Source organism: Streptomyces sp. NBC_01476 (assembly GCF_036227265.1).
GTDB lineage: Bacteria > Actinomycetota > Actinomycetes > Streptomycetales > Streptomycetaceae > Actinacidiphila.
Genome location: NZ_CP109446.1, coordinates 2088927 through 2146597, shown reverse-complemented (window position 1 = coordinate 2146597; position 57671 = coordinate 2088927). Strand labels below are relative to the sequence as shown.

General features: G+C 71.0%; 42 protein-coding genes and 2 pseudogenes (2 of these 44 cut by a window edge). 14 read left to right on the top strand and 30 right to left on the bottom strand.

What is annotated here, in order from left to right; all coding sequences use genetic code 11:
• From OG552_RS09350 to OG552_RS09340, 3 genes are all read left to right on the top strand, one after another.
• Window positions 1-918, top strand: partial view of a helix-turn-helix domain-containing protein gene (locus OG552_RS09350; protein ID WP_329131157.1) — the 3' portion only. Its footprint begins 321 nt before the window's first position; 918 of the gene's 1239 nt are visible here — the last part of the coding sequence; its start codon lies off the left edge, out of view; it ends in the stop codon at window positions 916-918.
• Between the two features lie 272 nt (window positions 919-1190).
• The gene (locus OG552_RS09345; RefSeq protein WP_329140697.1) at window positions 1191-1670 is read left to right on the top strand and encodes an ATP-binding protein; all 480 of its coding nucleotides are present in this window, start codon (window positions 1191-1193) and stop codon (window positions 1668-1670) included.
• A 26-nt stretch (window positions 1671-1696) separates the two neighbouring features.
• On the top strand, window positions 1697-2173 hold the full coding sequence (locus OG552_RS09340) for a DUF6907 domain-containing protein (protein WP_329131155.1): 477 nt from the start codon (window positions 1697-1699) through the stop codon (window positions 2171-2173).
• A gap of 450 nt (window positions 2174-2623) precedes the next feature.
• On the opposite strand, the gene OG552_RS09330 is transcribed toward OG552_RS09340, so the two are convergent.
• On the bottom strand, window positions 2624-3193 hold the full coding sequence (locus OG552_RS09330; RefSeq protein ID WP_329131153.1) for a recombinase family protein: 570 nt from the start codon (window positions 3191-3193) through the stop codon (window positions 2624-2626).
• 250 nt (window positions 3194-3443) lie between these two features.
• Between OG552_RS09330 and npdG the strand changes: the two genes are divergently transcribed.
• Together npdG and OG552_RS09320 are read left to right on the top strand one after the other, a co-directional pair.
• Window positions 3444-4163, top strand: a complete 720-nt coding sequence (gene npdG / locus OG552_RS09325) for an NADPH-dependent F420 reductase (RefSeq protein ID WP_329131151.1) — start codon at window positions 3444-3446, stop codon at window positions 4161-4163.
• 147 nt (window positions 4164-4310) lie between these two features.
• A complete protein-coding gene (locus tag OG552_RS09320; RefSeq protein ID WP_329131149.1) occupies window positions 4311-4529 on the top strand; it encodes a hypothetical protein in 219 nt (72 codons plus the stop codon).
• A gap of 81 nt (window positions 4530-4610) precedes the next feature.
• On the opposite strand, the gene OG552_RS09315 is transcribed toward OG552_RS09320, so the two are convergent.
• Window positions 4611-5396, bottom strand: a complete 786-nt coding sequence (locus tag OG552_RS09315; protein WP_329131147.1) for a site-2 protease family protein — start codon at window positions 5394-5396, stop codon at window positions 4611-4613.
• Window positions 5397-5570: 174 nt separating this feature from the next.
• Between OG552_RS09315 and OG552_RS09310 the strand changes: the two genes are divergently transcribed.
• Window positions 5571-9629, top strand: coding sequence for an AfsR/SARP family transcriptional regulator (locus OG552_RS09310; RefSeq protein WP_329131145.1), 4059 nt, complete (start codon window positions 5571-5573; stop codon window positions 9627-9629).
• 22 nt (window positions 9630-9651) lie between these two features.
• Here OG552_RS09310 and OG552_RS09305 read toward each other — a convergent pair whose 3' ends face one another.
• The 6 genes from OG552_RS09305 to panB form a co-directional block, all read right to left on the bottom strand.
• Window positions 9652-10488, bottom strand: coding sequence for an ABC transporter permease (locus tag OG552_RS09305; RefSeq protein ID WP_329131144.1), 837 nt, complete (start codon window positions 10486-10488; stop codon window positions 9652-9654).
• Window positions 10485-11543 carry an ATP-binding cassette domain-containing protein gene (locus tag OG552_RS09300; protein ID WP_329131142.1) on the bottom strand — a complete coding sequence of 353 codons (1059 nt, stop codon included), beginning with the start codon at window positions 11541-11543 and terminating at the stop codon, window positions 10485-10487. Before OG552_RS09300 ends, OG552_RS09305 begins: the two co-directional genes overlap by 4 nt.
• Before the next feature lie 89 nt (window positions 11544-11632).
• Entirely contained in the window at window positions 11633-12316 is a 684-nt protein-coding gene (locus tag OG552_RS09295; protein ID WP_329131141.1) for an anti-sigma factor family protein, read from the bottom strand.
• A complete protein-coding gene (locus OG552_RS09290; RefSeq protein ID WP_443071155.1) occupies window positions 12313-12807 on the bottom strand; it encodes a sigma-70 family RNA polymerase sigma factor in 495 nt (164 codons plus the stop codon). The genes OG552_RS09295 and OG552_RS09290 overlap by 4 nt, the downstream gene beginning before the upstream one ends.
• 113 nt (window positions 12808-12920) lie before the next feature.
• Window positions 12921-13502 carry a COG4315 family predicted lipoprotein gene (locus OG552_RS09285; RefSeq protein ID WP_329131137.1) on the bottom strand — a complete coding sequence of 194 codons (582 nt, stop codon included), beginning with the start codon at window positions 13500-13502 and terminating at the stop codon, window positions 12921-12923.
• Between the two features lie 236 nt (window positions 13503-13738).
• Entirely contained in the window at window positions 13739-14620 is an 882-nt protein-coding gene (gene panB, locus OG552_RS09280) for a 3-methyl-2-oxobutanoate hydroxymethyltransferase (protein WP_329131135.1), read from the bottom strand.
• 160 nt (window positions 14621-14780) lie between these two features.
• On the opposite strand from panB, the gene OG552_RS09275 reads away from it, so the two are divergent.
• From OG552_RS09275 to OG552_RS09265, 3 genes are all read left to right on the top strand, one after another.
• Complete coding sequence (locus OG552_RS09275; protein WP_329131133.1) at window positions 14781-16373, top strand: DHA2 family efflux MFS transporter permease subunit; 1593 nt, start codon at window positions 14781-14783, stop codon at window positions 16371-16373.
• Window positions 16370-17089, top strand: coding sequence for a TetR/AcrR family transcriptional regulator (locus OG552_RS09270; protein ID WP_329131131.1), 720 nt, complete (start codon window positions 16370-16372; stop codon window positions 17087-17089). The genes OG552_RS09275 and OG552_RS09270 overlap by 4 nt, the downstream gene beginning before the upstream one ends.
• 368 nt (window positions 17090-17457) lie before the next feature.
• On the top strand, window positions 17458-18378 hold the full coding sequence (locus OG552_RS09265; RefSeq protein WP_443071154.1) for an endonuclease/exonuclease/phosphatase family protein: 921 nt from the start codon (window positions 17458-17460) through the stop codon (window positions 18376-18378).
• 80 nt (window positions 18379-18458) lie between these two features.
• Here OG552_RS09265 and OG552_RS09260 read toward each other — a convergent pair whose 3' ends face one another.
• From OG552_RS09260 to OG552_RS09235, 6 genes are all read right to left on the bottom strand, one after another.
• A complete protein-coding gene (locus OG552_RS09260) occupies window positions 18459-20219 on the bottom strand; it encodes an NAD+ synthase (RefSeq protein WP_329131128.1) in 1761 nt (586 codons plus the stop codon).
• A gap of 616 nt (window positions 20220-20835) precedes the next feature.
• Window positions 20836-22485 (bottom strand): glycoside hydrolase family 13 protein, encoded by a 1650-nt coding sequence (locus tag OG552_RS09255; protein WP_329131126.1) that lies wholly within the window; start codon window positions 22483-22485, stop codon window positions 20836-20838.
• A 146-nt stretch (window positions 22486-22631) separates the two neighbouring features.
• Complete coding sequence (locus OG552_RS09250; protein WP_329131124.1) at window positions 22632-23525, bottom strand: carbohydrate ABC transporter permease; 894 nt, start codon at window positions 23523-23525, stop codon at window positions 22632-22634.
• A 15-nt stretch (window positions 23526-23540) separates the two neighbouring features.
• Window positions 23541-24500, bottom strand: coding sequence for a carbohydrate ABC transporter permease (locus OG552_RS09245; protein WP_329131123.1), 960 nt, complete (start codon window positions 24498-24500; stop codon window positions 23541-23543).
• A gap of 125 nt (window positions 24501-24625) precedes the next feature.
• Window positions 24626-26038 carry an ABC transporter substrate-binding protein gene (locus OG552_RS09240; protein ID WP_329131121.1) on the bottom strand — a complete coding sequence of 471 codons (1413 nt, stop codon included), beginning with the start codon at window positions 26036-26038 and terminating at the stop codon, window positions 24626-24628.
• A 332-nt stretch (window positions 26039-26370) separates the two neighbouring features.
• Entirely contained in the window at window positions 26371-27399 is a 1029-nt protein-coding gene (locus OG552_RS09235) for a LacI family DNA-binding transcriptional regulator (protein ID WP_329131119.1), read from the bottom strand.
• 171 nt (window positions 27400-27570) lie between these two features.
• On the opposite strand from OG552_RS09235, the pseudogene OG552_RS09230 reads away from it, so the two are divergent.
• The 3 genes and pseudogenes from OG552_RS09230 to glnA all read left to right on the top strand — a co-directional run.
• Window positions 27571-29841: pseudogene (locus OG552_RS09230) on the top strand (discoidin domain-containing protein); the annotation flags it as partial.
• Window positions 29821-30333, top strand: a complete 513-nt coding sequence (locus OG552_RS09225) for a discoidin domain-containing protein (RefSeq protein ID WP_329140695.1) — start codon at window positions 29821-29823, stop codon at window positions 30331-30333. The pseudogene OG552_RS09230 and the gene OG552_RS09225, both read left to right, overlap by 21 nt.
• 347 nt (window positions 30334-30680) lie before the next feature.
• Window positions 30681-32042 carry a type I glutamate--ammonia ligase gene (glnA, locus tag OG552_RS09220; protein WP_329131117.1) on the top strand — a complete coding sequence of 454 codons (1362 nt, stop codon included), beginning with the start codon at window positions 30681-30683 and terminating at the stop codon, window positions 32040-32042.
• Window positions 32043-32069: 27 nt separating this feature from the next.
• Here glnA and OG552_RS09215 read toward each other — a convergent pair whose 3' ends face one another.
• From OG552_RS09215 to OG552_RS09180, 8 genes are all read right to left on the bottom strand, one after another.
• Window positions 32070-32423: a hypothetical protein gene (locus OG552_RS09215; protein WP_329131115.1), complete on the bottom strand. Its 354-nt coding sequence runs from the start codon at window positions 32421-32423 to the stop codon at window positions 32070-32072.
• A 546-nt stretch (window positions 32424-32969) separates the two neighbouring features.
• Window positions 32970-34094: a hypothetical protein gene (locus tag OG552_RS09210; protein ID WP_329131113.1), complete on the bottom strand. Its 1125-nt coding sequence runs from the start codon at window positions 34092-34094 to the stop codon at window positions 32970-32972.
• An 87-nt stretch (window positions 34095-34181) separates the two neighbouring features.
• The gene (gene fxlM, locus OG552_RS09205) at window positions 34182-36260 is read right to left on the bottom strand and encodes a methyltransferase, FxLD system (protein ID WP_329131111.1); all 2079 of its coding nucleotides are present in this window, start codon (window positions 36258-36260) and stop codon (window positions 34182-34184) included.
• 27 nt (window positions 36261-36287) lie between these two features.
• Window positions 36288-37562 (bottom strand): lanthionine synthetase C family protein, encoded by a 1275-nt coding sequence (locus tag OG552_RS09200; RefSeq protein WP_329131109.1) that lies wholly within the window; start codon window positions 37560-37562, stop codon window positions 36288-36290.
• Window positions 37559-40504, bottom strand: a complete 2946-nt coding sequence (locus OG552_RS09195; RefSeq protein WP_329140692.1) for a lantibiotic dehydratase — start codon at window positions 40502-40504, stop codon at window positions 37559-37561. Before OG552_RS09195 ends, OG552_RS09200 begins: the two co-directional genes overlap by 4 nt.
• A 211-nt stretch (window positions 40505-40715) precedes the next feature.
• Window positions 40716-40886 carry an FxLD family lanthipeptide gene (locus OG552_RS09190; RefSeq protein WP_329131107.1) on the bottom strand — a complete coding sequence of 57 codons (171 nt, stop codon included), beginning with the start codon at window positions 40884-40886 and terminating at the stop codon, window positions 40716-40718.
• A 288-nt stretch (window positions 40887-41174) separates the two neighbouring features.
• The gene (locus tag OG552_RS09185) at window positions 41175-41729 is read right to left on the bottom strand and encodes a DUF6907 domain-containing protein (protein ID WP_329131104.1); all 555 of its coding nucleotides are present in this window, start codon (window positions 41727-41729) and stop codon (window positions 41175-41177) included.
• Window positions 41730-42302: 573 nt separating this feature from the next.
• On the bottom strand, window positions 42303-42827 hold the full coding sequence (locus tag OG552_RS09180) for an ATP-binding protein (RefSeq protein ID WP_329131102.1): 525 nt from the start codon (window positions 42825-42827) through the stop codon (window positions 42303-42305).
• 279 nt (window positions 42828-43106) lie between these two features.
• Between OG552_RS09180 and OG552_RS09175 the strand changes: the two genes are divergently transcribed.
• Window positions 43107-44477 carry a sporulation protein gene (locus tag OG552_RS09175; RefSeq protein WP_329131100.1) on the top strand — a complete coding sequence of 457 codons (1371 nt, stop codon included), beginning with the start codon at window positions 43107-43109 and terminating at the stop codon, window positions 44475-44477.
• 9 nt (window positions 44478-44486) lie between these two features.
• Here the strand turns inward: OG552_RS09175 and OG552_RS09170 are convergent, their stop codons facing one another.
• The 4 genes from OG552_RS09170 to OG552_RS09155 form a co-directional block, all read right to left on the bottom strand.
• A complete protein-coding gene (locus OG552_RS09170) occupies window positions 44487-45296 on the bottom strand; it encodes a phosphotransferase enzyme family protein (RefSeq protein WP_329131098.1) in 810 nt (269 codons plus the stop codon).
• Between the two features lie 595 nt (window positions 45297-45891).
• Window positions 45892-46917 carry a TolB-like translocation protein gene (locus OG552_RS09165; RefSeq protein ID WP_329140689.1) on the bottom strand — a complete coding sequence of 342 codons (1026 nt, stop codon included), beginning with the start codon at window positions 46915-46917 and terminating at the stop codon, window positions 45892-45894.
• Between the two features lie 44 nt (window positions 46918-46961).
• Window positions 46962-48203, bottom strand: coding sequence for an MFS transporter (locus OG552_RS09160; RefSeq protein ID WP_443071153.1), 1242 nt, complete (start codon window positions 48201-48203; stop codon window positions 46962-46964).
• Between the two features lie 148 nt (window positions 48204-48351).
• On the bottom strand, window positions 48352-49233 hold the full coding sequence (locus tag OG552_RS09155; protein ID WP_329131096.1) for an alkaline phosphatase family protein: 882 nt from the start codon (window positions 49231-49233) through the stop codon (window positions 48352-48354).
• Window positions 49234-49511: 278 nt separating this feature from the next.
• On the opposite strand from OG552_RS09155, the gene OG552_RS09150 reads away from it, so the two are divergent.
• A complete protein-coding gene (locus OG552_RS09150) occupies window positions 49512-52544 on the top strand; it encodes a bifunctional [glutamine synthetase] adenylyltransferase/[glutamine synthetase]-adenylyl-L-tyrosine phosphorylase (protein ID WP_329131094.1) in 3033 nt (1010 codons plus the stop codon).
• Between the two features lie 11 nt (window positions 52545-52555).
• Here the strand turns inward: OG552_RS09150 and OG552_RS09145 are convergent, their stop codons facing one another.
• The 4 genes and pseudogenes from OG552_RS09145 to OG552_RS09130 form a co-directional block, all read right to left on the bottom strand.
• Window positions 52556-53329, bottom strand: coding sequence for a phosphatase PAP2 family protein (locus tag OG552_RS09145; RefSeq protein WP_443070897.1), 774 nt, complete (start codon window positions 53327-53329; stop codon window positions 52556-52558).
• A gap of 173 nt (window positions 53330-53502) precedes the next feature.
• Window positions 53503-54663, bottom strand: coding sequence for a LacI family DNA-binding transcriptional regulator (locus OG552_RS09140; protein WP_329131090.1), 1161 nt, complete (start codon window positions 54661-54663; stop codon window positions 53503-53505).
• Between the two features lie 403 nt (window positions 54664-55066).
• Window positions 55067-56839: pseudogene (locus OG552_RS09135) on the bottom strand (glycoside hydrolase family 13 protein); the annotation flags it as partial.
• A gap of 56 nt (window positions 56840-56895) precedes the next feature.
• On the bottom strand, window positions 56896-57671 hold the 3' portion of the coding sequence (locus OG552_RS09130; RefSeq protein WP_443070896.1) for a sugar ABC transporter permease. It continues 139 nt past the right edge of the window; the window shows 776 of its 915 coding nt (coding positions 140-915); its start codon lies beyond the right edge, outside the window; its stop codon occupies window positions 56896-56898.

The window sequence follows — 57671 nt, the reverse complement described above, 5'->3', positions numbered from 1 at the left end:
CCGGCCGGTCAGCCCATGGCGCTCAGCGCCCGCGTTACGGAGGCCAACCAGCTCTATCACGGCTGCGATTACGGCATCCTGGCGCGGAAGTTGCCGAACCTGCTTGCAGACCTGCACGCTGCGGTCGAACACGCCTCCCCGTCCGAACGGCCGGAGTTACTAAGGCTCCTCGCTGATGCCTACCACCCGGCGTGCACGATGCTGCTCAAGTACCTCGGCTACCCGGACCTGGCGTTCATCGCCGTCACGCGCGCCGCCGAGGCGAGTGCCGAACTGGACGACCCCCTGCGTAATGCCCTGTCCGGCTTCTTCCACGCCCACGTGCTGATGTCCGCCGGCAGCCCAGACCTCGCCCTGAGCCGAGCGGAACAGGCCGCCAACGAAGTCGAAGGGCACCTGGCGGACCCCGACGCGTACGCCCTCCTGGGCGAGCTGCACCTGATCCGGGCGACCTGCCTCACCCAGGACGTCCACCGGTCTGGAGCCCGTCGCACCGGCGACATCAACGAGCACTTGGCCGAAGCCGCGAAACTCGCGCAACGAACTGGCGAGACCAAGGCATGGCACCTCAACTTCGGCCCCACCAACGTCGGCATCCATCACGTCAGCCTGAACACCGAGCTCGGGCGCCACGGTCACGCGGCCGCAGCCTCAGCGGGCGTTCGCCCGCGAACTCTCGCCGCCCCGGGCCGCACGGCTGCTTTCCACGCCGACCTCGGACGCTCGCTGGCCCACCTGCGGGGGCGGGACACCGACGCAGTGACCGAACTCCTCACCGCCGAACGCACCGCTCCACAGCGCATCCACGCCAACTCGGCGGTCCGCGACACGGTCTCCGCCCTCCTGGACCGGCAGTTGCCTTCCCGCACGACCCGCGAACTCCGGGCGCTGGCACATCGGATGGGCCTTCAGGGCTGAACTCCCCCTGCCGGCGCCTCGTACGTCGCCCTCGCCCCGTTGCCGGTGTGTGCTCCCCCCTGCACGGTTCACCGCTGTGAACACTGTGGTGCCGTCGCGCTCGTAGCGTCCTTCCTCACGCTCGGACGACCTGTCCGGCAGGGAGGAGACGCCCGTTCATGCCTGATACGACCTGGGAGCGCGGCTTCCGTACCGAAGCAGCGGTCCCCCACGAACCGATGGGACGCCATAATTCCGCCCCCGGCCCCCCGAAAGGAGCAGGGAATGGCCAGGTGAGCGCCTCGGGGGTCCCTCGGAAGGGCGGGCGCGGGGTGGAGGCCCCGGTTGTGAGGAGGTGGAGACGTACTGCCCGATGCGTTTCCTTGGCCCGGCACGAGTTGCGGCTCGTGCTGATCGGCTGGGAGTTGGCCGGTCTGACGGATGCGGCGGAGCTGGTGCTGTCGGAACTGTTCACCAATGCGGTGCGGCATGCGCGTGTACCTCGGGACCGGTTGGTCGAGACGCGATACGAGCGTCTATCGAGTGGGGTGCGGATCGAGGTGCATGACGCCGATGAGACGAGGCCGGTGGTCCGGGCGGCGTCGATGGACGCGGAGTCCGGGCGGGGTCTGGCGCTGGTCGACGCTCTGACGGGCGGATGCTGGGGAGTGAGCGTGCGCGAGGGTGCCGGCAAGCTGTTGTGGGCGGTTGTTGCTGACGACGGAGTTGAGCATCGGCCGGGCCGCGACGGGTGCGGGGAGCAGGGGCTGTGACCGCGGCCGCGACGCACCCTCGCCATTTGGGTTCTGCCGCTCTTGTCGCTGGGCTGCCCGCTGCCCCTGCCGAGCCTGCTGTCGGCCGGACGTGGACGATCACCACCACGGCAGGTTTCACCGTTGAGGGCTACCTGCCCGCGTGGGCGGAGGAGGATCCCAGCGCGACCGGTGTGCCGCTCGACCGGCTTCCGGTCCGGTTGGCGGACATCGGGCACTGGACCCACTTCGGGGGTCAGCCGATGCGCGTGCGCTCCCCGGCCTTCGAGAGCGAAGGCAGCAGCGAGAGGGAGGAGCAGGTGTTCTGGGGCAGCATCGACTGCCACCCGTTCGCCGAGGACCCCGACCCGCGCGAACCTGTGGTCAGCCTCGCGGTGATCGGGGACTTCTGGATCAATGACCTCGACCCGGACGGACTCGCCGAAGTCGCGGCCCAGTTACGTGCCCAGGCTGACCGCCTGGACCACGAGAACACGTCCGCAGTTGGTGGCCGTGCGAGCTGACTGGGCCGACCATCGGATGACTCGGGCGTCTCCCGCTCTGGGCCTGCTCCGCGCATCGGACCGAGGCATGTCGGAGGACCAACCTGTCCCGGACTTCCCATGACACCAGCTCCTCCGGTCCCGCCCGGCCTCCTGGCTGGGCGGGGCCGCCGTCTGTCCGCACCCCCAGGTCAGCGGCGCGGGCGAGGTGCCGGGCTGATGGAAGCGGGGTTCGACGGCGGAGGAGCGGCCGTCGGACGGTCGGGGCGTTGTGTTCCTGATGCGAGGACAGTGCTGCGGGCTTGGGCTGCGCGGGCGCGGGGGCTGGGAGCCGGGCGTTGGGTGAGGCATTGGAGTCGCCAGGTGAGGACGTGGGCGGGGGATCGGGAATCGGTGAGGGCACGCTGGTCGGCTGCTTGGTAGGACAGGTCGGGCGCGAGGGTGGAGCCGGAGGACCAGACGGGCTGGCCCTCAGCGTTGGTGTCCCCTTCGAGCGCGACCGTGCCGGGAGTCGAGCAGGCCGCGCACGGTGCCGGCACTCCACGCCTTGCCGCCAGCCGTCTGGGTGCCTCGGCGATGAAGGTCCTTCGCGAGCGGGGCCGCGCCCTCGCCTTTGAGGTAGCGGTCGAAGACCTTGCGGACGATCTCGGCCTCCTCCTCGACGATCGTCATCCCGCCTTTCGCGTAACCGAAGCGCCGGACGCCGCCCTGCGGCTTGCCCTCCCGGGCGCGGTCCTGCATCGCGGACTTCAGCCGGCGGGAGGTGTCGTCGGACGACCGGCAGGCGTGCGCGACCTCGATCCGCAGGATGAAGCGATCATCGGGGTCAGAGAGGTCGCGCCGGTTCGCCTCTCCGTGGAGAGTGATCGCGTGGTCGTCGGAGACCTGGAGCAGCTCCTCCAAGTCGCGAGGCTGCCGCATGAGCCGGTCGGGGTGGTAGGCGATGATGTGTCGGAAGCCGCGCTCCCGGGCCTCCTCCAGCAGGCGGTCCCAGCCGGGACGCTTCCGCTTGCGGCTCCAGGCCGAGCGGCTGTTGTCCATGAAGACGTGGGCCGGGTTGATGACGAACCCGCGGGCTCGGCGATCTCCCGGCAGATCCGCTCCTGCCGGTCGACGCCCGTCTGATCGTCGTCTTCGGCCTGGGATATGCGGCAGTAGATCGCCGCCGGCTCACCGGCGACCGTGGTGCTGGGGGCGCCCTTGGTGGGCCTGTTGTACGGCATGCGAATGAGTGTATGAAAACGGAGTGGCCTGGGGTGGTGGGTGGGGGGTGAGCTGGGAGGATCACGGTATGACTAACGCTGACGACGGTAAGACGGCCGCACCCGCGAAAGCGCCGGCCAAGGACCCGTGGGAGTTGCCCGATGTGTCGGGGCTCGTGGTGGGCGTGCTCGGTGGCACCGGGGACCAGGGGCGCGGGCTGGCGTACCGGCTGGCGCGGGCCAGGCAGCAGGTGATCATCGGGTCACGGGCCGCCGACCGGGCGCGGAGCGCCGCCGCGGAGCTCGGACACGGGGTCGAGGGCGCGGACAACGCCGAGTGCGCGCGGCGCAGCGACATCGCGATCGTCGCGGTGCCGTGGGAGGGCCACGCCAAGATCCTGGAGTCGCTGCGCGACGAACTCGCCGGGAAGCTGGTCGTGGACTGCGTCAACCCGCTCGGCTTCGACAAGCAGGGCGCGTACCCGCTCACCGTCGAGGAGGGCAGCGCCGCCCAGCAGGCCGCCGCACTGCTCCCGGACTCCCGGGTCACCGCCGCCTTCCACCACCTCTCGGCGGTGCTGCTGCAGAACCCGGAGATCGAGGAGATCGACACCGACGTGATGGTGCTCGGCGAGGTCCGCGCCGACACCGACATCGTGCAGGCACTGGCCGCCCGCATCCCCGGGATGCGCGGTGTCTTCGCCGGCCGGCTGCGCAACGCCCACCAGGTCGAGTCGCTGGTCGCCAACCTGATCTCGGTCAACCGGCGCTACAAGGCACACGCCGGCCTGCGGGTCACCGACGTCTGAGGCCGTCTGAGCGGACTGAGCGGGCTGAGCGAGCCGTGCCGGCTGCGGGGCCGACGGGCCGCACAGCCGGCACGGCCGCCCGCGGGGCATGGGGGACAATGGCCGTACGACTTGCCGTACGCGCCGCCCGACAGGAGCCACCCGCCCATGCCCCGCCTCGCCCTGTACGCCGCCATCGTCTGCCTGCTGGCGGTGGCCGCCGCCGTGGTCTCCTTCGTCAACGGCAGCCTGCTCGGCATCATCTGGGTGCTGCTCGCCGGGATCACCAGCAACATGTGGTGGTACTACCGGCGCAAGGCGAAGGCGGACGCGGCCGCCGCCGCGATGGCCGCCGCGATCGCCGGGGACGCACCCCAGGCGGGCTGACCCCCGCCCGCCTGAGCCCCGCCCGCCTGAGCCCCGCCCGCCTGAGCCCCGCCCGCCCGACGCCCTCCTGAGCCCCGCCGCTCAGCGCTGCCAGAAGCGGAACAGGAAGTCGCCCTCCGCGACCAGGAAGTCCTGCACCCCGAACCAGCCCACGATCGTGTAGATCAGGTCGAAGAACTTCTCGTTGACCGACCGGATGTACAGCACACCGAAGACCGCCAGCATCCCGAACGGCGCGAACGGCGCCACCTGCCGCTTGACCTCGTACGACAGCCAGGGCTCCACGACCCCGTAGCCGTCGAGGCCGGGCACCGGCAGGAAGTTCAGCAGCGCCGAGGTGACCTGGAGCATCGCCAGGAAGGCCAGCGAGGCCCGGAAGGCGGACGGCCAGCCGTCCGCCGTGCCCAGCGTGAACGGCAGCATCAGCAGCACCGCGAAGAGCACGTTGGTCAGCGGGCCCGCCGCCGAGATCAGGCTGTGCCGCAGCCGGCCGCGGATCCGGTTCCGCTCGATGAAGACCGCGCCACCGGGCAGGCCGATGCCGCCCATCAGCAAGAACAGCACCGGCAGCACGATGGAGAGCGCGACGTGCGTGTACTTCAGCGGGTTCAGGGTCAGATAGCCCTTCTCCCCGATGCTGGTGTCGCCGCTGTGCAGGGCGGTACGGGCGTGCGCGTACTCGTGCAGGCACAGCGAGACGATCCAGCCGGACACCACGAAGAGGAACACCGCGAACCGGCCGTTCGCGGCGAAGCCGCTCCACACCGCCCAGCCGGAGACGACCATCACCGCCGCGATGCCCAGGAAGATCGGACTGACGCGGCGGTCGCCGCCGCTGTGCGTACGGCGCATCTGGATGACGCTCATGGGACGGGCTCCTGCGGGGCGTGAACGGCGGGGCCAGGGGACTGGCCGCCCGATCATGCCATCCGCGGCGCGGACGGCACAGGCGGTGCCCGGAAAACGCACAGCGAGCGAGCGGGGTTCCGCCCGCGGACAACCGGGGCGCCACGGGACGCCGCACTCCGTAAGAATGGGGCCGTGCGCTATTCGATCCTCGGCACCACCCAGGCCCTCCGCGACGACGGTTCACCCGCCATGCTCGCCGGCGGGCGGCTGCGGGCGCTGCTGACGGCGCTCGCGCTGCGGCCCGGCCGGGTGGTCGGCGCGGAGGCCCTGATCGGGGAGGTGTGGGACGGGGAGCCGCCGGCCGACGCGACCGGGGCGCTGCAGGCGCTGGTCGGGCGGCTGCGGCGGGTCATCGGGCACGAGGCGGTCGGCTCGGTCGACGGGGGTTACCGGCTGGAGGCGGCGCGGGACGAGGTCGACCTCTACCGCTTCGAGCGGCTCGCGGAGGAGGGCGCGCGGGCGCTCGCCGACGGCGATCCGGTCAAGGCGTCCGGCCTGCTCGGCGACGCGCTCACCCTGTGGCGCGGGCCCGCCCTGGCGGATCTCCCGGACCGGGGTACGGCCGCGGTCCGCGTGGAGGCGCTCCGGCTCGACGCCCAGCGGCACCGGCTCACCGCCGACCTCAGCCTGGGCCGCGCCATCCAGATCCTGCCCGAACTGGCCGGACTCGCCGCCGCCCAGCCGCTCGACGAGCCGCTGCGGGCGCTGCACATCCGGGCGCTGCGTGCGGCGGGCCGGACCGCCGACGCGCTGGCGGCGTACGAGGAGGTCCGCCGCGACCTCGCGGACCGCCTCGGCACCGATCCCAGCCCGGAGCTGCGTGCCCTCCACGCGGAACTCCTCAACCCGGCGCCGTTGCCTCCGGCGGGGAGCGGATATCCGGCTGCCGCCGGACCGGGTTGGACCTTCGGCGGCTACCCGCCAGATGCGGGCCAGGACCGGCCTGCCGGCGCCCCCTCGGACCACCGCGACGGCCCGCCGTCCGGAGCCGGCCGCGACGCGGACGGCACCCCGCAGGACGCCCGCACGCCGTCCGGCGGCGCGGCTCGCCCCGGACGCGCACCCGCCCCCGCGGCCGGCCACGCGACGGACCCGGCCCGCCCCGGTGCGGGCGAAGCCGCCGCGGACGGCACCCGACGCGCCCCCTCCGGACAGCACTCCGCCCCAGCCGGGGAGACCCCCCGCCCGCACGGAGTGAGGCCGGCCGGTTCGGGTCGGAACGCCGAGGGTGACGGGCCGGCTGGTTCGGGTTGGAACGCTGACGGTGACGCGTTCGCCGATTCGGGCTGGGGCGCCGACAGCGCCAGGCCGGCCGGTTCGGGTCGGAACGCCGAGGCTGACGGATCCGCCGGTTCGCGTTGGGGCGCCGAGGGCGACGGACCCGCCGGTTCGGGCTGGGGCGACGGCAGTGGCCGGCCGGCCGGGTCGGGTCGGAACGCCGGCAGCGGTGGGGCCGCCGGGTCGGTTCGGGGTGGGGGGCGGGCGCGTGGGGGGCGGGTGCCGGGGAACGGGCGGGCGCGGCTGACCAGTTTCGTCGGGCGGGAGAGCGATCTCGCCGCGGTGGAGGGGGACTTGGGCCGGGCCCGGCTGGTGACGATCACCGGACCCGGCGGGACCGGGAAGACCCGGCTGTCCCAGGAGGCCGGGGACCTGGTGGGCCGGCGCTGGGCGGACGGCGTCTGGTACGTGGAGCTGGCACCGGTGAGCGACCCGCGCACAGTGCCCGAGGCGGTGATCAGCTCGCTCGGCCTGCGCGACACGCTGCTGCACGGAGGCAGCGCCGCCGAGGCCGCGATAGCCGTCGAGACCAAACAGAAGGACCCGGCCCGGCAGCTCACCGACTACTGCGCGGCCCGCGACCTGCTGCTGGTGCTGGACAACTGCGAGCACGTGATCGACGCCGCCGCGACCCTCACCGAGCTGCTGCTGGCCGGCTGCCCCGGCGTGACCGTACTCGCCACCAGCCGCGAACCGCTCGGCGTACCGGGGGAGTTGGTACGGCCGCTTGACCCGCTGCCCGATCCCACCGCGCTACGGCTGCTGGCCGACCGCGGGGCCGCCGCCCGCCCCGGCTTCTCCGTCGAGGACGACCCGGTGGCGTGCGCCGAGCTGTGCCGGCGGCTCGACGGCCTGCCGCTGGCCATCGAACTGGCCGCGGCCCGGCTGCGGAGCATGTCGCCGCGGCAGCTCGCCGACCGGCTCGACGACCGCTTTCGGCTGCTGACCGGCGGCAGCCGTACGCTGCTGCCCCGCCAGCAGACCCTGCGGGCCGTCGTGGACTGGTCCTGGGACCTGCTGGAACCCGCCGAGCGCGTCCTGCTGCGCCGGCTGGCGGTCTTCCGCGGCGGCTGGACGCTGGAGGCCGCCGAGGCGATCTGCGCCGACCCAGCAGACCCGGCAGACCCAGCGGACCCGGCGAACCCGCCAGACCCAGACCCGGGGGACGCAGGGGACACGGCGGCCCCGGAAAAGCCGGGGAAGCCGGCGCAGCCGGCCACCGCCGGGGACCGGATCGACGCCCCGGACGCCGCCGCCCTGCTCGCCTCCCTCGTGGACAAGTCGCTCGTGCTCGCCGACCTCACCGCCGACGGCGCCCGTTACCGGATGCTGGAGACGATCTACGAGTACGCCGCCGAGCGTCTTGACGGCTCCTGCGAGCGACCGGCCGTCGAACGCCGGCACATCACGTACTTCCGCGAATACGCCCGCGCCGCCGATCCGTTGCTCCGCGGCAGGGACCAACTCGTCTGGTTCGAGCGGCTGGAGAACGAGCACGAGAACCTGCGGGCGGCGCTGCGCCGGGCGGTGGCCGCCGGGGACGAGCAGGAGGCCCTGATACTCGTGCTCGGCTGCAACTGGTTCTGGGAGGTGCGCAACTACGCCTCGGAGCGCCGCCATTGGCCGCTCACCGTGGCTTCGATGGGCCCCGATCCGTTCGCCGAACCGCCAGCCCTCGTACCGCTGGAGCACGGTCCGCTGGAGCAACCGCCGCCGCTGGCGGGCGAACAGCTGCTGGAGGCCCGCCGCCACGTCCGGCTGATCGACATGTCCGCCCGTGAGGGCGAGGTCGACTGGTGGACCCACCCGGAGATGACGCGGATCGGCAACGCGCTGATCGCGACCTACCCCCCGCACCTGCCGCAGGCCGCCCGCTTCCCGGGCATCATGCGCCCCTACGGCGCTTTCTTCTCCGGCGACTTCGACCGGCTGCAGAGCCTGATGAACGAGACCGTCGAAGCCTGCCGGACCCACGGCCGCACCTGGGAACTGGCGTTCGCGCTGCAACTGCGGGCCAAGGTCAACAACGACGTGACCGAGCGGCTGGCCGATTCGATCCGGGACATCGGTGAGAGCCGGCGGCTCTTCGAGCGGCTGGGTGACGAGTGGGGGACCGCCGAGACGCTCTCCGCGGAGGCCGAGGCCGCGATCCACTCGGGCGAGTGGCTGCGCGCGGTCGAGTGCTGCCGCGAGGGCATCGCGCTGGCCCGCAAGATCGGCTCGCACCAGCACGTCCCGGTACTGACCGTACGGATGGGCGACGCCCTGATCAGTGCCGGCGACTGGGAGCAGGGCGAACGGCTGCTGCGCGAGGGCATCGAGGACGCCCAGCGGTTCGGTTCGGCCAGCGACGGTGCCGCCTTCTTCGGCAACGTCCTGCTGGCCGGCGCGCTCAGCCACCGGCACGACACCGCCCAGGCACTGGAGGTCATCGAGGAGACCATCCGGCAGAACGAGGCCGGCGGCACCGGTATGCCCGGCTTCATCAGCGGGATGCTGCTCGGCATGAAGGGCTCGCTGCTCGGCAAGTCCGGCCGGCCGGTGGAGGGCCTGCGCCTGCTCACCGAGGGGGTGGAGGAGCTGGCCCGGCATCCGCTCGCCAATGTGATCACCCCGCGGCTGTCCATCATGCTCACCCCGGCGGCAGCCCAGCTGCTGCGGCTGGTCGCCGAGGCCGACGGGGGCCCGGAGCACCGGCTCTTCGGACGCCGGGTGCACCGCTCGGTGGTGCTGCTCGGCGCCCACCAGCGCTGGCGCCCCTCGGTGGTGCCGCCCGCCGAACTGCGGGAGCTGGAGGAGGAGAAGGCGCTCTTGCGCGACCTGCTCGGCGAGCAGGCGTACGAGGCCGGGTACGCCGAGGGCGACGGCCTCCAGGCTGAGGAGGCCGTCGCCCTGATGCGCGACGTGGAGTGACACCGGGGCCGCCGCGGCCGGCTCAGGTCTTCTTCCGGAACCGTGCCACCGCCAGGGGCGCCGTCACCACGGTGATGCCGACCGCCCAGGCCAGGGTCATCCACACCGAGTGCGCCACTGGTCCGCCGTTGACCAGGGCGCGGGCCGCGTCCGCCAGGTTCGACAGCGGATTGACCTTGGTGAAGCCCTCCAGCCACCCCGGCATCGTGGTCGGCTTGGCGAAGATCGAGCTGCCGAACTGCAGCGGCATCAGCACGAGCATGGCCACCCCCTGTACCGCCTGGGGCGATTTCATGGTCAGCCCCAGCAGAATGAAGATCCACATGAGCGAGGCGCCGAAGACCGTCGACAGCGCGACCGCCGCCAGCAGGTGCGGCACGTCCGTCTGGATGGTCAGGCCGAGGGCGAAGCCCATCCCGAGCAGGATCGCGGTGGCGATCAGCATCCGGCCGACCTCGACCACGATCTTGGCGATCAGTACCGAGGACCGGGCGATCGGCATCGTCCGGAACCGGTCCATGACCCCCTTCTTGAAGTCGTCGTTGATCCCGGTGCCGACCGCCTGCGCGATGTTCATGCCCATCATCGCCATCAGGCCGGGCACCACGTAGTTCACATACGCGTGCTGGTTGCCCTTGCCGGAGACCGCGCCGCCGAAGACGTACACGAAGAGCAGGGTGAAGATCACCGGCATCAGCAGGGCGTCGAACATCGACTCCGGGTCCTGCTTGATCTGGAGCATGTTGCGGCGCGCGAGCGCGCCGATGTGCCGCAGGTTGGCCCGCAGGCCGATCCTGCCCTCGCCGGCCACCGCGGCCTGCTGCGCGGGTGCGGTGACCGTAGCCGTAGCCGCGCTCATGCCGCGACCTCCACTTCTTCGGTGTCTTCCGTCTCCTGGGCCGGCGCCGCGTCCACGCCCTCGCCCAGGTTGGCCTTCTGGCCGGTGATCGCCAGGAACACCTCGTCCAGGCTGGGCAGATGGGTGCTGATCCCGGCGATGCCGAAGCCGCGCACGCCCAGCAGGGACACCACCGCGGTGAGCTGTTCGTCGCTGAGGATCGGCACGCTCACCAGGCCGTCGGCGTGGTCGGCGTGCGCGCCGGCCACCCCGTCGAGGCCGGCGTCCCCGATCGCCGCGGCCATCGCGGCCACCTGCGCCGGGTCGGACGGCCGGATCTGCAGGGTGCGCCCGCCGACCTTGGCCTTGAGCTCGGAGACATTGCCGTTGGCGATCACCCGGCCGCGGTCGATGACCGTCAGCTCGTTGGCGAGCTGCTCGGCCTCCTCCATGTACTGGGTGGTGAGCAGGACGGTCGCTCCCTCGGAGACCATCCGCTGCACCTCGGCCCACACCTCGTTGCGGGTCCGTGGGTCGAGGCCGGTGGTCGGTTCGTCCAGGTAGAGCACCGCCGGCTCGCCGATCATGCTCGCCGCCAGGTCCAGCCGGCGGCGCATCCCGCCGGAGTACTGCATCGCGGGCTTCTTCGCCGCCTCGGTGAGCGAGAACCGCTCCAGCAGCTCGTCCGCCCGCTTGCGGGCGGCGGCCCGGGACAGGTCGAGCAGCCGGCCGATCATGTAGAGGTTCTCCCGGCCGGACAGCTTCTCGTCCACCGAGGCGTACTGGCCGGTCAGGCCGATCACCCGGCGCAGCTGCCGGGGCTGCTTGAGTACGTCGTAGCCCGCCACCCGGGCGGTGCCCGCGTCGGGGCGGACCAGCGTGGACAGCACCCGTACCAGCGTGGTCTTGCCCGCCCCGTTCGGGCCGAGCACGCCGAGCACGGTGCCTTGGCGCACTTCCAGATCCACCCCGTCGAGGGCCTTGGTCTCGCCGTAGTGCTTGACCAGACCGCGCACCTCGACGGCTGCGGTCCCACCGTTCTCCGTCAGTCGTGTTGTCGCTGTCGTCGTTGCCATGGCCACAACCATGCCAAGGCCCGCCGACACCGCACCGACATCTCACCGACAGCGAAATATCGGGACCGTATCGGTGAGCTGTCGCTGACTTACGCCGGCACGCTGACCAGCAGCTTCCCATCCGAGGTACGGACGTCGAAGCGGCTGATCTGGTTGGTGTGCAGTCCGGCCGCGCCGTGCACAGTGAGCGGTCGCGGCTGGGCGTCGGTGCCGTAGCCGGCGTACGGCACCGACCAGCTGGCGACCGTCTGCTTGCTGCCGTCCCGGCCGACCGCGATCAGGCTGCAGGTCAGCGGGCCGTTCACACCGGACAGCCGCAGGTCGACGGCCGTGCCCCAGCCCTTGTCCGTCACCCCGACGACGGCAGAGGCGCCGGTGGCCGGATTGTCCGCCGAGCGCTGGTCGGGGGCGAAGGTGGCCGACGCCACCGGGGAGGTGCCGCCGCCGCTGTCCTGGGTGGCCAGCACGGCCACCGTCGGCCCGCCCACCACCAGCACCGCGGCCGCCGCTACCGCGACCAGCCGGCGGCGCTTACGGGCCCGGCGCTCGCCCGCCACCTGACGCAGCAGCTTGTCCAGCAGCGCGTCACCGGGTGGTTCCACGAAGCCGATCCCGTCCGAGCGCAGCTCTTCGAGCACCGGGACCACGCCCATGAGCTCGTCCAGCTGCGCACCGCACTCGTCGCACCCGGCCAGGTGCTCCTCGAACGCGGTCATCTCCGCGTCGTCCAGCGCCCCGAGCAGATAGGCGCCCACGTCGACATGGGGATTCATGAGGTGGTCACCCCTCTCTCCTCGAGCGCGTTGCGCAGGGCGCGCAGTGCGTAGAACACCCGGGATCGTACGGTGCCGGGCGGCAGGCCGAGCTCCTCGGCCGCCTCATTGACCGTACGGCCGCGGAAGTACGTCTCCACCAGGGCTTCCCGGTGGGCGGCCGACAGGTCCCGCAGAGCGTCGGAGATGGTCATCAGGCGCAGGGACCGCTCCAGCTCGTCCTGGGCCGGCAACTGCTCCAGCCCGGCCGGTGAGGTCTCCTGCGGCCGTGACTGCCGGCTGCGGTGGCCGTCGATCACGATCCGCCGGGCCACCGTCACCAGCCAGGGCCGCAGGCTGCGGGCCGCCGGATCGAGCGTGGCGGCGCTCTTCCAGGCCCGCAGCAGCGTCTCCTGCACGATGTCCTCGGCAAGATAGCGGTCGCCGGCCACGAGCCGCAGGACGTACGCGAAGAGCGCGCCCGCGTGCTCGTGGTACAGCGCCCGCATCATGTCTTCCTCCGGAACCGCGTCCTGCGGTTCCGGAGGCCCGAGGGGACCGTCCACGGCGGCATCCTGCCCTACCCGCCGCCCCCGGTCGAGTTCGCGTGTCGCGGACCGGGACATCAGTACCCGTACGACCCGCCGCCCGACCCGGAGTCCGCCGGGGCGGAAGTGGCCGCGGAACTCGTCCCCGCGCTCGCCCCTGCCTTCGCCCCGGTCGGCGTCACCGCCCACCAGATGCCCATCAGACCCTGGCCGTTGGTGTCGCCGGGCTTGGCGTCCTGGGCGAAGGTGTAGAGCGGCCAGCCGTCGAGGGTGAGCTGCTTCGTGCCGTCGGTGCCGTCCACCGAGCCGAGCAGCTTCTGGTCGACGCCGTTGACCGTGGCGGCGTCGGCGGCGGGCGCGGCGGGCCACAGGGTGGCGCACTGACCGGTGCAGTTCGACTTCGGCGGGTTGCTGGTGTCGTTGTCGAAGCGGTAGAGGGTCAGGCCCTTGCCGTTCACCACGATCGTGCCGAGCTTGGCGTCCGACGTGGTGTGCACCCCGGCCGCGGACGGCGCCGGGGAGGGGGCGGAGGAGGAAGCCGCGGGGGAAGAGGGCGAAGAAGCCGACGAACCCGACGAGCCGCACGCCGTGAGGGCTATGGCCAGGGACGCGGCGAAGACCGCCCCGGTGGCCATCCGGCCACGGTTGGTGATGATCATGGTGACTTCCCGTAAGTGCGATGTCCGCCGCCGAAGCGGCGCTCACCGGGACATACGGACCGGCCGGTCGGTTGTCTCAATATGCGGGGCGGTACATCGGAAAGACCGAAGATTACGGCACGGAACGGTACCCGGGCCCCGGAGGGAGGGGCCCGGGTACCGGGTCGGGTGCGGCGGTGCGGTGCGGTACGGCTCGGGCGCCCGGTCCCGGCGGCCGGTGCCGGGCGCCGGGGCCGTCAGTGGAAGGTGTGCTCCTCGGCGGGGAAGGCCCCGCCGACCACGTCACCCGCGAACGCCCTGGCCGCGTCCCCGAGGGTCTGCCGCAGGTTCGCGTACTGCTTGGTGAAGCGCGGCACCTTGCCCTCGGTCAGGCCGGCCATGTCGGTCCAGACCAGGACCTGGGCGTCGGTGCCGGACCCGGCACCGATCCCGATCACCGGGATCTGCAGCGAGCGGGTGATCTCGGCGGCCACCTCGGCCGGCACCAGCTCCAGTACGAGGGCGAAGGCGCCCGCGTTCTGCGCCGCCTTGGCGTCGCGGATCAGCCGGTCGGCGGCCTCGTCGCCGCGGCCCTGCACCCGGTAGCCGAGGGTGTTGAAGGACTGCGGGGTCAGGCCCATGTGGGCCATCACCGGAATGCCGGCCTCGACCAGCGTCTCGGTCTGGGCCAGCGAGCGCTCGCCGCCCTCCAGCTTGACCGCGCCCACCCCGGCCTCCTTGACCAGCCGGGTGGCGTTGCGCAGGGCCTGCACCGGGCCCTCCTGATACGAGCCGAAGGTCAGGTCCGCGACGATCAGCGCCCGGCGCGTGCCGCGGACCACGGCGGCCGAGAGCATCGTCATGTGGTCCATGGTGACCGGGACGGTGGAGTCGTAGCCCAGATGGGCGTTGCCCATCGAGTCGCCGACCAGCAGGACGGGGATGCCGGCCTGGTCGAAGACGGAGGCGGTCATCGCGTCGTACGCGGTGAGCATCGGCCACTTCTCGCCGCGCTCCTTGGCGGCGGCGAGGTCGCGGACGGTGATCCGGCGGGTGCCGGTACCGCCGTACAGCGTCTTCGGGTGGTCGGTGGCTCCGGCGCCGCCGGAGGGCTGCTGGGCAGCCGGAAGTTGCGTCATGGTGACGGCTCCTTCATGTCATCTCGAGGCACCCTTACGGCGTCCCCGGATCCCTTCCATGCTGGCACGCGCCGCCGCGTCCGGAAAGGGGAGGGGCGTTTTTGCCGCAGCTTTACGATACGAGACGGGTCCGTATCGTAATTCGGGCTACCCTGACGGCATGGCAGAACCCACCACCCACACCGTGCCCGAGGCGGTCCACCGCCGCCGCTGGGCGATCCTCACCGTGCTGCTGTTGAGCCTGCTCGTCGTCGTGCTCGACAACTCGATCCTCAATGTCGCGATGAAGACCATCGCCCAGCCGTCACCCACCGGGCTCGGGGCCACCCAGAGCCAGCTGGAATGGGCGATCAACTCGTACACGCTGGTCTTCGCGGGCCTGCTGTTCACCGCGGGACTGCTCGGCGACCGGCTCGGCCGCAAGAAGGTGCTGCTCTTCGGGATGCTGATATTCGGCCTCGGCTCCGCGGCCTCCGCGATGGCAGGCTCGGCTGGTGAGCTGATCGCCTTCCGCGGGGTGATGGGCTTCGGCGGCGCGTTCATCATGCCCGCCACGCTCGCCATCATCATGAACGTCTTCGAGCGCGAGGAGCAGCCGCGGGCCATCGGCATCTGGGCCGGTGTGGTCGGCCTGGCCATCGCGATCGGCCCGATCACCGGCGGTCTGCTGCTCCAGCACTTCTGGTGGGGCTCGGTCTTCCTGGTCAATGTGCCGATCGTGGTGATCGGCCTGGTCGCGATGTTCCTGATCGTGCCGGACTCCAAGGACCCGCGGCCCGGCAAGCTCGACCCGATGGGCGTGCTGCTCTCCATCGCCGGCCTGGTGCTGCTGATCTACGGCGTCATCAAGGGCGGCCAGTACGGCGACTTCACCCGCCCCGAGGTGTGGGTCACCGCGCTGGCCGGACTGCTCGTGCTCGGCGGCTTCGTCTGGTACGAGTCGCGCACCGACCACCCGGCGCTCGATGTCCGCTACTTCAAGAAGCGGCAGTTCTCCGCCTCGGTCGCCGCCATCGGCCTGGTCTTCTTCGCGCTGATGGGCGTCACCTTCTTCATCGTCTTCTACACCCAGTCGGTCCGCGGCTACAGCCCCCTGCAGTCCGGTCTGCTGCTGCTCCCGCTGGCCGCCGCCCAGATGGTCTTCGCGCCCCGGGCCCGGCTGCTGGTCAACCGGCTCGGCGCCCGGGCGGTCTGCGCCGGCGGCCTCGCACTGACCGGGATCTCCTTCCTCGGCTTCCTGCTGCTCGGCGCGTCCACCCCGATCTGGGTGCTGGAAGTCCTCTTCTTCCTGATGGGCACCGCCATGGCCCACGTCATGCCGCCCGCCACCGTGATGATCATGTCCTCGCTGCCGCGCGAGAAGGCCGGCTCCGGGTCCGCGGTCAACAACACCTTCCGGCAGGTCGGCGGCGCGCTCGGCGTCGCGGTCCTGGGCTCGCTGATGTCGACCGTCTACCGCAACGGCATCAAGGACCACCTCGGCTCGCTGCCCGCGCCCGCCCGGGCGTCGGCCGCCGAGTCCATCGAGGCCACCCTCGGGGTCGCCGACCGGCTCGGCGCCAGGGGCCAGGTGCTGGTCCAGCCCGCCAACGACGCGTTCCTGCACGCCATGCACATCACCGCCGCCGCCTCCGCCGGCGTCGCGCTGCTCGGCGCGGTGGTCGCGGTGGTGTTCCTGCCGGCCAGGTCCGCGGTGGCCGCTCCGGCGCCCGGCGGCTCGCCGGAGCGGGAGCTGGCGGAGGTGGAGCAGTGACACCGGCGCCACCGCCGGGGCCGCCACCGCCGGGGCCGCCACCGCCGGGGCCGGCACCGGTCCCGGGCGCCGGTGGCGGCCCCGGCGGCGCGGGGCCCGAGCCGGCCGCCCCGCGCGGCCGGCCGCGCAACGCGGCGGTCGGCAGCACGGTCATCGAGACGGTGCTGCGGCTGATCTCCGAGGGCGCCGGCTTCGGCGACCTGTCCATGGAGGGCATCGCCCGGGAAGCGGGGGTCGGCAAGGCCACCGTCTACCGCCGCTGGCCGAGCAAGGACGCGCTGCTGCTGGACGTCCTCGCCCAGGTGGACGAGCCGCCGCGGACCGAGCCCACCGGGGACCTGCGGCACGACCTGATCACCGCGGTCGAGTACATCAGGCGGCGCAGCCTCGCCAAGCGTGAATCGGCGCTGATGCGCACGATGATGACGCAGGCACAGAGCAACCCGGAACTCTGGCGGCGCTACCACGACACCGTGGTGTCCGTCCGCCGCCGGATGCTGATCGACCTGCTGGAATGGGGCATCTCCACCGGGCAGATCAGGGCCGAACTCGGCGCCGATCTCGACCTGCTGGCCGACATGGTGGTCGGGCCGGTGCTCGCCCGGGCCACCCTGCGCCCCGACGCCCCGCTCCGGCCCGACCTCGCGGAACAGGTCGTCGACACACTGCTCGACGGGATGCGGCCCCGGGAGAAGGAGGGGAACGGCGGGCCGTGAACCCCGGCCGCGGTGGGACGTGCCGCACCGGCGAGAACCGGCCACCGTGGACGTACCCGCCCGAACCGGCCCAACCGGCCGGCGTGCGACCGTCGATGATCATCTCTTGCCCCGGTTTGTGATGGTCTTGTCACAGCCGCCCGGATACCGCCACGCCACGGAACCCGCCACCCCCCGCAGCCCGTCGCTTCCTGTACCGATCCCCTAAGGTCGGCAGAGCACCCGGCAAGGCAGCGAGGATCCCCATGACCCAGGCGCAGAGCAGCACGGACGCGAACCAGGACGGCGAGTACCCGCCGCACCCGACCGCTTCCGGGGCCCGCGCCCGGTTCGCCGACCGCTTCGTACGCTGGTGGCAGCCGGCCGGGATGTGGCGGCGCGGCATCATCACCGCGCTGGTCGCCGCGGTGCTGGCGGTGCTGCTCTTCTTCCACTCCGACGTGCCCAACCGGATCGGCAACCTCGGCAGCCTGCTGGAGACCTTCCTGCCCTGGCTGGGGCTCGCGGTCCCGGTGCTGCTGGCGGTCGCGCTGGTCCGCCGCTCGGCGACCGCGCTGATCGTGCTGCTCGCCCCCGGCCTGATCTGGCTCAACCTCTTCGGCGGCCAACTCACCCACAAGGCCAAGGACGGTGGCGACCTCACCGTCCTCACCCACAACGTCAACGCCGAGAACCCCGACCCGGACGGCACCGCACAGGACCTCATCAAGGCCGGCGCCGACATCGTGGCGCTGGAGGAGGTGGCGGAGAGCCAGGAACCGCGCTACGCAAGGGATCTGGCGGGGGCGTACCCGTACCACGCGGTGGAGGGCACGGTCGGGCTGTGGAGCAAGTACCCGCTGAGCGGGGTGCACACGGTGGACATCCGGATGGGCTGGACCCGGGCGATGCGGGCGTCGGTCGCCACCCCGCACGGCAAGGTGGCGGTCTATGTCGCGCATCTGCCGTCGGTACGGGTGAAGCTGCACGCCGGCTTCACCGCCGGCCAGCGGGACAGCGCGGCGGACGCCCTCGGCCAGGCCATCGCGGCGGAGAACCTGAAGAGCGTGGTGCTCCTCGGCGACCTCAACGGCACCATGAACGACCGCGCGCTGGCCTCGGTCACCTCGCAGATGCGCTCCACCCAGGGCGCGGCCGGCAACGGCATGGGCTTCAGCTGGCCGGCCGCCTTCCCGATGGCCAGGATCGACCAGATCATGGTCAAGGGCGTCGACCCGCGCTCGTCATGGACCCTGCCGAAGACCGGCAGCGACCATCTGCCGGTCGCCGCCCGCCTCCAACTGCCCTGAAAACGCCGTGGAATCGTCGTGAACCGCCGTGGAACCGCCGGAGGGCCACCGTCAGGCGGCCGTTCCGGGCCTGACGGACCTTACGAATCCTCGCCCTCGCGCCACCGGTTGGTGATCGGCAGCCGGCGGTCCTTGCCGAAGCCCTTCGGCGAGATCTTGGTGCCCGGCGGGTACTGCCGCCGCTTGTACTCCGCGGTGTCGGTCAACTTCAGCACCCGGGTGACCAGTTCCGGGTCGAAGCCGGCCGCGATGATGGCCTCGCGGCCCTGGTCGCGGTCCACGTACAGCTCCAGCACCCGGTCCAGCACGTCGTAGTCCGGCAGCGAGTCGGTGTCCACCTGCCCCGGCCGCAGCTCCGCGCTCGGCGGCTTGACGATGGAGTTCTCCGGGATCGGCGGGGTCTCGCCCTTCGCCTCGGCGTCGGCGTTGCGCCAGCGGGCCAGCCGGAAGACGGTCGTCTTGTAGACGTCCTTGATCGGGCCGTACGCGCCCACCGAGTCGCCGTAGAGCGTCGAGTAGCCCACCGCCAGCTCGCTCTTGTTGCCCGGCGCGAGCACGATCTGGCCCTCCTGGTTGGAGATGCCCATCAAGGTCACCCCGCGCAGCCGCGACTGCAGGTTCTCCTCGGCCAGGCCGGTCAGCTTGAGCGACCCCATGTACGCGTCGAACATCGGGGCGATCGAGACGGTACGGAAGTTCAGCCCGGTACGGCGGGCCAGCTCGGCGGCGTCCCCCCGGGAGTGGTCCGAGGAGTACGCCGAGGGCATCGACACCCCGTACACGTTCTCCGCGCCGATCGCGTCACAGGCGATGGCGGCGACCAGCGCCGAGTCGATACCGCCGGACAGGCCGATCAGCACCGAGCGGAAACCGTTCTTCCGGACGTACGCGCGCAGGCCGGTGACCAGCGCGCCGTAGATCTCGGCGTCGTCGGCGAGCCGGTCGGCCTCACGGCCGGTGAACTGCGGGGGATAGGGCGCCACCGGCTCGGTGGAGAGGGTGACGTGCCGGATCTCCAGGCCGTCGTCCACCCGCCCGGACGGCACCTCGGCCGCCGCGGCCGGCAGCTCCAGGTCCAGCAGGACGACCTCCTCGGCGAACTGCCCGGCCCGGGCGATGACGTCGCCGGCCGCGGAGACCACGATGGTGTCGCCGTCGAAGACCAGCTCGTCCTGGCCGCCGACGCTGGCCAGGTACGCCAGCGTGCAGCCGGCCTCCCGGGCGCGCTTGCGGCACAGGTCGAGGCGGGTGTCGTCCTTGTCCCGCTCGTACGGGGAGGCGTTGATCGACAGCAGCAGCCCGGCGCCGGCCGACCTGGCGGCGGGCACCCGGCCGCCGTCCTGCCACAGGTCCTCGCAGATGGCCAGCGCCACGTCGACGCCGTGCACCCGGATCACCGGCATGGTGTCGCCGGGCACGAAGTAGCGGAACTCGTCGAAGACGCCGTAGTTCGGCAGGTGGTGCTTGGCGAAGCGCAGGGCGACCTCGCCGCGGTGCAGCACGGCGGCGCAGTTCTGCGGGGCGCCGGCCGGCTGGCCGTACTTGGGCTGGGCGTCCTCGCTGCGGCCGAGGTAGCCGACGACCACGGGCAGCTCACCCAGGCCCTCGTCGGCGAGCCGGCGGGCGAGGTCGGCGAGCGCGGCGCGGCTGGCCTCCACGAAGGAGGAGCGCAGCGCGAGGTCTTCCACGGGGTAGCCGGTGAGCATCATCTCGGGGAAGGCCACCAGGTGGGCTCCCTGCCCGGCGGCGTGCCGGGACCAGCGCAGGACCGACTCGGCGTTTTCGGCGATGCCGCCGACCGTGGAGTCGATCTGATTCAGGGCGAGTCGTAGTTGAGGCACGCGTCCAGTGTAATCGTCACCCCGACGCGATATCGGCTGCCCCTGAGCCCCTCGGGCTGCCCTTGCGCCTGGCGGCGCCCTACCGTCCCCGGCGGGGTGCCTTCCCGCCCTGCGGCGCCCTACCGTCCCCGGCGGGCTGCCTTCCCGCCCTGCGGCGCCTCACCGCCTCCGGCGGCGTGCCTTTGCGGCGAGCGGCACCATACCGTTTCCCCGGCCCTCCTTCCGCCCTGCGGCGCCTCACCGCCTCCGGCGGGGTGCCTTTGCGGCGGGCGGCACCTCGTTTTTCAGGGGCGCGGGGAACTGCGCGAACGGCCACGACGGGGCCGCACTCCGTCACCGGCCGAAAGGGGCTGTTGCTGTCGTTTCCGGACCACCGGCCGGTGGCCGGTTGCTCGCGCAGTTCCTCCCCCAGACTTCGTCCGGGGGTACCCCCAGCGCCCCTGAAAAGCAACCGCCGCCCGCAAGGGCACCCGCCTGGTAGGGCGCCGTAACCCGGGAGGGCATCCCACGTAGGCCGCGCCGCGGTAGGGCGCCGTAGCCCGGGAGGGCACCCTACGTGCGCCGCGCCGCGGTAGGGCGCCGTTACCGCGGAGGGCACCCCGGGAGCTGGTGACCCCTAGACGTGGAGCCAGACCGCCGTGTCCGCCGGCACGCGCCCGTCGTCGGAAAGAGGCCCACTCGTGAGGAGAATCTCCTCGTGCCGCGGCAGCTCCGCCGGCACCGCAGAAAGGTTCACCAGACAGACGAACCGCTCACCGCGCCGGAACGCCAGCACCTCCGGCACCGTCGGAAGCCAGCGCAGCGGCCCGTCCCCCAGCCCCGGCTCTGCCGCCCTGAGCCGTACCGCCGCCCGGTACAGCGACAGCATCGACGCCGGGTCGGCGGACTGCACCTCGGCCGTACGGGCCGCCCAGTCCGCCGGCTGCGGCAGCCACGGCTCGGCCGACCCCTCCGGGCTGAAACCGAACGGCTGGCTGGTCCCCGCCCACGGCATCGGCACCCGGCACCCGTCACGGCCGGGGTTGGTGCCGCCGGAGCGCAGGTACATCGGGTCCTGGAGCTTGTCCCGGGGGATGTCCTCCGCCTCCGGCAGCCCCAGCTCCTCGCCCTGGTAGAGGTAGACCGAGCCGGGCAGCGCCAGCGTCAGCAGCGCCGCCGCCCGCGCCCGGCGGGTGCCGAGCTCCAGATCCGTCGGGATGCCGAACGCCTTCGTGGCGAAGTCGAACCCGGTGTCGGCCCGCCCGTAACGCGTCACCGTACGCGTCACGTCGTGGTTGCAGAGCACCCACGTGGCCGGCGCGCTCACCGGCTCGTGCGCGGCCAGCGTCGTGTCGATGGAGGCCCGCAGCCGGGCCGGCTCCCACGGGCAGGACAGGAAGTCGAAGTTGAACGCCGTGTGCATCTCGTCCGGCCGCAGGTAGCGGGCGAACCGCTCGCTGTCCGGCAGCCACACCTCGCCCACCAGGATCCGCGTCTTGTCGTAGGAGTCGGCGATCCGCCGCCACCCCCGGTAGATCTCGTGCAGGTCGTCCCGGTCGATGTACGGGTGCGGGGTGGCCGGGGCGCCGGGGTCGGTGGGCAGGTCGGGCAGCAGCGGGTCCTTGGTGACCATGGCCGCCGAGTCGATCCGTACGCCGCCCGCGCCGCGGTCGAACCAGAACCGCAGGATGTCCTCGTGCTCGGCGCGGACCTCCGGGTGGTTCCAGTTGAGGTCCGGCTGCTCGGAGTCGAAGAGGTTGAGGAACCAGTCACCGGGCGTGCCGTCCGGGTTCGTGGTGCGGGTCCAGGCCGGCCCGCCGAACTGCGAGGGCCAGTTGTTGGGCGGCAGTTCGCCGTTCGCACCGCGGCCGGGGCGGAACCAGAACCGTTCCCTGGCCGGGCTGCCGGGGCCGGCCGCCAGCGCCTCGCGGAACCACGGATGCGCGGCGGAGATGTGGTTCGGCACGATGTCGATGATGGTTCTGATGCCCAGCGCCACAGCTTCTGAGATCAGCTTCTCGGCCTCGGCGAGGGTGCCGAAGACCGGCTCGACGTCCCGGTAGTCGGCGACGTCGTAGCCGCCGTCGGCCATCGGCGAGGGGTACCAGGGGTTGAACCACAGGGCGTTGACGCCCAGCTCGGCCAGGTACGGCAGCCGGGACCGTACTCCGGCGAGATCACCGGTCCCGTCGCCGTTGCTGTCGGCGAAGCTCCGCGGGTAGACCTGGTAGATGACCGCGCCGCGCCACCAGTTCTCGTCGGCCTCGGGCTGAGGGGTGTCTGCCACGTCAACGTCCTTTCGGGCAGGTGGGACCCCGCCGCCGGCCCCTCCTGCATGACGGGGTCGGTGAGGACACGGGCCATGAGGGCCGGCGGCGGAGTGCTGATGGGTGGTGCGTTCGTCAGGCGGGGGAGGCTGCCCGGCGCCGCCGGTCAGCCCTTGAGGCTGCCGGCGGTCAGGCCGGACATGATGTTGCGCTGGAAGAGCAGGAAGATCAGCAGCGTGGGGACCGCGGAGATGGCGAGCGCCGCGATCAGCACGTTCTGCGGGACGCCTTGCGACAGGGAGTTGATGCCGATGTTGATCGGCTGGTTCTTCGGGTCGGGCTCCACCAGCATCGGCCAGAGGAAGTCCTTCCAGACGTTCACCACGGCGAAGATCGACACCACGCCGAGGATCGGCCGCGACATCGGCAGCACGATCGACCACAGGGTGCGCAGCGGCCCCGCGCCGTCGATGGCGGCGGCGTGCATCAGATCCTGCGGGATCGAGTCGAAGAACCGTTTGAGCAGGAAGATGTTGAAGCCGTTGGCCACCGTCGGCAGCCAGATCGCCCACGGGGTGCCCACCAGGTTGAAGTGCAGCACCGGCAGGTCGAGCACGGTCATGTACTGCGGCACGATCAGCACGGTGGCCGGGATCATCAGCGTGGCGAGCATGCCGCCGAGGATCAGATTGCCCAGCACCGGCCGGAGTTTGGAGATGGCGTACGCCGCCGCCACGTCGAAGACCAGTTGGAGGGCGAGCGCGCCGAACGCGTAGTACAGGGTGTTGAAGAGCAGCCGGGCGAGCTTCAACTCCGTCCACGCGGTGTGGTAGGTGCCCGGTTCGGGGTGCTTCGGGAAGAGGGTCGGCGGGTCGGCGACCACTTCCTGCGCCGACTTGAAACCGCCGGTGACCATCCAGTAGAGCGGGCCGAGGAAGACCAGGGTGAAGACCACCAGGACCACACTGAGCACGGTCCAGTAGGCTATTTTCCCTTTCCGGCGGGTGAGCGAGGCCGGGGAGATCAGGGTCCGGTTCTGCGGGGTGAATGACGCTGCCATGGTCCTTTTCCCTGCCTATTCGCTGTCGCTGTTCCGGCTCAGCCGTGTGTACACAGCCGAGAGAATGGCCAGGAGCACCATCAGGAAGAGTCCCAGCGCCGCCGCGCTGCCGAGGTTGTTGTAGCGGAATCCGTACTGGTAGATCATGTACACCACGGTCATGGTGGAGTTCTCCGGACCGTTGCCGCCGGTCAGCAGGAAGACATTGGTGAATTCCTGCATGGTCGCCACGATCTGGAGCAGCAGCATCAGCGAGAGCACCATCCTGGTCTGCGGGATGGTGACGTGCCAGATCTTGCTGAGCAGGCCGGCGCCGTCCAGGTCGGCGGCCTCGTACAGCTCGCCGGGGATGTTCTGCAGCGCGGCCAGGTAGACCAGGGTCGCGCCGCCCATGTTCAGCCAGGTGGCCGCGACGACCACCGAGATCATCGCGGTGCTCGACGAGTTGAGGAATTGCGACGTCGGCAGGTGCAGGACCTTGAGAACGTGGTCGAAGAGCCCGTAGTCAGGGTTGTAGAAGTACTTGAAGAGCAGCACGCCGGCCACCGGCGGGAGCATCACCGGCAAGTACACCAGAATGCGCAGATAAGCCTGCGCGTGCTTCAGTTCATTGAGCACGATCGCTACCACGAACGGCACCGCGAAGCCGATCACCAGCGCCATGCCGGTGAACTCCGCGGTGTTCTTCCAGGCGGTCCAGAAGTACGGGTCGTGGTAGACGCGGTCCAGGTTCTTCCAGCCGACCCAGTGGGTCTCGCCGCGCTTCGTCTCCTGGAAGCTCATGATGAATTCGCGGACCATCGGATACCACGAGAACATCAGGAAGCAGAGGACCGCGCCGATGAGGAACCCATGGGCCTGCAGATTCTGCCGGATTTTGCGGCTCAAGCCGTCGCGGGCCGCTCCGCCGGCAGGACCGGAGGGACGCCCGGCGTGGCGCTTGGTCAGTTTCTCGGGGACGGTCGTCGCCGCCATGGGTACTCCTCGACTCAATTCGGATGCCTGGCAGGGCTCCAGGCCCTGAACCGCAGGACGGGCCCTCGCCCGACGCCGCCCGAGCGGGGACCGGTCGCCGACCGGCCCCCGCTCGGGCTGCGCTGTTACTGGCTGGCGGCGAGCAGCGAGTTGACCTGCGTCTCAGCGGTCGAGAGCAGCTTGTCGATGTTGGCGCTCTTGTTGGTCAGCACGCCGGACATCACGGTGTCGAGCACGGTGTAGATCTTCTGCGCGTTCGGCGGTTCGGGGAGCACCGGCACCTGCGCGTCGACGTAGGTCTTGAAGTTGTCGACCGGGATGGTGGCGCTGGCCGCCTTGTTGGCGTTGTCCTTGTCCTTCGAGGCGCCGGTGAAGAAGAACGGCTCCGGCAGACCCACGGGCAGGTTGTCCGTCTTGTTGCGGGCGTAGTTGAACTGGCCCTTGCCGACGGTCAGGAACTTGAAGTTGACCCAGGCGATACCGGCCTTGATCTGGTCCGGCGAGGACCCCTTCTTGAACATGTAGTCGTTGCCGCCGAAGAGCGCGGTCTGACCCCCGGGGATCGGGGCCATGCCGAGGTTCTTGTAGTCGGCCTTGTACTGCTGGACGACCAGCGGGATGTCGTCGGGGGCGCCGACGTACATACCGATCTTGCCGGTGCCCATCGCCTTCTGGACGTCACCCCACTGCAGACCGGGGGCGGCGGGCAGGCTCTTGTCGGTCCAGCGCATCTGCTGCAGGGTGCTGAGGATGGACTTGGTCTGGTCGTTGTTGAACGCGGCCTTGGTGCCGTCGTCGTTCACGGCCTTGCTGCCGACGCCGAACATCTCCGAGACCAGGTGCCAACCGCCCTGGTTGCCGCCGGCGTTCTCCATGAAGCCGTTGATGCCCTTGCTGCCGAGCTTGTCCTGGATGACCTTGGCGTCCTGGCGGATCTCGTCCCAGGTGGTCGGGGGCTTGTTGGGGTCGAGGCCGGCGTCCTGGAAGATCTTCCGGTTGTAGATCAGGCCCATCTGGTAGTTCGAGGTGGGCAGACCGTAGAGCTTCCCGCCGTCCTTGAGGACGCCGATGACGCCGGGGTCGATGTCGTTGAGGGCCGGGATCGTCTTGTCGTTGACGTAGTCCGTGATGTCCTCGGCCTGGCCGGCGTCGAGCACCTGCTGCAGGTCGGTCATGTAGGAGTAGAAGGTGTCGGTCTCGCTGCCCGCCTGGAGCTGGGCGGTGAACTTGGCCGGGTCCTCACAAGGGAACGCGTCCTTGCTCTGGATCGTGACGTTCGGGTAGGTCTTGTTGAACTCCGCGACGTCGTCGATCCACTGCTTGCGCTCGGCCGGCTTGGTGGTCGGCGGCTCGCAGTCGACGCTGATGGTCACCTTGGTCTTCGGGTCCAAGGGGGTGCCGGCACTCGATCCCGCGGCGCTCGTCTTGGTGCCGCCGTCGCCCTTGTTGTCGCTGCTGCTGGAACAAGCGGCGCCGGTCAAGCCGATGCCCGCGACCAGTGCGACTGCCACCAGTCTGCGGTAGCCGTTTTTAGTCATCCTCTTCTTACCCTTCCCCTGAACCACTGCGCGTCGTTGGACTGCGATCTGGGACCCCCGCGGCACATGATGCACATGATGTCCGGCGCTGGTTTGCGCCGCCGTCCGGGTTGGCTCAACGTACTTAACCCGATAGATGTCCGCAAGATGTCGCGCGAATTTCGCAAAGACACGACTCGGTCACGACGCTGCGCAGCAGTACGGAGACAGCGTGCCACCGCTCGTCACAGCCCCGGGGCGGCCTCCTCCCGGCCCGCGTAGGGGCCGGAAACGACGGCGCCGGGGCAGGGGGAGGTCCCCTGCCCCGGCGCCTGCCGGTGATGGATGTGCCGTTACGCGTTGGCGGCGCGCGGCTCCGGATGCGGGATGCGGGCGGCGTGCGGAGCCGGCCCGGTGGAACCGCGGACCACCAGTTCCGGTTCGAAGAAGAGCTCGTCGTGGTCGACCGAGGCGCCGCTGATCTCGCCGGCCAGCAGATCCACCGCGGCCCGGCCCATCGCCTCGATCGGCTGCCGGACGGTGGTCAGCGGCGGCTCGGTGCAGTTCATCAGCGAGGAGTCGTCGTAACCGATGACCGACACGTCACCGGGCACCGAGAGCCGGCGCCGGCGGGCGGCCCGGATGCAGCCGAGCGCCAGCAGGTCGGAGGCGCAGATGAAGGCGGTGATGCCGCGGGTCAGCAGCCGGCTGGCGGCGGCCTGCCCGCCCTCCAGGGTGAAGAGCGCGTGCTCGACGGTGACCGAGGGGTCGACCCGGCGGGCGGCGGCCAGTTTGCGGCGGGAGGGTACGTGGTCGGGTGGGCCGAGCACCAGCGCGATCCGCTGGTGGCCGAGCGAGATCAGGTGGTTCATCGCCTGCTCCACCGCCACCGCGTCGTCACAGGAGACCCGGGGGAAGTCCAGGTGGTCGATGGCGGCGTTCATCAGGACGGTCGGCAGGTTGCGTTCGGCCAGTCGCGCGTAGTGGTCGTGCGGTGACTCGGCCTGGGCGTACAGGCCGCCGAAGAAGACCACCCCCGACACATGCTGCTGCAGCAGCAGCTCCACGTAGTCGGCCTCGGAGACGCCGCCGGCGGTCTGTGTGCACAGCACAGGGGTGAAACCCTGCTGAGCCAGTGCACCGCCGACGACTTCTGCGAAAGCGGGGAAAATCGGATTCTGCAGCTCGGGCATGACCATGCCGACCAGCCGGGCGCGTTCTCCGCGCAGCTGGGTGGGCCGTTCGTATCCGAGCACGTCAAGGGCGGTAAGGACGGCGGCCCGTGTCGCGTCGGAGACTCCAGGCTTCCCGTTCAGCACGCGGCTGACGGTGGCCTCACTCACCCCGACCTTCTTTGCCACCTCGGCAAGTCGTCGTGTCATGGCGTCGATTCTAGTACAGGAGACGCAAGTTTCTTGCGGTCATTTTGCGAGATCTCTGCAAGCCATCCAATTTTTGCGAAATCCGATCGAGATATTGCTGTGCCATGTTCGTCATCCGTATGGTGGCCCGCATCTCAAGCGACACACGCCAGAAGGGACACCCCCCACCCCATGGACACCAGACGTCGCTCCTCGGTCTGGCTCGCTACGGCCACCGCGGCCGCGGTCGCGGCCGGCGGACTCGCCCTGGCGATCACCACACAGACAGCCCATGCCGCCCCCACGGTATCGACCGTCTCGCCGTTCGATGTGAGCGGTGGCGCCACCGTGCCGTTCACCGAGTACGAGGCCGAGGCCGCGGCCACCAACGGCTCGGTCACCGGCCCGGATTACACCCAGTCGACGGTGGCCTCCGAGGCATCGGGCCGCCGTGCGGTCACCCTGAACGGCCAGGGAAAGTACGTCGAGTTCACCCTCACCAAGGCCGCCAACGCGGTGGACGTGGCGTACAACCTGCCCCGCGGCGCCTCCGGCACCGTCTCGGTCTACGTCAACGGGACCAAGATCAGCCAGAAACTCGCCGTCACCGCCCAGTACAGCTACCTGGACACCAGCTGGATCGCCGGCTCGAAGACGCACCACTTCTTCGACGACTCCCGTATACAACTCGGCCAGAATGTGGCTGCGGGCGGCAAGGTCAGGCTCCAGCTGGATTCCGGCGACACCGGCTCCGCCACCATCGACGTGGCCGACTTCGAGCAGGTGGCGGCCGCCGCCGGGCAGCCCGCGAACTCCATCTCGGTGGTCACCGACGGCGCCGACGCCAGCGGCAGCGGCGACTCCACCCAGGCGTTCCGGCAGGCCATCTCCGACGCCAAGGCCCAGGGCAAGGAGGTCTGGATCCCGTCCGGGAACTTCAAGATCACCTCCAACCTGCCGGTCGACAACGTCACGCTGCGCGGCGCCGGCAACTGGTACTCGGTGGTGCACAGTTCGCACTTCATCGACCAGACCAGCGCCACCGGCAACACCAAGCTGTACGACTTCGCGGTCATCGGTGAGGTGAGTGTCCGCAACGACAACTCGCCGGACAGCTTCGTCACCGGCTCGCTCGGCCCCAACTCCGTGGTCCAGGGCATGTGGATCCAGCGGGAGAAGTGCGGCCTCTGGCTGACCGGCAACAACACCAACCTGCTGGTGCAGAACAACCGGATCATCGGCACCACCGCCGACGGCCTCAACCTGGACGGCAGCGCCCAGGGCGTACAGGTGAAGAACAACTTCCTGCGCAACCAGGGTGACGACTCGCTCGCCATGTGGTCGCTGGGCTCGCCCGACACGGGCAACACCTTCGCCAACAACACCATCGTGCAGCCGAACCTGGCCAACGGCATCGCCATCTACGGCGGCAGCGACAACACCGTCTCCAACAACGTCATCGCCGACACCAACGCGCTCGGCGGCGGCATCGCGATCTCCAACCAGGCGTTCCTGCAGCCGTTCAACCCGCTCTCCGGTACCGTCACGGTCTCCGGCAACACCCTGATCCGTACCGGTGCGCTCAACCCCAACTGGGGCCACCCGATGGGTGCGTTGCGCGTCGACAGCTATGACTACGCGATCAACAACAGCATCCAGATCAGCAACACCGCGTTCATCGACAGCCCGTACAGCGACTTCGAGTTCGTCTCGGGCGGCGGCCACGGCTACACCATCAACGGCGTCACGGTGAACGGCGCGACCGCCTCCGGCACCGGCACCGTCGTGGTGCAGGCCGAGACCCCCGGTTCGGCGAGCTTCAGCAATGTGACCGCCACCGGCACCGGAGCGACCGGCGTCTACAACTGCTCCTACCCGGCGAACCTGCCCGCCTTCACCATCAACAAGGGCGCGGGCAACAGCGGTTGGGACGGCAACTGGGCCGACTGCAGCACCTGGCCGCAGCCGGGCTCCGGCTCCACCTCGGGCGGTACCGTCAGCGGCGGCAGCACTGTCAGCGGTGCCACCGGGGGCACGACCACGCCGCCGGCGGGTGGGAATCTGGCGCAGGGCCGTCCGGCGTCGGCGTCGTCCTCGGTGCAGAGCTACACCCCGGCCAACGCGGTGGACGGCAACGCCGCCACCTACTGGGAATCAGCCAGCGGGGCGTTCCCGCAGACCCTCACCGTCGACCTCGGCACCGCCACCCCGGTCGGGAAGGTCACCCTCAAACTCCCGCCCTCCAGTGACTGGGCCACCCGCACCGAAACCCTCAGTGTCCTCGGCTCCACCGACAACGCCACCTGGACCACCCTCAAGCCCTCCGGCGGCGTCACCTTCAACCCCGCCACCGGCAACACCGCCACCGTGACCTTCACCACCGCCAACACCCGCTACGTCCGCCTCAACATCACCGCCAACACCGGCTGGACCGCCGGCCAGATCTCCGAATTCCAGATCTACGCACCCGACGGCACCACCACCCCGCCGCCCACCACACCCCCGCCCACGACCACCCCGCCGACCACCCCGCCGGCCGGCAACCCCAACCTCGCCCAGGGCCACCCCGCCACCGACACCGGCCACTCCGACATCTACACCGCGGGCAACGCCGTCGACGGCAACACCGCCACCTACTGGGAAAGCACCAACAACGCCTTCCCCCAGTCCCTCACCGTCGACCTCGGCGCCACCCACACCATCGGCCGCCTGGACCTCAAGCTGCCGGCGGGCTGGGGCACCCGCACCGAAACCCTCAGCGTCCTCGGCTCCACCGACAACACCAGCTACACCACGCTGAAGGCGTCAGCCGGCTACACCTTCAACCCCAGCAGCGGCAATGACGTGGCGATCTCCTTCACGCCGTCGTCGCAGCGCTACGTCCGGCTCACCATCACCGGGAACACCGGCTGGCCGGCCGGACAGCTCTCCGAGGTGGGCGTCTACGCCTCGTAGGCCGGGCGTGGGGGCCGCTGCGGTCCCCGCCCCGTAACGCCGATGGCGCAGCGGACGGCGGTTCCCTCCGGGGAGCCGCCGTCCGCCGTCCGGCGTCCGGCACGGTGCGGCGGGAAGGGCGGGCCGGTGGCGCGGCGGCCGGCGAGCGGCCGGGAGAGTGCCGGGGACGGCCGCGGGAAGGTCCGCCGGAAGATCGCTCCCATCGACAGCTTCGGCTGAGTCGCACCGGCGTGCACTATGGGGGGTGAGTGGTACCTGCAACGCACCCGAAACGGTGTGGTGCAATGCTCCTGATCCCCGTTGCCGCCCGCGCCGGGGGATGGCCTGACCGGCAAGGATGGATGGTTATGGATAAGCAGCAGGAGTTCGTCCTCCGCACCCTGGAGGAGCGGGACATCCGCTTCGTTCGGCTGTGGTTCACCGACGTACTCGGCTACCTGAAGTCGGTCGCGGTGGCCCCCGCCGAGCTTGAGCAGGCGTTCGACGAGGGCATCGGCTTCGACGGCTCCGCCATCGAGGGCTTCGCCCGGGTCTACGAGTCGGACATGATCGCCAAGCCGGACCCCGCGACCTTCCAGGTGCTGCCCTGGCGTGCCGAGGCCCCCGGCACCGCCCGGATGTTCTGCGACATCCTGATGCCCGACGGCTCCCCGTCGTACGCCGACCCGCGCTACGTCCTCAAGCGCGCGCTGGCCAAGACCTCCGACCTCGGCTTCACCTTCTACACGCACCCCGAGATCGAGTTCTACCTCCTGAAGGACAAGCCGCTGGACGGCGCCCGGCCGACGCCGGCGGACAACTCCGGCTACTTCGACCACACCCCGCAGAACGTCGGCATGGACTTCCGCCGGACCGCCATCACCATGCTGGAGTCCATGGGCATCTCGGTGGAGTTCTCGCACCACGAGGGCGCCCCCGGCCAGCAGGAGATCGATCTGCGGTACGCTGACGCGCTCTCCACCGCCGACAACATCATGACCTTCCGGCTGGTGATGAAGCAGGTCGCGCTGGAGCAGGGCGTGCACGCGACGTTCATGCCCAAGCCGTTCTCCGAGCACCCCGGCTCCGGGATGCACTCCCACCTCTCGCTCTTCGAGGGGGACCGGAACGCGTTCTACGAGTCCGGCTCGGAGTTCCAGCTCTCCAAGGTGGGGCGCTCCTTCATCGCGGGTCTGCTGCGGCACGCGGGTGAGATCTCCGCGGTCACCAACCAGTGGGTGAACTCCTACAAGCGGATCTGGGGCGGCTCCCAGCGCACCGCGGGCGCCGGCGGCGAGGCCCCCTCGTACATCTGCTGGGGCCACAACAACCGCTCGGCCCTCATCCGGGTCCCGATGTACAAGCCCGGCAAGACCGGCTCCACCCGCGTCGAGGTCCGCTCCCTGGACTCCGGCTGCAACCCCTACCTCGCCTACGCCGTCCTGCTCGCCGCCGGCATGAAGGGCATCCAGGACGGCTACGAGCTCCCCCCGGGCGCCGACGACGACGTCTGGGCCCTCACCGACGCGGAACGCCGCGCCCTGGGCATCCAGCCCCTCCCGCAGAACCTCGGCGAGGCGATCGACCTCATGCAGCGCAGCGAACTCGTCGCCGAGACCCTGGGCGAGCACGTCTTCGACTTCTTCCTCCGCAACAAGAAGCAGGAGTGGGAGGAGTACCGCAGCGAGGTCACCGCCTTCGAACTCCGCAAGAACCTCCCGAACCTGTAGGCGCCGGGCCGGGGGCCCGGCCCGGGGTCAGACCGGGGGCCGGGGGCGCAGGAAGAGCGCGGCGGGGAGGACGAGGGCCGCGTCGAGCAGGACGGCGGTGCTGATGCCGTCGAGAATCACGTTCCGGTCGGCCGAGGTGCCGGCGTGCGCCGTGACGACGGCGCCCACGACCGGCGTACCCATGGTGATACCGACCTGCTGGCTCATGGTGGCCACACCATTGGCCATGCCCTGCTCGGCGTCGGACAGGCCGGAGGTGGTGGTCACTATGAAGCCGACGCCGACGAAGGTCGCGGTCAGCAGCAGACGCAGCCAGCCCCGGTTGTCGCCGAGGACGGCCAGTGCCGCAGTGGCCACCGCCTGCACCAGTCCGTCGGCCACCAGGGTGGGAGTGGTCGATCCTCGCGATCACCCGGGACGCGGTGACACTGCCGGTGACGGTGTCGAGGCCCAGGACGCCGAGGTTCTTGTTGCTGCAACCACAGTCCATGATTGATGCGGGTGCCTTGCGTGGCGGGTACACCGACCTGTCGTATGCCTGTGGCTGTGGCCTGCCGCTCAAGTCGTGATTGAGCCCCCTCGGGGCTCGGCCAGGGCGGGCCAGCCGACATGCTTCGTCAGCGCATCCGACAACTTTGTGTCCATCTGGCGCATGTCGTCCTGCAGAGCCCGTACGTCGCCGTCTCCGCCGGTGATCTGCTCCAGCAGGCTGTGCAGGTTCCACATACGGCGGTGCGGCATCGCCACCTCGCTGGCCGGTGGGCGCCGGTTCGTCCTTCAACCTCGATCTGCCGCCCGAGCGTCAGATCGGGGTCTTGGTCGTGGGTGATGTCCTCGGTCACGGTGCCGGCGTCAGCACCGGCGGACTTGGCCTGAGCGATGAACCGCTCGACCTCGCCGAGGGTGGTGCTCTTATCCCACGTCAGCTCACCCTGATGGCCATATCGTCCTCCTGGCAGGTGAGACTGCTCGTGTGAGCACTTCTCCGGCGGTGTCCAGCGCAGCCGAAAGGCTGGCGTGGAGGCTGCCCGGGAGGGCAGCGGCTCCGAGAGCGCTGGCTTCGATCAGTTCACGGCAGTCCTGGGTCTGCCGTGCCGTAGCGAGCGAGGCGGCCTGGGGATGCGTGACGAACTCGCGGGCTGCGTAGCCGTCACGGGCATCCGCGGTTCGGCGGGCTATGTCTTCGACGAGTCTGCGCGCTGCGGGATGCTCGATGGACGCGACCGCGTCGAGGGCGGTGAGGCCGAGGCGGATGTCGAAGACCGTGAGCGCTGGCTTGGCTTCGTGGGTCAGGTACATGCTCGCCAGGTCGGACAGGTGGTTGTCGATGTCTTGCCCCGCGTCGCGGTGGCACAGGGTGGTCAGGCAGGCGGTGACGGCCTGTTCCCACGGTTCTCCTGGCGCTGTGGTGTTGAGTAGTTCCGCAGATCGGTCGGTGTTGCCTTCGGTGAGGGCTGCGACGACGGCGACTTGGCGGCCGTCGAGCATGCGGGTGCCCACGCCTCGGTGTCGCTCGATGTGGGTGAGGGCTTCCTGCCAGCGGCCGGTGGTGGTGAGAGTGCGGGTGCCGTCGGCGAGGAGGACGCGCCATAGCCAGGCGTGGACTTCGTGGCGGTCTTCGTCGGTGCGGGTGAGGTCGGCTGGGACGGTGATGCCCTCGAAGGTGGCGGGGGTGCCGGCCCCGACGGCTTCGTAGAGGTCGAGGAGGCGTTGGCGGGCGTCGTCGGGGTGGCCGGCGCGGATTTGTAAGCGGGCGAGGTTGATCAGGGGTTCGAGGCCGCGGATGGCGCTCATGGCGGGCAGCGGGCCTGCGGTCAGATACGCCTGGGCGTGACGGTGGCACATGGACCGGGCGAGGTCGGGGAGGCCGATGTCGGAAGCGAGGAGGGCAGCCTGGTTGAAGATGGTGGAGGCCAAGCCCTGGTCGAGTTGTTCCGCGGCCCGGTCAGCCAGGTCGACCAGGGCCCGCACGCGGTCGGGCAGCGGCAGGCAGGCGGGACGGAATCGGGCGACGAGCGGGAAGCGCCGGGCTATTGGGCCGTGCGGGTCCATGTGCTCTCCGGGGGTGACGATGCGGGTCGGGACCGGTGGAGCCCGTCGGCTGCGCCTGCGGGCTCCACCTCCATCCGGTCGTTGGTTCTACTGCCAGTCGGCGACGATGCGGTTCAGCGGGGTGTCGATGGCGAAGAGGCCGGGCCGCTGCTCGATGGCGGGGGCGTCGAGATGCTGGATCTCGAAGGACGCCTCACGGCCCCGGTAGTCGCGGTCCCAGGTGTGGATCATGTCGGCCACCTGCGCGGCCAGTTCGTCGCTGCCGGGGCCGTGGCCGATGACGCCGAACTCCCAGAGCTTTTCGCCCTCAGGGGTCTTCTTCTCCGACACGCGGCGGGCGAGATAGGTGACGGCGCCGCCGTGAACGGCTGCAGTGGAGGACGGATAGGGGTCCTCGGTGAGCAGCGTGCCCTTGGCTTCCTTCGGGAACAGCATCCGGATCAGGCCGCTGGGCAGGGAGCAGGCGACGAACAGCTCCATCCACTCCGGATTTTCCATGGCCCGGACCGTCATGCCGGTCCATTCCTCGGTGCGCGGCAGGTCCAGGACTCCGGCCAGGGCGTCGGCGTCGATCGGCTGGCCGGCGGGAGCCTGGAGCCGTACGGTGCCGTCGGTGCTGAGGGGGATGACGCGGCGGTCGTCGTCGGCGATGCCGCGTCGGAGCGGCATGAAGGTGTTCATCTTGCTGCTGACGCTGGTCCAGCGGCCGTCGTGCTGCTCGTAGGCGATGGAGCGGGACACGCTGCCCTTGAGTCGTTGGGGGACGACGAGGCGTCCGCCGGGTGCGAGTTGGTCGAGCCAGGCGTGGGGGACGCCGTGTGCGCCGACGGTGGCGATGATCCTGTCGTAGGGGGCGCCTTCGGTATGGCCGAGTGCGCCGTCGCCGGTCAGTACGTCGACGTTGGTGAAGCCGGCGGTGGCGAGGTGCGCGCGGGCGCCTTCCACGAGGTCCCCGTCGACGTCGACGGTGGTGACGAAACCGGCGTCGCCAACGAGACGAGCAAGCAGTGCGGCGTTGTATCCGGTTCCGGCGCCGAGTTCGAGAATCCGGTCGCCGGGCTGGGCCTCCAACTGATCCAGCATGGCGGCGACGACGCTGGGCTGGGAGGCGCAGGAGATCACGGTGCCGTCGGTGTCCTGCTTGATGCCGACCGTCGCGTTGGCGTAGGCGACTTCGAGCGGTGTATCGGGTACAAACAGGTGGCGGGGGACGGCGCGCAGCGCTGCTTCGACGGCGGGCGTGCGGGCGTATCCGTACTCGCGGATCTGGTCGACCAGGGCGTTGCGGAGCCGAGCGGCCTCGACCCCGTTGTGAGCGATCGTGTCGGTGGTCACCGCCCCGACGCTAATGGTGTCCGGCACGGCCCCGATGGACGACGCGGTGTTGTCACTCGATCCCATGACTGCCTCTCGTGCGGTGGTGAACAGGGCGCTTTGGTCCTCTGGGAGGAGACCGGCGCGGTTGGCGTGGAAGATCACGTGGTGGGCGATGACGGCGCGCAGACCGCGCGAGAGCCCGCTCCCCTTGGCGAAGTAGGCAAGCGTCGTCCCGGCCCGTTCGAAGGCAGCCACCCACTCGGCGTGCCCGTCGAGCGGGCCGTCCGGACGGCACAGGCTGCGGGCATCAACGGTCATCAGCGTGCGCATCGCCGGTGTCAGGGCGGCGGCCCGCGCCACCGGGAAGTCCGTGGCCGGCCGCAGCGCGGCGGCCTTCGCCCAGACGTCGCCCTGCTCGAACCAGTCCAGGTTGGCGGCACGCATCATGCCGCTGAGCAGGAGGACGGCGGTCTCTCGGCGGCCCACGTGTCCGGGGCCGGGCTCGTAAGTGAGCAGGTGCCGGCTGTCCTTGTGGAACAGGTCGTGGGCGGCGTCCATAGCAAGGGCACCACCGAAGGCGGTGGATTCCGGCTCGTAGATGCCGGGCAGCCAAGACTTCACCGTGCCGTTGTCGACGAGTTCGCTCAGGACCGCGCGGACCAGCGATGAGGGTTGCGCGGCGCGGTAACGCAGCGGCCAGGGCTGCTTGTTCATGAACCACCAGCCGTCGAGCTGCCCGGCTTCTTCCGCCGCGAGGAGGGCGGGGCCGAGGCGTTCGGTGATGGCGCGCTTGCCGCTCTCGCGGTCGGTGAAGACGACGTTGTGCTGCTGCCAGCGGTCCGAGTTCATGAGCAGGGGTTCTTTCGATCGGCGGGGTCAGGCGATGAGCAGGCAGGAGTCCCAGGCGGATATGGGCGATGTCTCGGTGGCGGGCGCGAGGAGTGCCAGAGCGATACCTGCGGCGCCATCGAGGAACCCCGGTCCGGCTACCTCGTCCTGCACCAGGGCCGCGGCGACGGTGGCGGAGTCGGTGCCCGGCTGGCACACCGCGCGCAGGAGCGGTGGAATTGCGACGCGAAGCTGCCCAGTCGTCGAAGGGTGTGCGTGAGCGGCAGCGCGGGCCGCGACGTGGGCGAGCCCGGCGTAACCGTGGCACAGGCCGTTGTCCGTGGTGGCCTTGAGCTGCGCGAAGTCGGTGAGGGCGGCCACGAGCGCCGCCTCGGCCTTGACTTGACGGCGAGTGTCGCCGAGGGCGAGGGCGCCGAGTTGCTGGGCACGGGCGAGGCCGGCTGTGCCGTAGCACCATGAGGGACGGCGCGGCGCAGAGGGGGCGAGATGCCCTTCGCGGAGTTCGGCGCGGGTGACCCAATAGGGCCAGACAACGCCGGGGCCGGTCTCTTCCTGCCACCGGTCGAGCCACGCCAGGATTGTTCGGAGGGCGGCGTGGTGGCCGTCGACGGTGTTGCCGTGCCGGGCGGCGAGGGCCAGCAGTGCGAGCACTCCGCCGATGCCGTGCGCCATACCGTTGTTGGCGTGCCCGCCGGGGAACCGCTTGTCCGGGCGGCCGGAAGGCCCGGAGGCTGTCCACCAACCAGGCAGAGTCTCGCCGTCGTGGGCGACCGGCGCGGTGAGGCGGACGCAGTAGTCGAGGAGCCTGTTCAGGGTGGAGCTGAGCGGGTCGCGGTGCAGCAGGTAGGCGCCGTAGCCGGCGAGTCCTCGGATCGCGTCGAACTCGGCCAGCTCAGGCATGCCGCCGGCGTCGACGCGGCGATGCACGGCGTCGAGGCGCCGGCGTACGTCTCGGTCGATCTGCGCGTCGAGGTGGAGAAGGGCTCGCTGGTAGGGGACCGGTTGGTGCTCGGCTGCGCAGGCCACGGCGTGGGCAAGGGCCGGGGCGCCGTAGAAGGGATGGCTGTCGGGTCCGCTGGTGAACGGCTGCCGGGTGGTGGCGGCGAGCCAGGCGTGGGCGCGCTGCCATGGTCCCAGATCGGCTCCGGCGCGTTCGATGTGCAGCAGCGCGATCCCCAGGGGCCCGTACGCGAGCTGCTGCCGGTCGGTGGTTGTGGTGCGCGGACTCACCGGGGCGGTGTCGGGGTCGGCCAGGAGGTCGGCGATGGCGTCCGCCACCTTCAGCGTGTGGGGATCGGTCACCGTGCCCTCCGGGAGAGCCAGGCCAGGGCTGCGGCGCGGGTGAGGTAGAGGCAGACCTCTTCCTCGGGGAAGTCGACCGCGACGTGCCGTACGAAGTGGACGTGCAGGAGTGAGGAGAGGACGTCGTCCAGGCCGATGCCCTGGGTGTCAGGGCCGGGGAGATGGGGTCGGTAGGCGGCAAGCGCCGCGTCCCGGTCGGCCCACGCTTTCACGATGGCCTGCCCACCGGTTACGTCGCGCAGCGCCGCCCAGTCGTTGGACGGGTCGGCCAGTCGTACGGTCTCGGCGAACTGTGGGCGCGGAACCGGTGCGGGCGCGGTGGAGGGAATATGGTCGGTCAGCCAGCGCATCGCGGCCTCGGTGCTGCCGAGGAACGCGGTGGCGATGCCGATGCTGTGTGCGGCCACCAGCGCGCGCTGCGGCGGTCGTTGGCGCTGGGCGAGTTGGGTGACGACGGCCCGCGAGTCGGCACGGAACACCTCCTCGGCGGCGTCCCAGGCCGAACCCGATCCCCAGCGGCCCATCTCGCGGTAGGAGGTGGGGAAGCGCAGGTCCGACAGCAGTCCGGCGGCGCGCAGTTCGTCGGCCCAGGCGCCGACGGTACGGGCGGTCTCGGCGAAGGCGTCGGGATCGGGCAGCGCGATACGCAGCCGCAGGTGGTGGGCGGGGTCGCGGAAGCGGATGAACCACCAGGGCGGCCCACCGAGCCGGTCCAGCAGGTCGGGGATGTGCTTAGCGAGGAGAACGTCCTGGCGGCGTAGGTCGCCGTAGAGCGTGGCGAGCAGAAGCGAGGAGAGACCGGGCGTCTGGATCTGTTCCGGAGAGAAGGTACGGGCCGGGGTGGGGGTCGGCAGCGCGGGCCAGGTCGGGAGCCGGGCCGCTTTGAGCGGCACGACGACCTCGTGCGCACGGCCGTCGCACCAGCCGTACGCGTCGGCGTCCGGCGCTTCCACGAGCACCGCCAAGGGGGTGCGGTTCAGGTGTTGGCGCAGCAGGGTTCGGTGCGCGGCATGGTCGAGGTCGAGGAGGAGGCGTTGATCGCCTTCGGCCAGGTGGACCCGGTGCGGCATCCGCCGCCGGGTCCTCCAGTCCTCAAGGGCGGTATTCCACAGGGATTGTGGGCGGTCGCGGCCGGGCAGTTCGGCGGCCTCCAGCCGCCACCGGGCCGGGGCGAGCACCGTACGGCCGTAGCGCAGCCGCGGCAGGAACGGCATCGCGTTCGCGGCACCCCAGTCGAACAAGGCGACCTGCGCGCACTGGGCGCGGGACAGCTCGGTGAGGAACCGGACCAGCGGCGGTGTGTGCTCCTTGAGGTTCAGCGCGTGCATGCCTACGGCCTCGATCCGCTGCCCGCACGAGGGCGCGGCCAGGTACATGCGCCGGCCGTCGCACGCCACTGCCAGATCGGCCGGATCGAGCACGTCGCCGCTCGTGGCGCGGTGCTCCTGGACGCTGATCACGGTGGGCAGCACCTGCGGAGCGCGTGTGACGTGTGCGCTGGCGGGGTGCAGCGGCGGGAAGGACAACTGGGCAACGATGGTGCCGGCGTCGGCGGTCGGGAGGGCGGCCAACTCTGCTGCCAGCCGTTCGCGGTCCTCGGGGGCCAGCACACTGAGGAACCGGCCGATGGTGACGCCGACGCCGCGGGACACGCTCGCCACTTCCAACCGGAACCGACCGCGTCGCAGCTCCCCGGCGCTGGCAGCGTGCACCCGAACGCTGACTTCCAGGTGCGGCGGCACCCTGGGACGTTCGGGCCCCAGGTCCATCGCGGCGATCAGCTCATTGGTGAGGACCACTTCGTCGCGGCCGTCGAGGACGGCTGCCTGCGCCAGCCGCACCAGGGCGTCGTCCCGCACCGAAACGCGGGAGCGTCGGCCGTCGGCGGGGGCGCCCGGATACCCGTCGGGGAAGCCGGTGCCGCTATCGGCGACGACCTCGGTGAGCGGCACCATCGTGCCGATGCCGTACCGCTCGTAGAACCTTCGTTGGTACGCCTTCCACGCTGCGGTCCCGTACGGCAGGGCGCTAATCCGGGTCAGGACTTCGGCGGCGCGCTCGACCTCGCGGGCGACCTGGTGCGACAGCGTGATCTCGGCGTCCAGGCGTAGGTCGAGCGCGAGGGGATGGCGGCGCAGCCCCGGGACCACAGCCCGCATCCGCGAGGCGGCGCGGGCCCGGCCGGCGGGGGAGTCGCAGCCTCGCAGGTCGGCTTGTACGGCGCGTAGTTCGCGGACGGTATCGGCGACCGGAGCGACCGTGTCGGCGTTGACTGCGTCGAGCCGGCCCAGCAGGTAGTCCAGGGCATCGGTCTCGGTGCTCGGTGCGTGCAGGCTGGTGATCAACACCTGGTTGTGGATCAGCCCCCGCACGAGCCGCTGCGCCCTTCCCGGACCTGCCCCGGGGAAGCCCGCGGCCAGCTTGTCGGCGAGGACGCCCCCGCAGATGGGTTCGCGGGCTGCGTCGAGGATCGCCCGCACCGGTTCGGTGACCACGATGGATGTCTCGACCGCGCGCCGCTGGTCGCGGTGTGTGTCGGAGTTGTACGGCACGACCAGCTGTCCGCCGCGTACCTGTGCGGTGTTGTTGAGGACCACCGGAAGGCGCTCCAACAGCTCGGGGCAGGACTCCAGCCGTTCGATGACGGCCGTCAGCCATTCCGCGCTCGCCCGAGCGATGACCCTATGGTCCGAACCCCACGTCGTCCCGGCCCCTGGTCCGATGGTGGCCGACGCAACGCCGGCGAACAGACCGAAGGGAGTTGCCCGCTGCTCGGCACGCAACACGTAGCGGGTCACCGAGGCGGCGGCGCGCCGCACATCACGATCTGCTGGAGCACCTGAGGAACATAAGGCCCGCACCTGGGAGGCGAGGACCGGGCTGGCGTGCTCCAGCGCCTCGGCAACGTCCCCCTCGGACCAGACCTCTCGCAACCACGCCAGCCGGACAGCCGCGCCATGAGGGGAAGGGTCATCGAGATCAGGGACCGGGGGGACAGGGAGTTCCGGCCGGGCGACCGCACGGACGAGCGCGGTCCTACCGGCACGGAACGCGGTGCTCGAAGCCATCACAACCTCCTGCTCCAAGATGGGCGGCCGGTGACTTCGCACTTCGGGTCACGAAGACACCGGCCCGGGTTCCGTGCGCCTGGGGTCAGGCCACGTTGGTGGTGCAGGCGCCGCAGGTCTCGCCGCAGCCGTCGTCCGTCAGACTGACCAGGCCGGCGACATCGCCGACCTCGACCAGCGTGACGTCCAGCTCGAAGCCGTCCACTGCGGTGGTGCCCGTGTTCGCCTTCGTGGTGCGCGCGATGGTGGGACTCATGCCAACTCCTCTTCATGGGTGTGAATTACGGGTGGTGCTGCCAGAAAACGCCCTTACGCGTCGCGGATTGAGACAGCCACGCAGCGGAAGCGCCCCCGGCCACCGGCCCAAAGGCGGTGCCCCACAACTTGATTCTGCGCAGGGCCGCTTGTTCCCGAGCCGGAAACCTTCCTCTGGTCCGGGCCGATCGCTTGGCGGAAGAATTTCGATCGGCCGGAAACTTAGATCGGTGGTCGTCAGCCGAAGATCGTACCTGCTCACCGCTTTTTGCGATCTTCTCTCTGGCGCCTACGGGAGAATGTGGTTCGCACGCGAAATCTGGTGAACTTCCCAGTCGCTGCGGGCTGCTTCGAGAGTCGGGACGACGCTCTTTTCGAGGTAATCGGCTTGGGTGCGGAGCTTGGCGGCGAGGCCAGCGACTTCGTCGGGGATGAGGTTGTTCATCCAAAAATCGTCGACGACGCGGACGTTGGCGAACGGAGTCCGTTCGCGCAGGTTCTCGCTGTATGGATAGCAGGTGATGTTGCCGCTGAAGACGATCTCCTCACTCTCACCTGCCTTGCCGTTACCGTCCGCATAGGAGGGGTAGTGGATGCGCATCGGCTGTCCGTCGAAGGGCATCCAGTGCGACAGGTCGATCAACTCGACGGAAAGCTTTTCCAGGGGGACGTCCGATGCGCTGGGGTCCCCTTCGGCCCAGGGTGGCAGGTAGCCGGTGAGGGTGATTCCGACCGTGGTGTTGATGGACCAGGTCCGGCTTGGAAAGGCGGCTTTGTCGGCCGCCGGTTGCTGAGTGGGCTCCTCGATGGGGGTGGGCCTCGCACCTATTGAGGCGGTGGTCATCAGGTGTTCCTCTTTTTCGGGAGTGGTAATGGGAAAGGATTTCTTGACGCATTGCACTGAAATGATCAGTACCTGCTGTCACCAGCCAAGGGACGGTGCGGCGCGTGGTCGGCGGGTGCCGCTCGAGGATCGGATTCAGGAGGAATGAGTCTCGGCGGCTGTGAGGCGGGAGCTGTGCGCCCCAGGGTGATCGACGAACTCACAACATGGATCGCGTGTTTCGGGTTCGACTGACGTGCAGTCCAGAAGTACGTCAAGGGTGGTGGGCTTGGCGCCGTCGGCCCAGTGGGCCCACAGTGCACCGGTGGACTCGCCGGGCAAATTCAGTACGTGTGCGAAGTGAGCCTCGGCGCCGTGAACTTGGAAGTGGCCCCGTAAGTCCCGCTCCACGTCGGCGTCGTCCGGCGTCCCGCACGCTGCTGCGAGGCGGAAGGCCGGCTGGATGAGGAACACCGGGAGTCGCGCGGTCTCGCCGCAAATGGGGGAACAACGTCATGGCGGTGGCTTTTCTGTATGGATGCGTTCTGTGGCGGTTGCGTCGTCGCTTGCCCAGTGTGGAAGCCGGCTGCGGCGTCAACTGGTACTGGGAGTCGGCCGATACCGCCCGGGGGAGGTTCGGCCAACGGGCGATGGCTCGGGTAGCTTGCCCGACACCGGGAAGGGCAGGCTCGCCCAGACCAGCTTCCCGGGGCGGTCTGTGGTGTAGGCGTAGCCCCACACACCGTCGCTCAGGCCGGCGACGAGCCGCAGCCCTCGGCCGTTCTCCGCGTCGTCGGACGGCGGTTGGAGGACCGGGGCCCGCCGACTCTCGTCGTACATGGCCACGTAGAGGCGGTCGTTGTGAACGCGCAGGTCCAAGGCACAGACGGGCGAGATCGTGGCATCCCCTTCCGCGGCACGCGGACCCGGCTCGATTCCCCCGTGCCGGACCGCGTTGGTCGCGAGTTCCGCCACGATGGTGAGGGCGTCGAACAACACCTCGGCGGGCACACTCCACTTCCTGAGGACATCGCGGGCGTGGGATCGGGCATGCCGAATGGCACCGGGCTCGCACGCCAGGTCCAGCCGGCTGCGGAGATCCACCGCTCCCGAAACCATCGCTTCACCTCCTTGCTGTGACAGGCACCCGGGGGACGTATCGACCACGCGGTTGCACGTAGCGGAACCAGCAGCGGGTCAAGCCCGTGCCGACTGCTCCGGCGGGTGTGTCCGCAAGTCAACGGCTCATCAAGGGGCGACGGCAGAGTTCACGAGGGAGTTCGTGTGCACGGGAGGTTCGCCGCACGTCGAGGGGGTTCGCTCATGAACCCCCTGCCTGGAGAGACCAGAGGGTGACAGGATTGCCACTTACTGTCAGTGACCGACGGCAGGGGGAGTATGAACCGAGAGCCCAATCACCGTCTCGCCGCGCTGATGGCCGACGCCGGGGCATCCAACAAGGGCCTGGCCCGCCGTGTGCGCGATGTCGCGTTACGGCACGGCGTCCGCGTCGGCACCACCCATGTGTCCGTACAGCGCTGGCTCGACGGCGCCGGCATCCAAGCGGACAACGCGGCCTACCTCGCCGAAGCCCTCAGCGCGAAGTTAGGCCGCCGGGTCACCGCATCCGACCTCGGCTTCTCCGGGGTCACGATCAACCCCTCGCCGATCGGCACGAGTTACGCGGCATCCCTCGCCGAGGCACTCGGCGTCCTGGACGGGCTGACCCAACTGCGTCCCGAGGACGAGCCGTTCACCGACGAGCTGCTGCATGACAACGAGGTCAGCTCGGCCGTTCTGTCCTGGCTCGTCGCGCGTCCGGACGGTCTGCCCAGCGACCGGGGAGCGCCCCGGCGGATCGGGATGCGGGATGTCGCGGCGGTGCGGACCGCCAACGCGATGTTCATGCGGCTGGACTTCCTCTTCGGCGGTGGACACGGACACGCGGCGCTGCGGCACTACTTCCGCCACGAGGTTCTGCCGCTGCTGAGCGCCGGCTACTCGGAGAAGGTCGGCCAGGCGCTCTTCACCGCAGCGGCCGAGATGGGCGAAGTCCTGGCGTGGACGGCGTACGACGTCGGAAACCACCATCTGGCCAACCGCTATCTCCTGGCCGCGCTTCGCCTCACGCAGATCACCGACGACCGGATGATGGGTGCGGCCCTCCTTGCCAACATGAGCCACCAGGCGAACTACTTGGGGGATGTGCCGCGCGCCGCGCGGCTGGCGCGGGCGGCCGTGGAAGGCGGCCGGGGCAGGACCACGCCGCGCGCCCAGGCCATGTTCGCCGCCCACGAAGCCCGCGCGCTGTCGAACGCGCACGATCATGTGGGGGCCTCGCGGGCCCTGAACGAGGCCGAACGCCACTTCGAGCGGGCGGACTCCGCCACGGACCCGGAATGGCTTGCCTACTTCGACGAAGCGGAGCTGATCGGCGAGTTCTCGCACTGCTTCCGCGATCTCCAACGCCCCGCCGAGTCCCTGCGGTTCGCGGAACTCGCGGTCGGCAAGACCGAACCCCAGTACGCCCGGACCCTTGCCTTCTGCCGGATGGTTCTCGCCCAGAGCCACTACCTGCACGGCGACGTGGGGGCCGCCGTCGCCACCGCGACCACTGCCGTGCGGGAAGGCGAGTCCGTGCAGTCGGCCCGCTTCCGGCGCTACGTCTCCGACTTCCAGCGCCAGGTCTCGCCGCAAGCATCCAACTCTGCCGTACGGGACTTCAACGACCACGTGCGGGTCGCGCTCGCCGACCCCGACGACGAGTAGGGGGCTGTCTCATCCCGGTTGCCAGTTGCGCGGTGCGTGATCGTCTCGTAGGGAGGCGATCCGCCGTTTGTACTCCTCGCGGGTTGTGCTGCTCTCGCCGATGTTCTGCATGAGCCAGGTGGTCATCTTGAACTCCTGGACAGCGCAGAGCGTGTCGAAGCCGGGCCACTCCCGCAGGTCCCGGCCGTACGCGCCGCTGAACGCCGCGTACTGCTCGTCCGAAACCCACCCCAGCCGGTCGTACTCGTGAGCGGTCACCATGAGGTCCCACTCCCCGTGGTCGTGGCAGAAGGTCTCGAAGTCGATCAAGTGGACGCGGCCCTGCCGGTCGACCATGAGGTTGTTCGTGTGGGCGTCGCCGTGGACCGGTCCTAGTGGCAGTGTCAACCGCAACTCCGGCAGCCGGCCGCTCAGTTCGGCGTGGCGCTTGCGCAAGAAGGCCCGATCCTCCGCCGGGATGCCGACCGCCCTCTCGATCCGCAGCGCCGACCGCCCCAACGGGTCGAAGCGGGGAAGATCCAGGCTGTCCGGCACCCGCAGCGCGTGCAGCTCACGCAGCACCGCGCCGAGTTCACCGTACGTCGCCGCCCGATCGCCCTCTTCGATGAGATGCCAGAACGTCACCGGATGGCCGGACACCACGACGGCCTGCTCGACGTTCTCCACCACCCGCGACGCGGGGAACCCCTCAGCCGCGAGCCACCGCGAGACGCGTACCTCCAGCCGCGCCGCGCCCAGGTACTCCACAGAGCGGGCGATCCGCACGATCACCGGCCGGCGCTCCAGGCGGAACAGCGCGTTCTCACCGAGCCGGATCATGCACGCGCCATCGGCATCCAAACCCGCCGCTCGACACGCCTCAGTCATTACCTGACGCGCGCGAGCAGAGGTCAATGCTCGCCCGAGTGCCGCACCGGACGACGGCATTTCGCGACCACTCCCAAGGCTTATCCGACTCCGCACTGTCGGCTGCTGCTCGACGCCTGTACCGCGGCGCCCGCACCACGCCAACGATTCCGACGGTACCTGCAAGACCACAGCCCGCCTCACCCGACGGGTGGCGGCGTCCCGCCATCCGATCACACGGAGGTCAGAATCCGTGCAGGCCCCTTTCGGTACCGCCGACCGGCGTCGGAGCTTCTTGCCCGTTGTCGCCTGTGGGCACTCTCTTCGGCGAAGCGAGGACCGGTGTTCGCCTCCCTGACGGCGTTCTACCGGCGGGGAGGATGACGATCGGCAGCGGGCAGGCGGCTGGCTGGGGGCAACTTCGGCGGACTCACCCCTGGGCAAGGCGGATATGACGCAGCTGTCCGAGAGCGGAGGAGGGCGGGCCTCAACTCGCCGATTGGGTACGGGGTTACGGCTGGTGTGCTGGATGCGGCCGACGAGGACCTTGGCGGGCCGGTGGGCCGGGTCAGGGGAGGTAGGCGGGGGAGAGGGCGGAGGGGGTGAGGAGGGTGGGGGGAGCGGCGGAACCCGTGGCGGAAACCTCGTAGAGGTCGGAGCCGTAGTCGCCGGGGAGGGAGTAGACGAGCGTGTGGTCGTCGGACCAGACCGCCTGGTCGTCGACGTTCCGGGTTTCCGCGGTGGGGTGGTCGCGGAGGGTCGCCAGGTCGAGGACGTAAAGGCGCCAGGGAGCCTCGGCCGGGAGGCCGGGGACGCGCTTCTTGAAGGCGATGCGCGTGCCGTCGGGGGACAGGGACGGGCACTCGACGTTGGTGCGCAGCGTGACCGCGCTGCGCGTGGAGACCGTGCCCCGGACCAAGTACGTGTGGCCGGCCGTGCCGAGGGTCGCGTAGAAGTGGTCGTCGTCCGCGAACGTGACCCCCCAGAAGTTGAAGTCCGCGGCCCGGATGACCTTGCCGCCCCGCGTCACGGTGTAGTCCTCCAGCGTCGGCTGGAGCGCCCCCGTCGTGGTGTCGAGGATCGACGCCCGGGTCGAGAAGTCGGTCCCCGCGTACGAGTCACCGCCGACGAAGACCGTCCACGCGACCATCCGCCCGCTCGGGGAGACCCGGGCCCGGGTCGGGATGCCCGCCAGGTCCACCCGCCGGGTCACCCGCAGCCGGGAGTCCAGCACCAGCGCCCGGTACGTGTCGGTGACCGGCCCCCGCTCGGCCTGCAGGCAGATCCCGGTGCCGCCCGCCGCGAAGAACCGCAGGCACTTCACACCGGAGGCGGTCCGCGGCCCGTTCGGGTCGGCGGCGGGCACGCTGGTCAGCTCGTCCCGGTGCGGGCCCCACGCCATGGAGCGGAAGACGATCTCCCGGGGCGCCCCCGCGGCGAGCGAGACCGCGCCGGCATGGACCGCGGGCCCGCCCGCCTGCACCTGGTTCCTGCGGTCGGCCCGGTCCGCGGCCCGCCACACCGCGGCCCCCGCGACGCACGACAGGACCAGCACACAGGCGAGCAGCACCAGCAGCTTGCCGCGGATGCTCATCGGGGCGGACGGCCCCTCCGCGGCGGACACCCGGCTCACCCGGCTCACCCGGCTCCCTCCGGCGCGGCGCCGGTCCGCAGTCCGACCGAAAGCGCCACGCTCACCAGCAGCGCCACCGCCGCCCCGGCCAGCGCGGAGCGGTCACCGAACGCCGTCCACGCCGCCCCGAAGGCGATCGAGCAGCAGAACCGCGCACCCGCCTGACCGGTCTGCACCAGCGCCAGCCCGCTGGAACGCAGCTCCGCCGGTACGGAACCGGCCGCCGCCGCCATCAGTACGCCGTCGGTGGCCGCGTAGAACGCACCGTGCAGCGCGAGCACCGCGTACGGCAGGACCCCGGAGCGCAGTTGGGCCAGGAGCAGACCGTACGCGCACAGCAGCGCCACATGTCCGCCGATGAACACCTGCCGGCGGCCGATGCGGTCCGCCCACCGGCCCAGCGGCACCGCCAGCAGCAGGAACGCGGCGGCGGTGCCCAGCGGCAGCAGCGCGAACCACCGGTCGGGCACCCCGAGGCGCCGCTGCAGCATCAGATAGACGAAGGAGTCGCTGACCGTGGCCAGGCCGAGCGCCACCGCGCACAGCGACAGGTTCCGCAGCTCGCGGCGGCCGAGCAGCGCCACCGCCGCCCGCAGGGAAGGCCGTTGAGCTGCGGGCGGCACCGACTCCCGCGCCCGTGACGGCACGAACAGCAGCAGGACGACCACCCCGACCGCCGCCACGCAGAAGCTGACGGTGAAGACCGCGTCGTAGCCGTCGGCCGCCTGACGCAGGATCAGGAAGGCGACCAGCGGCCCCAGGAGGGCGCCCGTGGTGTCCATCGCCCGGTGCACCCCGAAGGCCCGGCCCCGCGACTCGGGCGACGAGGACAGGGAGATCAGCGCGTCGCGCGGTGCGGTGCGCAGCCCCTTGCCGGTGCGGTCGGCCGCCAGCACCGCGCCGATCAGCGGCAGCGTGTGCGCCATCAGCAGCAGGGGTTTGCAGAGCGCGGACAGGGCGTAGCCGAAGGCGGCCACCGGTTTGTGCCGGCCGCCGCGGTCGGCCAGATGGCCGCCGACCAGCCGGACCAGCGCGCTGAAACCGTTGTAGACGCCGTCGAGCAGACCGAAGCCGAGCGGGGACAGGCCGAGCCCGGTGACCAGGTACAGGGGCAGCACGGCGGTCACCATCTCCGAGGAGACGTCGGTGATCAGGCTGACCGCGCCGAGCGCGAGGACGGTGCCGGAGACGGTGGCCGTGCCGGAGACCATGGCGGCGCCGGAGACGGTGGCCGTGCCGGAGACCATGGCGGCGCCGGAGACCGTGGCCGTGCCGGAGACCGTAGCGGCGCCGGAGACCGTGGCGGTGACGCCCGGCCGCCCGGGGAGTCCACCCCGGGCGGCAGGCGCGGTCACCGCGGGCGTGCTGCCGCGGCTCTCGCTGACGTACACCGGGTCAGTTCCAGATGCCCGTGATGTCGCCGGCGGAGGCGGCCTGGCCGGCGTGGGACGAGGTGCCCGCCAGGTCCTCCAGGGTGCGCAGCAGGTTGTAGTGGTTGTAGGTGGTGGCGGTGGAGCTGCCCGCCTTGACCGGCTGGCCGTAGAAGACGGTCGGGATGCGGTTGCCGCTGAGCGAGTTGTCCTCGTCGAAGGTGACGACGAGCAGGCTGTTGTGGGTCTTCGCCCAGGTGGCGTACGCGCCGAGGTTGTTCTTCACCCAGGTGTCGCCGGTGGAGACCGAGCAGTCGTGCATGTCGCTGCAGAGGTTCGGCGTGACGAAGGAGAGCGCGGGCAGCGTCGCGTAGTCGGCCGGGAACTGGGCGAAGGTCTTCGCCGAGGAGACCGGGACGTTGCTGAAGCCGAACCAGGGGTTGTGCTTCTGGGCGTACTTCCCGCTGCTGCAGACGGTGGAGCCCTGGCTGGGCAGGGTCTCGTTGTAGCTGCCCCATGTCTTGCCCGCGGCGATCACCTCGGAGCCGAGGTTGGCGGCGGAGCTGAAGCCGGTCTGCACGCAGGAGTCGGAGGTGACACCCTGCGTCGAGCCGGAGAAGAGGGCGTAGTAGTTCGGCTGGCTCGGGTGGGTGATGGCGTGGCTCTGGGTCAGATTGGCCCCGCCGGTCTTCAGGGAGTTGAGGTACGGGGCGCTGGAACTGCCGATGACCTGGCTGTACGCGTGGTTCTCCAGGACGACCACGAGGGTGTGGTCGGGCGTCGGTACCGCGCCGGCCGCCTGGGCGTCGCCGCCGAGGCCGGCCCACAGGCCGGCGGAGGCGGCGGCGAGGCCGGCGGCGGACAGGACGGCGGTACGGCTGCGGCGGGGCAGAGTCCACCCGGGCACGGGGACCTCCGGTACGGAAGCGGGATACGGGGGATGTGCGGTGAGCATGCCAAAATTAGAGTGCGGCGGCCTTCGGGGTGACCCGTGCGCAGGTGAACGCTTTCCGAACGTTGCGGAGACGGCGCGGCGCCTCACCCGGCGGCCCGGCTCCCCTGCGGAGCGCGCCCCGCGGCACGCCGGGCGCGGGCGGTGAGGGCGGTGCGCGGGGCATCCGGGGGGACCCCTGGAGCGTTACGCTCGGGCCTGACGGAGATCGTCAGGGACCGCCGGGAGGGCCGATGCAGGGGCGCCGCAGCAGTACGTTCAGCCGGCTGCTGCGGCACGGCTTCACGGACGCCGGCGCCGCCGAACGCCTGCTGGAGGCCGACGTGCTCAGCGGCGTCAGGGGCGACCCGGTACTGCTGGACGCGCTCGGCGCCACCGCCGACCCCGACCAGGCGCTGCGCGGCCTCGTCCGGCTGGCCGAGGCGCTGGACCCGGCGGAGCGCCACGCCCTGCTCGACACGCTGGTCACCGGCAAACCGCTGCGGGACCGCCTGCTCGGGGTCCTCGGCGCATCCGAGGCGCTGGGCGACCACCTGAGCCGGCACCCGGCGGACTGGCACGCCCTGGTCACCTACGAATCCGCCGACCTCAACCCCGGCATCGTGGAGTTCGAACGCGGTCTGGCCGGCGCCGACGACCCCGACAAGCTGCGCGCCGCCTACCGGCGCTGTCTGCTCGGCATCGCCGCCCGGGACGTCTGCGGCACCTCCGACCTGGTACGGACCGCGGCCGAACTCGCCGACCTGGCCACCGCCACCCTGCGCTCCGCGCTCGCCATCGCCGCCGCCGAGCAGCCGCGGGACGCCGCCGCCTGCCGCCTCGCGGTGATCGGCATGGGCAAGTGCGGCGGCCACGAGCTGAACTACGTCTCCGACGTGGACGTGATCTTCGTGACGGACACAGTCGAGGGGCAGCCCGACGAGGGCAGGGCGGTGCAGGCCGCCACCCGGCTGGCCGCCCGGATGATGCGGATCTGCTCCGACACCACAGCCGAGGGCACCATCTGGCCGGTCGACGCCAACCTCCGGCCCGAAGGCAAGAACGGCCCCCTGGTCCGTACCCTCGCCAGCCACGTCGCCTATTACCGGCGGTGGGCCAAGACCTGGGAGTTCCAGGCGCTGCTCAAGGCCAGGACGGTGGCCGGCGACCGGGAACTCGGTGCTACGTACCTCGACGAGATCCGGCCGATGGTCTGGGAGGCCGCCGCCCGCGAGCACTTCGTCTCCGACGTCCAGCAGATGCGCCGCCGGGTGGTGGACAACATCCCCCTCGCCCAGGTCGACCGCGAGCTGAAACTGGGGCCCGGCGGCCTGCGGGACGTCGAGTTCGCGGTGCAGCTGCTCCAGCTGGTGCACGGCCGTACCGACTCCTCGCTGCGCAGCGGCACCACCCTGACCGCGCTGGCCCAGCTCGCCGCCGGCGGTTACGTGGGCCGCGCCGACGCCGCCGCGCTGGACGCCGCCTACCGCTTCCTGCGGCTGATGGAACACCGCATCCAGCTGCAGAAGCTGCGCCGCACCCACCTCGTCCCCGACGACGAGGCCGACCTGCGCCGCCTCGGCCGCTCGCTCGGCCTGCGCGCGGACCCGGTCGCGGAGCTGAACCGGGAGTGGAAGCGGCACGCCCGCGAGGTGCGGCGGCTGCACGAGAAGCTGTTCTACCGCCCGCTGCTGGACGCCGTCGCCCAGCTCGGCAGCGAGGACACCCGGCTCAGCACCGACGCGGCCCGCCAGCGCCTCAAGGCCCTCGGGTACGCCGACCCGGCCGCCGCGATGCGCCACCTGGAGGCGCTGGCCAGCGGGGTCAGCCGCAAGGCCGCCATCCAGCGCACCCTGCTGCCGGTGCTGCTCGGCTGGTTCGCCGACTCCGCCGACCCCGACTCCGGGCTGCTCGGCTTCCGCAAGGTCTCCGACGCGCTCGGCCAGACGCCCTGGTACCTGCGGCTGCTGCGTGACGAGGGCGCCGCCGCCCAGCGGCTGGCCCGGGTGCTCTCCTCCGGCCGCCTCGCCCCCGACCTGCTGCTGCGCGCCCCAGAGGCGGTGGCGATGCTCGGCTCCACCGACGGCCTGGCGCCGCGCGACCACGCCTCTCTTGAGCAGGAGGTGATGGCCGCCGTCGGCCGCGCCGAGACCCCCGAGCAGGCGATCACCGCGGTCCGCGGGGTGCGCCGCCGCGAGCTGTTCCGTACCGCCGCCGCCGACCTGATCGACACCTACGGCGACGACCCCTCCGAGGTCAGCGCCCCGGTCGCCCAGTCGGTCGACGGAGAGCGGGTACTGGACGCCGGCGCGCTGGTCGACCGGGTCGGCAGCGCCATCTACGGCCTCACCACCGCCACCCTGGCCGGCGCGCTGCGCACCGCGGTCTACTCCGTCACCGGCCACGACGTACGCCCGCTGCCCACCCGGTTCGCGGTGATAGCGATGGGCCGGTTCGGCGGCCGGGAGCTCGGCTACGGCTCCGACGCCGATGTGCTCTTCGTCCACGACCCGCACGAGGGAGCCGACCCGAGCGAGGCGAGCCGCACCGCGGTGGCCGTCGCCGACGAGCTGCGCCGGCTGCTGCAGATCCCCACCGCCGACCCGCCGCTGCTGATCGACGCCGATCTGCGGCCCGAGGGCAAGAGCGGCCCGCTGGTCCGCACCCTGGCCTCCTACGCCGCCTACTACAAGCGCTGGTCGCTGGTCTGGGAGCGCCACGCGCTGCTGCGGGCCACCCCGGTGGCCGGCGACCGGGACCTCGGGGCGCGCTTCATCGGGCTGATCGACCCGCTGCGCTACCCCGCGGGCGGTCTGGAGGAGGACGCGGTACGCGAGATCCGCCGGCTCAAGGCGCGGATGGAGTCCGAACGCATCCCGCGCGGCAGCGACCGCACCACCCACGCCAAGCTGGGCCGCGGCGGGCTCTCCGACGTCGAGTGGACCGTACAGCTGCTCCAGCTCCAGCACGCCGCCCGGCTGCCGTCACTGCGCACCACCGGCACCCGAGCGGCGCTGGCCGCGGCCCGGGACGAGGGGCTGATCGACCCGGCCGACGCCGCCGTCCTGGACGAGGCGTGGGTGCTGGCCACCCGGGTGCGCAACGCGGTGATGCTGGTACGCGGCCGCTCCGGCGACGCCTTCCCGGGCGACACCCGCGAGCTGGCCGCCGTCGCCCGCTACCTCGGCTTCCCCGAGGGGCACGTCGGCGACATGCTCGACGACTACCGGCGGCGCACCCGGCGGGCCCGCGCGGTGGTGGAACGGCTCTTCTACGAGGGCGGGTGAGCGCCGGTGGCTCACGCCGGTTCGGGATAACGCGGCAGCCGGTACACCCACCGCCCGTACACCAGGTAGACCACGGCGTATCCGACGGCCAGGCAGACCGCGCCGCCCACCGCGTCCATCCAGAAGTGGTTGCCGGTGGAGACGATCACCACCAGGGTCACCACCGGGTAGAGCACCGCAAGGATCCGTACCCACAGCGGTCTGGCCAGCGTCGCGACGGTGATCCCGCACCACAGCGACCAGCCGATGTGCATCGACGGCATCGCCGCGTACTGGTTGGAGACCTCCGACAGGCCGCCCTGCGACATCGAGCCCCAGGTGTCGTGGACCCGGACGGTGTCGATGAAGCCGGCGCCCGGCAGCAGCCGGGGCGGCGCCAGCGGATAGAGCCAGAAGCCGACCAGGGCCAGCCAGGTGGTGAGGAAGAGCACCGAGCGGGCCGGCCCGAAACGGCCGGGATGGCGGAGGTAGAGCCACACCAGCACCGCGATGGTGATGACGAAGTGCAACGTGGCGTAGTAGTAGTTCATCCCGACGATCAGCCAGGTCACGGAGTTCACCGCGTGGTTGACGGCGTGCTCGACGCCCAGGCCGATGCGCTGCTCGAAGGACCAGACCGAATCCGCGTGCCGCAGGGCCACGCCCCGCTGCTCCGGGACCGCGTTCCTGATCTGGGAGTAGAGCCAGTAGCTGAAGCCGATCAGCAGCACCTCGAACCAGACACGCGGGCTGCGCGGCCGGCGGATGCGGGTGAGCAGGGCGTTGCGGGGCTCCTCGTGGACCACCCCGCTGGCTCCCACCGGGGTGGACGCGGTGAACTGCGTCGAGCCGGATCCGCCTGATCCGGACCGGGTCGACCGGGACCCCGTCGGGTCCGGCGGGGTGTCCGATCGGCCGTTCGCGGTCCTCGGTTCCCCCATAGGACCCCAGTCTGCCAGATTCGGGGCGTTCCGCAGGTTCAGCCGGCCGCGGGGCCGGACGTTCCGCGGTGGGTGCGGGAGGCAGGCCGCTGGGGCGGGAACTGGCTGTTGTGCGGGGTGCTCTGCCGCGTGTTCTGCCCGGTGGCGGCGGGTGCGCCGGAGGAGGAACCATGCGCCGGGTCGCCGGCCGGCACCGCGGCGGTCGAGCCGCGGACCACCAGCTCCGGCATGAAGACGAATTCGCTGTGCGGTGCCGGGGTGCCGCCGATCTCCTCCAGCAGGGCGTTCACCGCGGCCTGGCTCATCGCCGCCACCGGCTGGCGGATGGTGGTCAGCGGCGGGTCGGTGAACGCGATCAGCGGCGAGTCGTCGAAGCCGACCACCGACACGTCGGAGGGCACCTTGAGCCCCATCGCCCTGGCCGACCGGATCGCGCCGAGCGCCATCATGTCGGAGGCGCAGACGATCGCGGTGCAGCCGGCCGCGATGAGCGCGCCCGCGGCGGCCTGCCCGCCCTCCAGGGTGAAGAGCGAGTGCTGGACCCGGGCCATCGCCTCCTCGGGCGACCAGCCGAGTACGTCGCCGGTGGACGCCACGAAGCCCTCGATCTTGCGCTGTACGGGGACGAAACGTCTCTGCCCGACCGCCAGGCCGATCCTGCGGTGCCCGAGCGCCGCCAAATGGGTGACGGCCAGCCGGACCGCCCCGCCGTCGTCCGGCGACACGAAGGGGGCGTCGATCTTCTCGGAGTAGCCGTTGATCAGGACGAAGGGGACGCCCTGGCCGTGCAGGCGGGCGTACCGCTCGGTGTCGGCGGTGGAGTCGGCGTGCAGGCCGGAGGCGAAGATGATGCCGGCCACCCCGCGCTCCACCAGCATCTCCACGAGTTCGTCCTCGGTGGAACCGCCGGGTGTCTGGGTGGCGAGCACCGGGGTGTAGCCCTGCCGGGTGAGGGCCTGCCCGATGATCTGGGCGAAGGCCGGGAAGATCGGGTTCTCCAGCTCGGGGGTGATCAGCCCGACCAGACCGGCGCTGCGCTGGCGCAGCCGCACCGGCCGTTCGTAGCCCAGCAGGTCGAGCGCGGCCAGCACGGATTCACGGGTGGCCGCGCTGACTCCGGGCTTGCCGTTGAGCACCCGGCTGACCGTTGCTTCACTGACCCCCGCCTGGGCTGCGATATCAGCGAGCCGCGCGGTCACAGCACCGGATGCTAGGGGACGGAAGGCCACCACGTCAGATCGCCCACCAAATTGCCGTGTCTGCCGCGATGGCGACACAGATGGCGTAATCACCACGAACCGCCCCGCCCCCCTCCGCCCCCGCCCCGGCGGCCGGGGCCTCCCCGGAGCGGGCCGCGGCGCTGCCGGTGAGGGGTGCCGGCGCCGGGCCCGCGGCTGGACTCGCCGCCCGGGCCGCGGGCGGGGCCTGCCCGGGACCGGCGGCCGGGGCCGCGGGCCGGGGTGCGGTGTGAGCGGGATCGCGGCCGTCGGTGGGGGCCGCTTCCGCCGCGGGCGGGTCCGCGGGGGCCGGGATGGCGGCGGACGTTTCAGCCGGCGGGGTGGCGGGGTCTCCCTGCTGACCGGTGGCGGGGGCGAGTGCCGCCGTCGTGGCCGGGGAAGCGGCGTCCTGGGCGGATGGGGCGGCCACCGAGGTCGCCGGGGCGCCGCTGGAGAGGAGTTCGCGGCCGGGGGCCGGGAGCGTCACCGGGGCCCCGGTGAGGTTGACCGTGCAGACGAAGGCGCGGCCGTCGGCGCTGTCGCGGCGGAAGGCGAGCACCCCGTCGGGGGCGTTCAGCCAGGTGACCGCGGTGCCCGCGCCCAGCGCCGGGTGCTCGCGGCGCAGCGCGAGCGCCGCCCGGTAGAGCTCCAGCGTGGACTCCGGGTCGCCGGTCTGCGCCTCGACGCTCAGCGCCGCCCAGCTCGGCGGCTGCGGCAGCCAGCTCGGGCCGCCCGGCCGCGGCCCGAAGCCGTACGGCGGCTCGGTGCCCGACCACGGCAGCGGCACCCGGCACCCGTCGCGGAAGCCGTCCTGCCCGGCGGCGCGGAAGAACGACGGGTCCTGCCGTACCTCGTCCGGCAGGTCCGTGACGTCCGGCAGTCCCAGCTCCTCGCCCTGGTAGAGGTAGGCAGAACCGGGCAGTGCCAGCATCAGCAAGGTGGCCGCCCGGGCCCGGCGCAGCCCCAGCTCGCGGTCGCCCGCCTCACGCAACTGCGTTCCCGCACCAGGGGGGTTGCCCAACCGCGTGGTGTGGCGGGTGACATCGTGGTTGGAGAGCACCCAGGTCGCGGGCGCGCCCACCGCCGACATCGCGCCCAGCGACTTGTCGATCACCTCGCGGAGCGCCCCCGCGTCCCAGGAGGTCGTCAGATACTCGAAGTTGAACGCCTGGTGCAGCTCGTCGGGCCGCAGGTAGAGCGCCGCCCGCTCGATCGTCGGCGTCCACGCCTCGGCCACCGCGATCCGGTCGCTGGGCGCGCCTCCCGGACGGAGCCTGGGGGCGTACTCGTCCAGCACCCGCCGCCAGTCCCGGTAGATCTCGTGCACCCCGTCCTGGTCGAAGTACGGCATCGCCGACGTGCCCAGCAGGGACAGCTGTTCGGCGTGCCCGATGTCCGGCAGTCCCTCCGCCTTGATCAGGCCGTGCGCCACGTCGACCCGGAAGCCGTCGGTGCCCAGGTCCAGCCAGAAGCGCAGTACGGAGCGGAACTCGTCGTGCACCGCGGGATGCTGCCAGTTGAAGTCCGGCTGCTCCGGCGCGAACAGGTGCAGATACCACTCGCCGGGCGTACCGTCCGGGTCGGTCGTACGGGTCCAGGCCGGGCCGCCGAAGATGGACTCCCAGTCGTTGGGCGGGAGTTCACCGTGCGCGCCCTTGCCGGGCCGGAAGTGGAAGCGTTCCCGCAGCGGCGATCCCGGGCCCTCGCGCAGCGCCCGCTTGAACCACTCGTGCTGGTCCGAGCAGTGGTTCGGCACCAGGTCCACGATCACCCGCAGACCCAGCTCGTGCGCGGCCCGTACCAGCTCGTCGGCGTCCGTCAGGCTGCCGAACATCGGGTCCACCGCACGGTAGTCCGCCACGTCGTAGCCCGCGTCGGCCTGCGGGGACGCGTAGAAGGGGGACAGCCACACCGCGTCCACACCCAGGTCCCGCAGGTACGGCAGCCGGGCGGTGATGCCCGGCAGGTCGCCCATGCCGTCACCGTTCCCGTCGGCGAAACTGCGCGGGTACACCTGGTAGATGACCGCGTCGCGCCACCAGTCTCCGCGCTCGGCGGCGGCAGCGTCGTCGGCGGCAGCGTCGTCGGCAGCGGCTGGGGCTGGGGCGTCGGCGTTGTCGGCGGCGGAGCTGGGCGCGTCGGTGAGGTGCTGGCTCATGACTTCCTTTGCGAGGGGCCTGTGCGGAGGTGCCGTTGAAGGGATCCGATGGGGTGTCAGCCCTTGGTGCCGCCGGCCGTCAGGCCGGTCACCAGGTGCCGTTGGACGAGCAGGAAGACCAGTCCCGCGGGTATCGCGATGACCACGGAGGCGGCCGTCAGCGAGCCCCAGTCGGCGCGCTGGTCCGCGGCAAAGGTACGGATGCCGACCGCCAGCGTGGTGTGCCCGCCGCGCATGAACTGGTTGGAGTAGGCGACCTCGCCCCACGCGGTGAGGAAGGTGTAGAAGGCGGTGACCGCCAGTCCCGGCCGGGCCAGCGGCACGATCAGCCGCCAGAAGGTGCCGAACGGGTTGAGGCCGTCCACCCGGCCCGCCTCGTCGATCTCGCGGGGGATGGTGTCGAAGTAGCCCTTGAGCATCCAGGCGCAGAACGGCACCGCGATGGTGCAGTACACCAGCACCAGCCCGAGGTAGGTGTCGAGCAGGTCCAGCTGCGCCAGCAGGTTGTAGAGCGGCACGATCAGCACCGCCACCGGGAACATCTGGGTGATCAGAAAGGTCCACATCAGCGACCGGTGGCCGGGGAAGCGCATCCGGGAGATCGCGTACCCGGCGCTGGCGGCGATCAGCACCCCCACCACGGTGGTGGCCGCGGCGACGATCACCGAGTTGAGGAACCAGGTGGGGAAGTCGCTGTGCAGCAGGACGAAGCGGTAGTTCTCCAGGCCCAGATGGTGGACGACCTCACCCGGCTGCTGCCAGGCGCTGCTGGGGCCCAGCGAGATGAAGACGATCCACAGCACCGGGAAGACCGCGGTGGCGCTGGCGGCGA

What these genes read in the sequence shown, in the direction of transcription:
- OG552_RS09330 (WP_329131153.1), bottom strand. Translation starts at nt 3,193, where the DNA reads ATGGACAACAGCCGCTCGGCCTGGAGCCGCAAGCGGAAGCGTCCCGGC.
- npdG (WP_329131151.1), top strand. Translation starts at nt 3,444, where the DNA reads ATGACTAACGCTGACGACGGTAAGACGGCCGCACCCGCGAAAGCGCCG.
- OG552_RS09320 (WP_329131149.1), top strand. Translation starts at nt 4,311, where the DNA reads ATGCCCCGCCTCGCCCTGTACGCCGCCATCGTCTGCCTGCTGGCGGTG.
- OG552_RS09315 (WP_329131147.1), bottom strand. Translation starts at nt 5,396, where the DNA reads ATGAGCGTCATCCAGATGCGCCGTACGCACAGCGGCGGCGACCGCCGC.
- OG552_RS09305 (WP_329131144.1), bottom strand. Translation starts at nt 10,488, where the DNA reads ATGAGCGCGGCTACGGCTACGGTCACCGCACCCGCGCAGCAGGCCGCG.
- OG552_RS09300 (WP_329131142.1), bottom strand. Translation starts at nt 11,543, where the DNA reads ATGGCAACGACGACAGCGACAACACGACTGACGGAGAACGGTGGGACC.
- OG552_RS09295 (WP_329131141.1), bottom strand. Translation starts at nt 12,316, where the DNA reads ATGAATCCCCATGTCGACGTGGGCGCCTATCTGCTCGGGGCGCTGGAC.
- OG552_RS09290 (WP_443071155.1), bottom strand. Translation starts at nt 12,807, where the DNA reads ATGATGCGGGCGCTGTACCACGAGCACGCGGGCGCGCTCTTCGCGTAC.
- OG552_RS09285 (WP_329131137.1), bottom strand. Translation starts at nt 13,502, where the DNA reads ATGATCATCACCAACCGTGGCCGGATGGCCACCGGGGCGGTCTTCGCC.
- panB (WP_329131135.1), bottom strand. Translation starts at nt 14,620, where the DNA reads ATGACGCAACTTCCGGCTGCCCAGCAGCCCTCCGGCGGCGCCGGAGCC.
- OG552_RS09275 (WP_329131133.1), top strand. Translation starts at nt 14,781, where the DNA reads ATGGCAGAACCCACCACCCACACCGTGCCCGAGGCGGTCCACCGCCGC.
- OG552_RS09265 (WP_443071154.1), top strand. Translation starts at nt 17,458, where the DNA reads ATGTGGCGGCGCGGCATCATCACCGCGCTGGTCGCCGCGGTGCTGGCG.
- OG552_RS09250 (WP_329131124.1), bottom strand. Translation starts at nt 23,525, where the DNA reads ATGGCAGCGTCATTCACCCCGCAGAACCGGACCCTGATCTCCCCGGCC.
- OG552_RS09245 (WP_329131123.1), bottom strand. Translation starts at nt 24,500, where the DNA reads ATGGCGGCGACGACCGTCCCCGAGAAACTGACCAAGCGCCACGCCGGG.
- OG552_RS09240 (WP_329131121.1), bottom strand. Translation starts at nt 26,038, where the DNA reads ATGACTAAAAACGGCTACCGCAGACTGGTGGCAGTCGCACTGGTCGCG.
- OG552_RS09235 (WP_329131119.1), bottom strand. Translation starts at nt 27,399, where the DNA reads ATGACACGACGACTTGCCGAGGTGGCAAAGAAGGTCGGGGTGAGTGAG.
- glnA (WP_329131117.1), top strand. Translation starts at nt 30,681, where the DNA reads ATGGATAAGCAGCAGGAGTTCGTCCTCCGCACCCTGGAGGAGCGGGAC.
- OG552_RS09210 (WP_329131113.1), bottom strand. Translation starts at nt 34,094, where the DNA reads ATGGACCCGCACGGCCCAATAGCCCGGCGCTTCCCGCTCGTCGCCCGA.
- fxlM (WP_329131111.1), bottom strand. Translation starts at nt 36,260, where the DNA reads ATGAACTCGGACCGCTGGCAGCAGCACAACGTCGTCTTCACCGACCGC.
- OG552_RS09190 (WP_329131107.1), bottom strand. Translation starts at nt 40,886, where the DNA reads ATGAGTCCCACCATCGCGCGCACCACGAAGGCGAACACGGGCACCACC.
- OG552_RS09185 (WP_329131104.1), bottom strand. Translation starts at nt 41,729, where the DNA reads ATGACCACCGCCTCAATAGGTGCGAGGCCCACCCCCATCGAGGAGCCC.
- OG552_RS09180 (WP_329131102.1), bottom strand. Translation starts at nt 42,827, where the DNA reads ATGGTTTCGGGAGCGGTGGATCTCCGCAGCCGGCTGGACCTGGCGTGC.
- OG552_RS09175 (WP_329131100.1), top strand. Translation starts at nt 43,107, where the DNA reads ATGAACCGAGAGCCCAATCACCGTCTCGCCGCGCTGATGGCCGACGCC.
- OG552_RS09170 (WP_329131098.1), bottom strand. Translation starts at nt 45,296, where the DNA reads ATGATCCGGCTCGGTGAGAACGCGCTGTTCCGCCTGGAGCGCCGGCCG.
- OG552_RS09165 (WP_329140689.1), bottom strand. Translation starts at nt 46,917, where the DNA reads ATGAGCATCCGCGGCAAGCTGCTGGTGCTGCTCGCCTGTGTGCTGGTC.
- OG552_RS09160 (WP_443071153.1), bottom strand. Translation starts at nt 48,203, where the DNA reads ATGGTCTCCGGCACGGCCACCGTCTCCGGCGCCGCCATGGTCTCCGGC.
- OG552_RS09150 (WP_329131094.1), top strand. Translation starts at nt 49,512, where the DNA reads ATGCAGGGGCGCCGCAGCAGTACGTTCAGCCGGCTGCTGCGGCACGGC.